This window comes from Cupriavidus sp. FW305-F7 (assembly GCF_058782875.1).
On sequence record NZ_JBYSYC010000026.1, the window covers coordinates 1 to 55,830 of the forward strand.

The following is a 55,830-nucleotide window of genomic DNA, read 5'->3' on the forward strand; positions in this document are numbered from 1 at the left end:
GCAGTAGATGTGGTGTCGTGCATGACCGTGATACCAATGCTGCGTTAAACATTCTCCGATGCGGACGTGCATCGCCAAGTGTGGGAATCCCCTGCCTTTAGGCAGGGGGAGGACGTCAAGTTCGCTCCTTGTAGTGGGGCTTGGTCATTGAGGCATGTTTCGTGAACAGCGTCGTGGATTGCGGACGCACGGGTACGGCATGAAGCAATACTTGCCTGCGGCTATGCGCGCGCAGCATCAAAATCCTCTGCTTCGATGGCCGGACGGCGCCCTGCCAGCCGGTCGGCCAGCAGGCCGGCGCTGCCCATCGCCAGCGTAAAACCGAGCGCGCCGTGGCCCAGGTTCAGCCATAGCCCGGACACCCGCGACGGGCCCACCAGCGGCAGGCCGTCCGGCGTGGCCGGGCGCAGCCCGGCCCACGGCTGCAGCTGCGCCAGCGGCAGCTCGGGCACGATGCCCTCGAACAGCGCGCGCGTCTGTGCCACCAGCGTGCCGACCCGCTCCGGGTCGATGCGGGTGCCGCCGCGCACCAGGTCGGCCATGCCCGCCACCCGCAGTGTATTGCCGATGCGCGCGTAGACGATCTTGTTGGCAAAGTCCGTCACGCTGATATGCGGCGCGCGCGCGCCGCTGGCCAGCGGCACCGTGATGCTGTAACCCTTGAGCGGCCACAGCATCGGCCGCACGCCCAGCGGGCGCAGCAGCGGCACGCTGCCGATGCCTCCGGCCACGATCACCACGTCGGCCGGCATCACGCCGCTGGCGGTCCGCACGCCGGTCACGCGCCCGCCCTGCTGCACCAGTTCTTGCACGACGGTGCCGAAGCGCATCGACACGCCGGCGTGCGCCCCGTCTTGCAGCAACCGTGCCAGCGACAGGCAGAAGCGGTGGCAGTCGCCCACCTCCTCGCTCGGCGTGTAGATGGCGCCGGCAATCTCGTTGCGGATGCCGGCCAGCGCGGGCTCCAGCGCCACGCAGGCATCGCGGTCCAGCGCCTGCTGCTCGCAACCCAGGCTGGCCTGGTATTCCAGCAACTGGCAGGCCGCGTCGAGCGCCGCTGCATCGCGGTGCACAACCAGTTTGCCGCGCCGCGCAAAATCGAAGCCGGCGCCCACATCATCATGCTGGTGCCGGGCCACGAAGGCCTGCATCAGGTCGCGTGAATAGAACCCCAGCCGCAGCAGCTTGCGCGTGGTGGCTTCACTGGTGGCGGCATTGCAGGCGCCCATGAAGGCTGCCAGCCAGCGCCACTGCGCCGGGTCGGCAGCAGGCCGGAAGCGCATCGGCGAATCGCGCCGCAGCAGCCAGCCCGGCACCTTGGCCATCACGCCCGGCCCGGCCAGCGGCGCCACATAGCTGTAGCTGAGCTGCCCGCCATTGGCAAAGCTGGTCTCCTCGGCCGGCCCGTCGTGGCGCTCCAGCACCGTCACCTGGTGGCCGTCCTCGGCCAGGCGCCATGCCGTCGTCATGCCGACCACGCCGGCGCCCACGATCACTACCTGCATTGCCATCCCTTGATTGCTTCGTCCTGATCCGGCAAAGCGTAGTGCAGGCGGCGCGGATTGCCCAATGCGAATACGTGCCAGAATATGTCATCAGGCTATGGATGCCTGCCCGCTTCCCGGATTGCCATGCGCTTGCGCCAGATCGAAGTCTTCCGCGCCGTGATGCTGACCGGCACCGTCAGCGAGGCCGCGCGCCTGCTGCATGTGTCCCAGCCGGTGGTCACGCGCGTGCTGCAGCATGCCGAGGCCTCGCTCGGCTTCCGCCTGTTCGAACGGGTGCGCGGCCGGCTGCAGGCCACGCCCGAGGCCAATGCGCTCTATGGCGATGTCGAAAGGCTATATGGCGAGATCGAGCGCGTGCGCCGGGTCTCGGAAAGCCTGCGTCACAAGGGCGCTGGGCGGCTGCGCGTGGCCGCCACCCCCAGCCTGGCCAACCCGCTGCTGGTGCCGGCAGTGCGGCGTTTCTGCGCGCGCCACCCGGACACGCAGGTGCAGGTGCTGACCCACCATACCGACGAGATCGTCGGGGCGCTGCTGGCCAACCAGATCGACCTGGGCTTTGCCTTTGCGCCGCCGGGCCACGAGGCCATCTCCTGCGAGCCGGTGGCCAGCGGCCGCATGCTGCTGGCGGTGCCGCGCGGCCAGCCGCTGCCTGCCGGCGGGCGCCGCCAGGTGGTGCCGATGCAGCGGCTGATGGAGCGCGCCTTCATCGGCTATGACGACAACAGCTCGCTCGGGCTGCTGGTGCGCCAGACCCTGGCCCGGCATGCGCTGGAGCCGCGCTCGACGCTGGAGGTGCAGACCTATTCGCTGGCGCTGGCCCTGGTCGATGCCGGACTGGGCGTGACCCTGCTGGACCAGTACACCGCGCTCAGCGCCAGCCCGGAGCGGGTCGCGCTGCATGACGTGGCGCCGGTGCTGCCGTTCGAGATCCAGATGCTGCGCGCCAGCCACCGCGCCGGCTCCAGCCTGGCCGACGACCTGCGCGCGCAGTTTGCGCTGGCCGCCGGGGAACTGGCCGCGACGCTGCCGCAGCGGCTGGAAGCGCCGGCCGCCAGCTTTGACGCGGTGCCTCGGAGCCGCGATCGAGGTCTGCCTGATGCCTGATTGACAGCCGCTCGCGCCGTGCACCATCATCAAGCCGCCTGCAGGCACAAGCTGCAGGCGCCAAACCGCCTATGTTCGTCCTGATCCTGATCGCCCTTGTCCTTGTCAGCGCCTTTTTCTCGGTCTCCGAGATCGCGCTGACGGCCGCCCGCCGCACCAAGCTGCAAGTCCTGTCGGAGCGCGGCGATGGCCGCGCCACGCGCGTGCTGCGGCTCAAGGAGGAGCCCGGGAATTTCTTCACGATCGTGCAGATCGGCGTCAACAGCGTGGCCATCCTGGCCGGTATCCTCGGCGAGAAGCATGTGTCGGACCTGCTGCTGGAAACGCTGTCGCCCTATATGCAGGTGGTCCACGCCCAGCGCACGGCCAATATCGGCTCGTTCCTGATCGTGACGCTGCTGTTTATCCAGTTTGCCGACCTGATCCCCAAGCGCATCGCCATGACCTTCCCCGAGCGGTGCGCGGTGGCGGTGATCGACCCGATGCTGACGCTGCTGCGCGTGCTCAAGCCGCTGGTGTGGATCTTCAACGCCGCCGCCGATGCCACGCTGCGGCTGCTGCGCCTGCCGACCAAGCCGGTCGACCAGATCACCACCGAGGACATCGCCGCGATGGTCGATGCCGGCGCCGAAGCCGGCGTGCTGCACAAGCATGAACTCCACCTGATCGAGAACGTGTTCGAGCTCGAGTTCAAGAGCATTACTGCGATCATGACGCCGCGCGACGACGTGGTCTACCTGAGTCTCGACGAACCCGCCGACAGCGTGCGCCGCAAGCTGGTCAGCCAGCCGCACGCGCAATACCCGGTGTGCGGGCACGACCTCGACGACGTGCAGGGCTATATCGATTCCAAGGACATCCTGCAGTTGCTGCTCGCCGATGAAAGCGCCGCTGCGATCGGCAATATCGGCCGCCACCACGACAAGAACGTGCTGGTGATCCCCGACACGCTGACCCTGTCCGAGGCGCTCACGCGCTTCCGCGAGATGCACCAGAACTTTGCCGTGGTGATGAACGAGTACGGGCTGGTGGTGGGCATAGTCACGCTGGACGATATCGTCGGCGCGCTGATGGGAGACATCCTGTATTCCAGCGAGGACGAGCAGATCGTGCGGCGCGATGACAGCTCCTGGCTGGTCGACGGCCTCACCCCGCTGGTGGACCTGAAGAAGGCGCTGGATCTCGACACCCTGCCCGGCGAGGACTATGTCGACACTGCGGCCGGGCTGGTGATCTACGCGCTCAAGCGCATCCCGAAGAAATCCGAGTCGATCACCGTAGCGGGCTATCGCTTCGAAGTGCTGGACATCGACCATCACAAGATCGATCAGCTGCTGGTGTCGCGCCTGCCGCAAGCGCCGGAGGCTGAAGCGCCAGCGCCGCTGGCTTAGGGGCGCCAGCCTGCCGGTAGCGCTCCAGCGTATCCGGCAGCCGGAACCACGCCACATAGCTGAACGCCACCACCACCGCTGCCGCAGCCACCACGCCCAGCCGCCATGGCGCCACCGATTCCCTCGGCGCCGGCACATGCAGCGTGCGGTAAGCCGTACCGAGCAGCGCGATCCATGCCAGCCCCAGCGCATAGCCTGCCGCGACATCCGACAGCCAGTGCATGCCCAGGTACAGCCGCGAGATCCCGATCGCCGCCACCGCCACCACGGTCAGCGCCAGCACCGGAATGCGCACGCGCCACGGCTGGCGCAGGCACATCAGGAACGCCAGGAAGCCATAGGTGACCATGCTGCTGGTGGCGTGGCCGCTGGGAAAGGAATACGATTCCAGGCCGCTGTAGATGCTGGCCGGGCGCACGCGCGCCATGCCCAGCTTGAGCGCCATCACGCAGGCGCGCGCACCCAGCAGCGCGGCGGCCCAGTATAGCGCCACGGTCCAGGCGCGCCGCCAGCACAGCCACGCGAACACCGCCACGCCCACCACCACGGAAATGCGCGCGCCGCCCAGTTCGGTCACGGCCACCATCGCGATATCGAGCCAGTCGGTGCGCAAGGCACGCAGCCAAGCAAACACGATCTGGTCGATGCGCACCACGCCCCCGCTTTCGGCGACCTCGCCGGCCAGCCAGAACAGGGCACTGCCGCAGGCCAGCAGCACGGCGCCGGCCAGCAGCACCAGCAGCAGCTCGGCCATGTCGCGCTCGAGCACGCGCAGCGTGAGCGTGCTCAGGCGGCGCGGCTGTGCGGCGACTCGCGCGGACAGTGCGCCGGCCCCCCACACGCGCCACCGGTCCAGCCAGCGCACCACCGGCCGCAACAGCGCGACCAGCAGCGGCACCAGGCTCAGCAGCAGCACCGTCACCAGCGTGAACAGCGCCAGCAGCCCCAGCGCCGTGCCCCGCGTGAGCCCGGCCTCGGCGAAGGCGCTCGCGCGTGCCGGCACGTCAATCACGGGACGCGCCCGCCGCGCCGACGATGCGGGCGATATTGGCGCGCGCCGGCGCCTCGCAGTCGGCAAAAGCTTCGGTCAGGAAAAGTTGCGGGCGCTGCGCCAGCTTGCCCAGGAACGCCGCGCGGCGGCGCATGAATTCCGTCTCCAGCGCCCCCCCCTGGAGACCGGTGCGCGCGGCCAGCAAGGCGCGGTTCTCGGCGAACACGTCCAGGCTATGGGCATCGAACCTTTCCGGCGTCGCGGCCAGCCTGAGCAGGTCGAGATCGAGCACAGTTTCGGCGCCGGCAATGCTCGGGCCATGGCCGCGCGTATCGAGCACGATCTGCGCGGCACGGTCCAGCACCGCGCGGTCTTCGCCGGGCGCCACCGTTTCGATCAGCGCCGCCGACGCCGCCTCGTTGTGCTCGCACCCCGCCACATAGATCGCGTCGTGGCACAGCACCGCCAGCGCCTGCGCGCGGTCCAGCGCAATGCCGCGCGCGTGAGCGGTCTCGAACATCTCCAGGATATGGCGGCGGTCGTGGTAGTGCCGGTAAGGCGTGTCGTGCAGCGCCAGCACATCGAGCACCGCCTGACGCGGCAGGAAGTCCAGGCAGGCCAGCGCCGCGGGCCAGGCGGGCGCAAAACGCGGCACCTCGCCGTGCGGCGTGGCCACCGGTTCGCTGAACACATCGGCGCGGCGCACCCACAGCAATGAGGGATCGCGCATCGCGCGATAGACCACCACCGGCGCGAGATCGGCCTCGAAGCGGCCGATGCCGACCGCCGTGTAGGCGCCGCCCTTGTAGTGCAGGTACGGCATGCCGGCGACCAGGTTGGGGTCGGCCGGCAGTTCGGCCGGATCGCCGTGGAAGACCGGTGCTGGGGGTTGGGTGGCGGGTGGCTGTGTCATGGTGCGGCATCCTGCGTTGCGGATCGCCATGATAGTGCACCCGGCAGCGCGTCCGGTACGCAGGCCAGTGCGGTGGCCCATGCCCGCCGCATGAAAAACCGGCCGCGGAAAAAACAAAACCGACGCGCACTTTCGTGGGCGTCGGCCTGAGTTTTACTACACTGTTTTTGCCTGTCCGGTGGTCGAGCCGGGCAGCTTCTTGTTTTGGCGGAGAGGGTGGGATTCGAACCCACGGTACCGTCGCCGGTACGCCTGATTTCGAGTCAGGTACATTCGACCACTCTGCCACCTCTCCGGTAACTTGTTGCCGTGTGGCGAAACCAAGATTATAGCCATGTCCAGCCAGCCGATGCAAGAGGCTGGCTGCGGATTTTTTCAGTTCGCTTTACAGCTCCGACTCCAGGCGGGTGATGCCGCCCATGTACGGCTGCAGCGCGGTCGGCACCGTGACCGAGCCGTCTGCGTTCTGATAGTTCTCAAGGATCGCCACCAGCGTGCGGCCCACGGCCAGGCCTGAGCCGTTGAGGGTGTGCACCAGCTCCGGCTTGCCCTGCCCCGTGCGCATGCGCGCCTGCATGCGGCGCGCCTGGAAGTCGCCCATGTTCGAGCACGAGCTGATCTCGCGGTAGGTGTTCTGCGCGGGGATCCACACCTCCAGGTCGTAGGTCTTGGTGCTGCCAAAGCCCATGTCGCCGGTGCACAGCACGATGGTGCGGAACGGCAGATCCAGCTTCTTCAGGATCGCCTCGGCGTGGCCGGTCAGTTGCTCCAGCGCATCGAACGACTGCCCGGCCGGCACCACCTGCACCAACTCGACCTTGTCGAACTGGTGCTGGCGGATCATGCCGCGCGTGTCCTTGCCGTACGAGCCGGCTTCCGAGCGGAAGCACGGCGTATGCGCGACAAAGCGCAGCGGCAGCTTCTCGCCCGCGACGATGGCATCGCGCACGATATTGGTCAGCGGCACCTCGGCGGTCGGGATCAGATAGAAGTTCTCGATGCGCTCGCCTTCCTCGCTGCCGACCTTGCGCGGCACCTTGAACAGGTCTTCCTCGAACTTGGGCAACTGGCCGGTGCCGCGCATCGAGGCGGCGTTGACCATGTACGGCACGTACATCTCGGTGTAGCCGTGTTCCTGCGTATGGGTGTCGAGCATCAGCTGCACCAGCGCGCGGTTCATGCGCGCCAGGCCGCCGCGCAGCATCGAGAAGCGCGAACCGGTGACCTTGACCGCGGTGTCGAAGTCCAGGCCCAGCTTCTCGCCCACGTCGACGTGGTCGCGCACGGCGAAATCGAACTGGCGCGGCTCGCCCACGCGGCGCACTTCGACGTTCTGGGTTTCGTCATTGCCCACCGGCACGCTTTCATGCGGCAGGTTGGGGATAGCCAGCATCAGTTCAGCCAGGTGCGCCTGGATCTCGTCCAGCCGCGCGGCCGAGGCCTTGAGCGTGTCGCCGATGCCGCCCACTTCTGCCATCACGGCCGAGGCGTCCTCGCCCTTGCCCTTGAGCATGCCGATCTGCTTGGACAGGCTGTTGCGGCGGGCCTGCAGTTCCTCGGTCTGGGTCTGCAGTTGCTTGCGTTCGGCCTCAAGTGCCTGGAACGCCGCAATGTCGAGTTGGTAGCCGCGCGTGGCAAGGCGTTGCGCCACGGCGTCGATGTCTTTGCGGAACAGCTGGATGTCGAGCATGTTGCTTTGGTGAAGTGCAGGGCCAGCGACATGCCGGCGGACCCGCCATTTTACTGCACCGGCCCAGTCCGGCGCGAACCGGGCGAGGCCAGGCCGCCGCCGTGTTGCCGGCTCACGCCACCGCTCACTCCCCGCCCTTGCCGCCGTCCTTTGACTTGGCCACGCGCTGCTCGCGATGCCAGGCGGCATCCAGCTCGCGCAGGTGGCGCAGCTTCTCGGCGATCTTGCCCTCCAGCCCGCGCGGCACCGGCTGGTACCAGCCCTGGGCCTTCAGGTCGTCCGGGAAGTAGTGCTCGCCGGCGGCGTAGGCCTCGGGCTCGTCGTGCGCGTAGCGGTAGGCGTGGCCGTGGCCAAGCTCCTTCATCAACTTGGTCGGCGCGTTGCGCAGGTGCACCGGCACCGCGCGCGACTTGTCCTTGCCGACGAAGGCTCGCGCCGCGTTGTAGGCGTTGTAGCCGGCGTTGGACTTGGGCGCCACGGCCAGGTAGATCAGGGCCTGGCCCAGCGCCAGTTCGCCCTCGGGCGAGCCCAGGCGCTCATAGGTCTCGGCCGCGTCCAGCGTGATGCGGGCGGCACGGGGATCGGCCAGGCCGATATCCTCCCACGCCATGCGTACGATGCGCCGCGCCAGGTAGCGCGGGTCGGCGCCGCCGTCGATCATGCGGCAGAACCAGTACAGCGCGGCGTCCGGGTCCGATCCGCGCACGGACTTGTGCAGCGCGCTGATCTGGTCGTAGAAGGCGTCGCCGCCCTTGTCGAAGCGGCGCAGGTTTTCCGACAGCGCGCTGCCAAGCAGCGCGGTATCGATCTGCGCGGCGCCGGCGGTGCGCGCGGCGCGCGCCACGATCTCGATATTGTTCAGCAGCTTGCGCCCGTCGCCATCGGCCGAGGCCACGATCAGCTGCAGCGCTTCGTCCTGCCAGCTCAGGTCGCCACCCTGTCCGCCGAGTTCTTCGCTGGCGCGCAGCGCCAGCTGCGTCAGCTCGGCATCGTCCAGGCTCTTGAGCACATAGACCGCCGCGCGCGACAGCAAGGCGCCGTTGACTTCGAACGAGGGATTCTCGGTGGTGGCGCCGATAAAGGTGAAGAGCCCGCTTTCCACATGCGGCAGGAAGGCATCCTGCTGGCTCTTGTTGAAGCGGTGGACTTCGTCGACGAACACCAGCGTGCGCCGCCCGTGCGCGCGGAACTGCTCGGCGCGCTCGACCGCCTCGCGGATGTCCTTGACGCCCGACAGCACCGCCGACAGCGCGATGAACTCGGCGTCGAAGGCGCTGGCCATCAGCCGCGCCAGCGTGGTCTTGCCCACGCCCGGCGGGCCCCACAGGATCATCGAATGCGGCTCGCCGGACTCGAACGCCACGCGCAGCGGCTTGCCCGCACCGAGCAGGTGCTGTTGCCCGATCACCTCGTCGATGGTGCGCGGGCGCAGGCGCTCGGCCAGCGGTTGCCGGGAACGGTCGGGAGTATCGGAAAACAGCGTGTCCGCCACGGTATTCAAGCCTTGTGAATGCAGAACGCCACAGTGTAGACCATCGGCGCCCTGCCCTTGCGTGGCAGGCTACGCGGCAAATGCCACCACGTCCTCGATCTCGACACGGATGCCGATACGCTCGCCCACGGCATGGTTGTGGTGGGACGGCACCAGCGCCAGCACGCGGCTGCCGCTGGCCAGGCGCAGCGTGTACAGGATCTCGGCGCCGCGGAAGGCCTTGTGGACCACTTCGGCGCGCATCGGGCTGGCGTCGTCGTGGATGATGTCGTCGGGGCGCACCAGCACGTCGACGGCGGCGCCCGCGGGCAGCGCCAGCGGCGCCGCGGGGCGCAGCAGGCCCAGTTCCAGTTCAATCTCCGCAGTCCCGCGCAGCCGCCCCGCCATCAGCACGCCCTGCCCGATAAAGCCCGCGACAAAGCGCGATGTCGGCCGGTGGTAGAGGTCGTGCGCGCTGCCCCACTGCTCGATCACCCCGTCGTGCATGACGCCGATCTCGTCGGCCATGGCAAAGGCCTCGTGCTGGTCGTGCGTGACCAGGATCGCGGTGGTGCCCTGCGCCTTCAGGATCGCGCGCACCTCCAGGCTCAGGCGTTCGCGCAGGTCGACGTCGAGGTTGGAGAACGGCTCGTCGAGCAGCAGCAGTTCCGGGCGCGGTGCCAGCGCGCGCGCCAGCGCCACGCGCTGCTGCTGGCCGCCGGACAGCTCATGCGGATACTTGCGGCCCGCACCGGCCAGCCCGACCAGCTGCAGCACCTCGTCCACGCGCGCCGCGCGCCCGGCGCGGCTGGCCCGCACCAGGCCGAAACCCACGTTGGCCGCCACGTCCAGGTGCGGGAACAGCGCATAGTCCTGGAACACCATGCCGATGCGGCGCTGCTCCGGCGCCAGCATCGCCCCGGAAGACGACACGACCTGCCCGTCCAGCACGATGCGGCCGTCCTGCAGCGGCTCGAAACCGGCGATGGCGCGCAGCACCGTGGTCTTGCCGCAGCCGCTGGGCCCCAGCAGGCAGGCGATATTGCCGCGCGCCACCGAGAACGACAGTCCCTTGACCACCGCATGGCGGCCGAAGGCGTGACGGATATGGTCCACCTCGATGACAGCGGCGCCGGCGCCAGTGACGTCAGCAACGCCTGCGCGGGTCGCTGGCCGGCTGCGGGCCTGGGCGCCGGGTAAGCGTGAATAGGAATCGGTTCGCATGTGCGCATTATAAAGACGCAGCCGGGGGCCGGGACCGACTTTCGGGGCGAAAGGGTGCCCCACATTGCTAGAATGCGGCAGCCCGCACGCTGCGCGCGGCACTTCCGCCCACTTTCCGACGCATGCTCCTGTCCAGCCGCCGCCGCTTCCATCCCCTTACCCTGGCCACCCTGGTGATGGCGCTGCTGATCGCCGTGCCGGTGCTGGTGATCGCCTCGGCCGTGCTGCTGCCCGCCGGCGACACCTGGCGCCACCTGATCGACACGGTGCTGGCGGAATACGTGCTCAATACCGTCTGGCTGCTGTGCGGCGTCGCCGTGGGGGTATTGCTACTGGGGGTGACCACCGCCTGGCTGGTATCGACCTACCGTTTCCCGGGGCACACCGTGATGGAATGGGCGCTGGTCTTGCCGATGGCGATGCCCGCCTACGTCATCGCCTATGCCTACACCGATGCGCTGCAGTTTGCCGGGCCGGTACAGGGCTGGCTGCGCGAGCTGACCGGCTGGAAGGCGCGCGAGTACTGGTTCCCCGATATCCGCTCGCTGGGCGGCGCCATCGCGCTGTTCTCGCTGGTGCTGTACCCCTACGTCTACCTGACCGCGCGCGCCGCCTTCCTGCAGCAGACCCAGAACACGCTGGAGGCCGCGCGCCTGCTCGGCCACGGCACCTGGAGCCGGCTCTGGCGCGTGGTGCTGCCGCTGGCGCGCCCCGGCATCGTTGCCGGCACCGCGCTGGCGATGATGGAAACGCTGGCCGACTTCGGCACCGTCGCCTACTTTGCCATCCCGACTTTCTCCACCGGCATCTTCCGCGCCTGGTTTTCGCTTGGCGACAAGAACGCCGCGGCGCAGCTCTCGGCATGCATGCTGCTGTTCGTCGCCGCGATCCTGCTGATGGAGCGCGCCAGCCGCGGCCGCGCGCAGGTCTACGGCAACCAGCGCCGCGCCGTGGCCTGGACGCTGGACGGCGGGCGCGGCTGGCTGGCGCTGGCCGTATGCATGGTGCCGGTGCTGCTGGGCTTCCTGATTCCCGCGCTGATGTTGTGCCGCATGGCCTTCTCCGACGGCGATGCGCAGTTCGGCCCGCGCTTTGTCGGGCTGGTGCGCAACAGCTTCCTGCTGGCCAGCGCCACCGCGCTGGCCGCGGTGGCGGTCGCGCTGGCGGTGGGCTACGCCGCGCGCGCGGTCAACGGCAAGCGCAGCTGGCTGATGCGCGGCCTGACGCGGCTGTGCGGCATGGGTTATGCGCTGCCGGGTTCGGTCATTGCTGTGGGCGTGCTGGTGCCGGTGGCGCGGCTCGACAACGCGCTGTCGGCCTGGCTGCAGCAGCAGTTCGGGCTCTCAGTGGGGCTGCTGCTGACCGGCGGCATCGCCGCGCTGGTCTATGCGTTGCTGGTGCGCTTCCTGGGCGTGGCGCTGCAAACCGTCAATGCCGGGCTGGGCAAGATCACGCCCAGCATGGACGCCGCCGCGCGCAGCCTGGGCCACGGCCCCGGCGCCACGCTGCGGCGCGTGCATTTCCCGATGCTGCGCGGCAGCCTGCTGACGGCGGCACTGATCGTCTTTGTCGACGTGATGAAGGAGCTGCCGGCCACCTTCGTGATGCGCCCGTTCAATTTCGACACGCTGGCCGTGCAGGCCTACAACCTCGCTGCCGACGAGCGCCTGGCCGAGGCCGCCACCGCCTCGCTGGTGATCGTGGCCGTGGGCCTGCTGCCGGTGATCGTGCTGTCGCGCACGATCCGGCGCGAAGCGCAGCACTGAACTTACGCCCCTTGCCGTTCCTGCGCTAAAGTCGCACCGCTGCGCGCCGATAGCCTTTTATGGCCCGGCGTTCGCCCGGGAGCGAACAGCGGCATGCCTGCCGCGCAAGAACCTATGCTGCGATATCACATCCTGCTGTTCAAGTTGAACCGGCTCAGCCGCAACAAGCTGAGCGGCGTGGAAGAAGTCTCGCTGGCCGGCCAGCTGGCGGAGATGGTCGATTCGGCCGACACGGCCGCGCGCGTCATCGCTGACCTGTTCGATCACGCCAACCCGCAGGTGCGCCGCATCGCGCTCAACGCGATCCGCCGCGCGCGGCAGTTCTCGTCGCCCGAGCTGCAGCCCGCGCTGGTGCGCCGCATGGCCGATGCCGAAGCGGTGCTGCGCCATGACGCCGTCTGGATCGTGCAGGAAACCCAGATGGATGGCGCCGAACTGCGCGCCGCGCTGCGCCGCCTTGCCGGCAAGGTGCAGCTGCCGTGGGATGCCGAGCGCGCCCGCGCCAATCCAGGCGACACCGCGCTGGCGGCGCAGGTGCGCGCACGCATGGCATTGGACAAGCTGCTGGAAAAGAGTGCGGCCGAACGCAACCAGGCACTGGCCGCGATGGCGCTGGGCGGGACCTCGGACCAGCCCTATGCCGAAGGCACGGTCGGCCACAAGGGCCTGCTGCACCGGGCACTGGTGCGGCGACAGGCGGGGCGGCGGCTCAACAGCAGCGTGAAGCTGACGTTCCGCAAGCTGGAGCCGACGCAGGTGACGGGGAACAAGCGGTTCCTGCTGTAGCAGGAACCGCCCTGCTGTAAAGGCCGTGGCGGCTTACTTGAAGCCGGCGCGGTCCACCAGCTTCTGTGCCTGCGGCTGGTACTTGCCCAGTTCGGCCACGTTGATGGTGTCGGACTTGAACGTGCCCAGCGCTTCCAGCGCCGGGTTGCTGACCTTCACGCCCTGCACCACCGGCCATTCGTTATTGCCGTCGGCAAAGTAGCGCTGGGCCTCGTCGCTGGCCAGGTACTCCAGGAACTTGACCGCCGCTTCCTTGTTGGGCGCATGCTTGAGCATGCCGCCGCCCGAGACATTCATGTGCACGCCCTGGCTCGACTGGTTCGGCCACAGCACGCCCAGCTTGTCGGCCACGGCCTTGTCTTCCGGCTTGGTCGACTTCAGCAGGCGCGCGATGTAGTAGGTGTTGGCAATGGCCACGTCGCATTCGCCGGCGGCAACCGCCTTGAGCTGGTCGGTGTCGCCGCCCTTGGGCACGCGCGCCAGGTTGGCGGCCACGCCGCGCGCCCATTGCTCGGTGCGTGCCTCGCCATCGTGGGCGATCAGGCTGGAAACCAGCGACAGGTTGTAGACATGGCCGCTGGAACGCGTGCAGACCTTGCCTTTCCACTTGGGATCGGCCAGGTCTTCATAGCTGGCGATATCGCCAGCCTTGACCGCGGTCTTGTTGTAGGCGATCACGCGGCCGCGCGCCGAGAAGCCGAACCATTCGCCATTGGCGTCCCGGTAGTTGGCCGGGATGCGCGATTCCAGCACCTTCGACTTTACCGGCGCAAACACGCCAGCCTGCTGGGCGCGCCACAGGCGGCCGATATCCACCGTGATGAACACGTCCGCCGGGCTGTTGGCGCCTTCATTGCGGATGCGCTCCAGCAGCGGGTCTTCCTGGCCTTCGATGCGGTTGATCTTGATGCCGGTCTGCTTGGTGAAGTTGGTGTACAGCGCTTCGTCCGTCTGGTAGTGCCGCGCGGTGTAGAGGTTGAGCACCTTTTCCTGCGCCGCCGCGGCGAGCGGCAGGGTCAGCAGGGCCAGCGCCGCAGCGCGCGGCAGCAAGGTTCGGATAGTGGTCTTCACGCGGATGGCTCCCCAGCATGGTTTGGGCAGCCGCCGGGCACCCCGGGGCCGCCCGGTTATTGGATTCCGGTCAGCGGGAAACAATATTGATTCTTGTTCAGACCGTCAAATTACAATTCCGTCATGTTGGCGGCAGTTGACAGATCAATGCCCGCAGGATGCGCGCCCGGCCTCAGCCGCGGCGCACCCAGACTACCTTGCCGGCCTTGACGCCCAGGGTGCGGCGCTGCGGGTTGTAGTCCATGGTGCCGGGGAACTGCTGGCCGTCGCGCTCGCCCAGGCGCCACGCGCAGCCCTGCAGCAGGCCGATGACCTCGGCCTCGGTCTTGCCGACCAGGGCATCGTCGGCCAGCTTGTCGGCGGCACAGCCCTCGGGCGTGCCACGCGCGCCTTGCGGGCCGGTCGGCGCGGGCGCCGGCGGCTGCGCCGCGCAGGCTGCCAGCAGGACCCCGCCCGCCGCCAGCGTGGCGGCCTGGCGCGTCCAGCAGAGGATAGTTCGCATCGCAATCATGTTGTTCTCCTGATGGGTATGGCGAGTATGAGGACGCTGGGACCCGCGGCATACCGCAGCGTTCAGCTTCCTTGCACACCGATATGAAACTTTTGCCGGATTGCCATGTATTGTGCACATTTTCCGTGTGGCCTCGGCTTGATCTGGATAAACCGGGCTATAACCCATGCGTGCTATCAGTGAGTAAGCGGGCCGGCAACATCCCGCCCCACTCCACCCACCGCGCATCCCCTTGCGCCTTCCCTGGGAGCAACGCATGACCGCAATGATGAAAGCCGCCGTTTTTGTCGAGCCTGGCCGGATCGAACTGGCAGACAAGCCCATCCCGGATATCGGCCCCAACGATGCCCTGGTGCGTATCACCACCACCACCATCTGCGGCACCGACGTGCACATCCTCAAGGGTGAGTACCCGGTGGCGAAGGGCCTGACCGTGGGCCATGAACCCGTCGGCATCATCGAAAAGCTCGGCAGCGCGGTTACGGGATACCGCGAAGGCCAGCGCGTGATCGCCGGCGCAATCTGCCCCAACTTCAACTCGTACGCGGCGCAGGACGGCGTGGCCTCGCAGGATGGCAGCTACCTGATGGCCAGCGGGCAGTGCGGCTGCCACGGCTACAAGGCGACCGCCGGCTGGCGCTTCGGCAACATGATCGACGGTACCCAGGCGGAATATGTGCTGGTGCCCGACGCCCAGGCCAACCTGGCGCCGATCCCCGATGGCCTCACCGACGAGCAGGTGCTGATGTGCCCCGACATCATGTCCACCGGCTTCAAGGGCGCGGAAAACGCCAATATCCGCATCGGCGACACCGTGGCCGTGTTCGCGCAGGGCCCGATCGGGCTATGCGCGACCGCCGGCGCGCGGCTATGCGGCGCCACCACCATCATCGCCATCGACGGCAACGACCACCGGCTGGAGATCGCGCGCAAGATGGGCGCGGACGTGGTCCTGAACTTCCGCAACTGCGACGTGGTGGACGAGGTCATGAAGCTGACCGGCGGGCGCGGCGTGGATGCCTCGATCGAGGCGCTGGGTACGCAGGCAACCTTCGAGCAGTCGCTGCGCGTGCTCAAGCCCGGCGGCACGCTGTCCAGCCTGGGGGTCTACTCAAGCGACCTGACCATTCCGCTGTCGGCCTTCGCCGCAGGGCTGGGCGACCACAAGATCAACACTGCGCTGTGCCCCGGCGGCAAGGAGCGCATGCGGCGGCTGATCAATGTGATCGAGTCGGGCCGCGTCGACCTGGGCGCGCTGGTGACGCACCAGTACAAGCTGGACGACATCGTCGCGGCCTACGACCTGTTCGCCAACCAGCGCGACGGCGTGCTGAAGATCGCCATCAAGCCGCACTGACGGCGGCGCCCCAGGTTCAGCCCTTGGCCCGGGCGGCCAGCGCCTGCATGGCGTCGGCCGGCAACGGGCCGTGGCAGGTGCGCTCGCCGCCGGACTCGCTGACCACCAGCCATACCTCGCCGGGCTTGTCCTTCGGGTGCAACAGCCAGGCCGGGCCGCGCGCGCTGCTGCTCGGCGGCAGGTCTTCCAGTACGCCGGTGCTGGCCGATTGCAGCATCACCGCGCAGTCGGTGGCAGGCACGCGCGTGGCCTTGAGGAAGGCCCCATTGCCCAGTACTTCGGGCAACGCCGAGTCCGATGCGCGCAGGAAGGAATCGACATCGAACTTGCTGGCGCCGCCGCCGCTGCTGGCGCATGCCGCCAACAGCAGCGCGCCGGCACTGGCCAGCAGCACGGCGCGCTGGCGGCGCCGGGAACGGATGGTGACTGCGGGACCTTCCTGCGGATCGTTCATGGCGGGCCTCACTGCTTCATCACATCGGCGCCCTTGGGCACCGTGAACCGGAATGCATCGGCCGCCAGCGGCGGGTTCTTCTGCATGCCCGTGAAGGTCAGCAGGGTGGTGTTGCCGAACGCGTCGCGCAGCTCCATGGCCTCAAGATTGCCGGCCTTGAAGCCGATGCCGATGCGCTCGAACTGCGTGTCCTTGGCCTTGGGCGTCAGCTCCAGCCACTCTACGCCATCGCGCGTCGCGCCGTTCTTGACCACGAAGTTCTTTTCCAGGTCATTGCTGCCGAACAGGATCGCCGCCGGGCTGGAGCCGAGCGCGCCGTCGAGCTTGCGCTCGGTGACCTGGTTCAAGTCCTTGTCGTAGATATACAGGGTCTGGCCGTCGGCCTGCAGCAGCTGGTCGTAAGGCTTGGTATAGCGCCAGGTGAACTTGCCCGGGCGCGAGAACACAAAGGTGCCGCTGGAGGTGCCGGTCACCTTGCCGTTGGCGCCCTGCCCCTTGACCTGGCGCTGCGTGAACTCGCCGCGCGCGCTCTTCACGCCGGTGACAAAACTCTGCAACTGGTCGGTGGCGGCGGCATGGGCCGGCGCCTGGAGGGCAAACATCGCCAGCGCGGCGCAAGCCGACACGAGGATGCGGTTTCGCATGGTTCGGGTCCTGGTAGTTGTAGGTGCGTTGCCTGCGCCGCGTCGGGCACGGGCAACCTGTCCTTTTAGAGCCGCCGGCGGCCCGGGGATTCCGCGCACCGCACGTCGGCGGGTAACCGGATATTACGAGGGCTGCGCGAGCGGCGCTCAGTCATCTTCGCGGGCAGCACCCGCGCCCTGCACCAGGATGTCGCGGTTGCCGTTGCCCGACATGGCCGAGACCATGCCGGCCTTTTCCATGTCTTCGAGCAGCCGCGCGGCACGGTTGTAGCCGATGCGCAGGTGGCGCTGCACCAGAGAGATCGACGCGCGCCGGTTCTTCAGCACCACCTCGACTGCCTGGTCGTACAGCGGATCGGCCTCGCCACCGCCACCGCCAATGCCGGCACCGCCGCCAAACCCGTCGCCGCCGCCGGCGTCCTCGGTCAGGCCGCCTTCGAGGATGCCCTCGATGTAGTTGGCTTCGCCGGATTCCTTGAGCTTTTCCACCACGCGGTGGACTTCCTCGTCCGACACAAAGGCGCCGTGCACGCGCACCGGCAAGCCGGTGCCCGGCGCCAGGTAGAGCATGTCGCCCATGCCCAGCAGGGCTTCGGCACCCTGCTGGTCGAGGATGGTGCGCGAGTCGATCTTGCTGCTGACCTGGAACGCGATCCGGGTCGGCACGTTGGCCTTGATCAGGCCGGTGATCACGTCCACCGACGGGCGCTGCGTGGCCAGCACCAGGTGCAGGCCGGCCGCGCGCGCCTTCTGCGCGATGCGGGCGATCAGCTCTTCCACCTTCTTGCCGACCACCATCATCAGGTCGGCCAGCTCGTCGATGACGATGACGATGGTGGGCAGCCGGTCCAGCGGCTCCGGGGCGTCCGGGGTCAGGCTGAACGGGTTGGGGATCTTCTCTTCGCGGGCCGCGGCCTCATCGATCTTCTTGTTGTAGCCGGCCAGGTTGCGCACGCCCAGCTTGCTCATCAGCTTGTAGCGGCGCTCCATCTCGCCGACGGCCCAGTTCAGGGCATTGCCGGCCTGGCGCATGTCGGTCACCACCGGGCACAGCAGGTGCGGGATGCCCTCGTAGACGCTCATTTCAAGCATCTTCGGGTCGATCAGGATCAGGCGTACGCTTTCCGCCTTGGCCTTGTACAGCAGCGACAGGATCATCGCGTTGATGCCGACCGACTTGCCCGAGCCGGTGGTGCCGGCCACCATGCAGTGCGGCATGCGGGCCAGGTCGGCCACCATCGGCTTGCCGGCGATGTCCTTGCCCAACGCCATGGTCAGGCTGGACGCGCTCTCGTTGTAGACCTGCGAACCAAGGATTTCCGACAGGCGCACGGTCTGGCGCTTCGGGTTGGGCAGCTCCAGCCCCATGTAGTTCTTGCCCGGGATGGTCTCGACCACGCGGATCGACACCAGCGACAGCGAGCGCGCCAGGTCGCGCGCCAGGTTCACCACCTGGCTGCCCTTGACGCCGGTGGCGGGCTCGATCTCATACCGTGTGATGACCGGGCCCGGGTAGGCCGCCACCACCTTGACCTCGACGCCGAAGTCCTTGAGCTTCTTCTCGATCAGGCGCGAGGTGAATTCCAGGGTCTCGGCGCTGACGGTTTCCTGGTGCGGCGGGATCGGGTCCAGCAGCGACAGCGGCGGCAGGTCAGAGTCCTGGATATCGGCGAACAGCGGCTGCTGCTTCTCGCGCTCGACGCGCTCATGCTTGGGCACCGCCTGCGGGCGCACGATCTGCACCGGCGCTGCTTCTTCGATGCGCACGCGTTGCACCTCGACGGTTTCCTTGCGCTCGGTCTTGGCGGCCTCGCCGATAATGCGGTCCTGCTTGCTCTCGCGGCGGGCCTTGAAGCCCAGGAACAGGGTCTCGACAAAGCCGCCGACGTGCTCGGCCACGGTCAGCCAGGAGAAATGGAAGAACAGTGACAGCCCGATCGCCAGCAGCAGCAACAGCAGCAGGGTCGCGCCGGTGAAGCCCAGCGCCACCTGCAGCCAGCCGCCCAGCAGATCGCCCAGCACCCCGCCCGGCGCGCGCGGCAGCGCGGCGCGCAGCGGGTACATGCGGATCGCCTCCAGGCCCATGCTGGAGAACAGGGTCAGCCCGAAGCCGATCCAGCTGACGGTCACGCCCTGGCGGTGCAGGCCGTGGTCCGCGCGCTCGGGCAGCTCGGCGGTCAGCGTGCGCCAGCCGCGCCAGCAGCGGCGCACCAGCAGCACCGCCAGCCAGTAGGCGGAAAAGCCGAAGATAAAGAACAGCACGTCGGCCACCCAGGCGCCGACGCGGCCGCCCAGGTTGTGGATATCGGCCACCTGGTTGGCATGCGACCAGCCGGGATCGGTCTTGCTGTAGCTGGCCAGCACGCACAGGAAGCCCAGCGTGACGGCCAGCAGCAGAAACCAGCGGACCTCGCCCAGCAGTTTGCCGATGCGGGATGGCAAGGCTGAGGGATCGGTGCGGGTGGTCGTGGTAGCTCGGGCCATGCCTGGTTAAGACTCGCGTGTAAGGTGATTCCGGATGCGTTTCGGGCCGATGCCGGCATCGGTCAGTGGTCACTCACCGGGTGGCTGACGGTCATCGTGGCGGCCATTTTAACGTGGCCCGAGACTATCGCACTCATTGGAATTTGCAACAGTGAGCAAATGCGGCTCCTCTTATAATGTCGCTTTCGAGCAATGCCGGTGGGCAGCATGCCGCACCGGCCACAGGAACGCATCATGGCAAAACACGCAAAAGTGCTGATTCTCGGTTCTGGTCCCGCCGGCTACACCGCCGCGGTCTACGCGGCCCGCGCTAACCTGGAGCCGGTGCTGATCACCGGCCTGGCACAGGGCGGCCAGCTGATGACCACCACGGACGTCGAGAACTGGCCGGGCGATGCCAAGGGCGTCCAGGGTCCTGAACTGATGCAACGCCTGCTGGCGCACGCCGAGGAATTCAAGACCGAAATCATCTTCGATCACATCCACACTGCCAAGCTGGTGGACGACAACGGCCAGCCGGCCCGCCCCTTCCGCCTGATCGGCGACGCCGGTGAATATACGTGCGATGCGCTGATCATCGCCACCGGCGCCTCGGCGCAGTACCTGGGCCTGCCGTCCGAAGAGTCCTTTATGGGCCGCGGCGTGTCGGCCTGCGCCACCTGCGACGGCTTCTTCTACAAGAACCAGGAAGTGGCCGTGGTCGGCGGCGGCAACACCGCCGTGGAAGAGGCGCTGTACCTGTCGCATATCGCCAGCAAGGTCACCGTGATCCACCGCCGCGACAGCTTCCGCGCCGAGCCGATCCTGGTCGACCGCCTGCTGCAGCGCGAAAAGGAAGGCCGCGTGGTGATCCGCTACGACAGCGTGCTGGACGAGGTGCTGGGCGATGAATCCGGCGTGACCGGCATCCGCGTCCGCGGCACCAAGACCGGCCAGGCCGAGGACCTGAAGCTGGCCGGCGTGTTCATCGCCATCGGCCACAAGCCCAACACCGACCTGTTCGAAGGCCAGCTGGCCATGGAAAACGGCTACCTGGTGACCAAATCGGGCCTGCAGGGCGACGCCACCGCCACCAGCGTGCCGGGCGTGTTTGCCGCCGGCGACGTGCAGGACCATGTCTACCGCCAGGCCATCACCAGCGCCGGCACGGGCTGCATGGCCGCGCTGGACGCCCAGCGCTTTGTCGAAGCCCTGAAGTAAGCACAGCTCCCTCCGCCGGCCGGGCCGTCACGGCCCGCCGGCGCGTCCCCTTTGGCACCTCGTGCCGCCCTCCTGCTGCCCCGCCAGTCGATATAATCGGCGCCGAGCCCCCGGAGATTCTCAATGACGCACGGCGCCCGCAAACCCGACCGACCGCCCCAACGATTCGGCCTGAACGACCTTGCCAGGCTGCGCGACACCCTCAAGGCCGATACCGAGCGCCGAGAAACCGAGCGCGTGGCCGCCGAGCAGGCCGCCCAGCGCGCCCGCGAGGAGGCCGACGTCTTCCGCACCAGCGTGGGCCAGGTCAGCCAGCTGCGCGACCGCAACCGCGCCCCCGTGCCCGCCAGCAAGCCCGCCCCGGTGCCGGTGCAGTCGCGCCGCAACGACGAAGCGGTGCTGGCGGCCTCGCTGTCCGATGATTTCGACGTGGAAAGCCTGCTGGAAACCGACGAGACCCTGTCGTTCCGTCGGCCCGGCATCGGCATGGACGTGATCCGCAAGCTGCGCCGCGGCGAATGGGTGCCGCAGGACAAGGTCGACCTGCACGGCCTGCGCAGCGACGAGGCGCGCGAGGCGCTGGCCGAGTTCCTGCGCCGCTCGGTGCGCAACGGCGTGCGCTGCGTGCGCGTGATCCACGGCAAGGGCCTGGGCTCGCCCGACAAGCAGCCGGTGCTCAAGGGCAAGGTGCGCAGCTGGCTGGTGCAGAAGGAAGAAGTGCTCGCCTTCGTGCAGGCGCGCGAGGCCGAAGGCGGCGCCGGCGCACTGATGGTGCTGCTGCGCCAGCCGCGCACCTGACGCCTCGCCGCGGATGCACGTTCCGCTTGACTTGCTGATGGGGCGGCTGCCCCTGATCCTCCACATCATGGAGGTGATCGGCGTGCTCGCCTTTGCGGTTTCGGGCGTGGTTGACGCGCGCAAGCAGCGCCTGGACGTGGTCGGCACCTTCGTGGTGGCGTTTGCCACCGCCTTTGGCGGCGGCACCGTGCGCGACGTGCTGCTGGACCGGCGCCCGTTCTACTGGGTCGACCACGAAGGCTACGTGCTGCTGATCTTCGTGATGTCGTTCGGCGCCTCGTTCGTGCTGCGCGTGGTCAGCCGCGTGGCCTCGGACCGGGCCATGATCGTGGCCGACGCGATCGGGCTGGGGCTGTTCTCGGTGACCGGCGCCTCGCTGGCGCTGGTGGCGCAGATGACGCCCACCGTGGCGGTGATGATGGGCATCATCTCGGCCGTGTTCGGCGGCGTGGTGCGCGACGTGCTGTGCAATGAGGTGCCGATGATCCTGCGCGACCGCTCGCCCTACGCCACCTGCTCCTTTATCGGCTGCTGGATCTATGTCGGCATGAGCTGGCTGGCGGTGCAGCAGGAAGCGGCGCTGCTGACCGGGGCAGTGGCGATCATCGCCATGCGGCTGGTGTCGGTGCGCTACGGGTGGAAGCTGCCCAGCTGAACGCCACCCCGCCAACAAAAACGCCGCCTCGCAAGGCGGCGTCTTTCTGTCCTGGCCCGTGGCTCAGACCGCGGCTTCGTCCTGCTCGCCGGTGCGGATGCGGATCACGCGCTCGATCTCGGTGACGAAGATCTTGCCGTCGCCGATCTTGCCGGTGTGGGCGGCCTTGACGATGGCGTCCAGCACGGTGTCCAGCTGGTTCTCGGCCACCACCACTTCGATCTTGATCTTGGGCAGGAAGTCGACCACATACTCGGCGCCACGGTAGAGCTCGGTATGCCCTTTCTGGCGGCCAAATCCCTTCACTTCGGTCACCGTCAGCCCGGTCACGCCGACGTCGGCCAGGGCTTCACGCACCTCGTCGAGCTTGAACGGTTTGATGATGGCGGTAATCTGCTTCATGACTGGCCCCTGTTTATCGTTTGTTCACGCGCCTGGCGGCGCATCGCCGCGGTCGCGGCGCTCTCCGGCTGGCATTTTACCAGTCATTGGCGCCACGTATTCCCCGCTATCCCTCGCCCGGCGCGGCCAGAACGTTCGCCAGTGCGCACCGCGTGGCGGCCCGCCGGCGCCCAAGGCTGTGGACAACCCTGTGGATACCAGACCGGAAAACCTGTGCAAAGCCTGTGCAAGCCCTGTGCACAGCACTTGCTCAGGCCTCGCCGCGAAAGCGGCGCCGGTAGTCCGACGGTGCCACCCCGACCCGGCGCAAAAAGGCGCGGCGCAGGTTGTTCGGATCGCTGAAGCCGGCCAGCGCCGCCACGCGCTTGAGCGGATGGCGCGAGCCCTCCAGCAGCCGACGCGCGGCATCGATGCGCGCGGCCTCGACAAAATCCGCCGGCGTCACCTGGCATTCCTGCTTGAAGATGCGGGCAAAGTTGCGCGCGCTCATGCCGGCATGCGCCGCCAGCGCCTCCACCGACAGGTTGCCCGCCAGGTTCTCGACCACCCAGCCCTGCACCTCACGGATCGCGTTGCGCTCGGCGGTCTGCGCCGCCAGGTGGGCACTGAACTGCGACTGCCCGCCCGGACGCTTGAGGAACATCACCAGCTCGCGCGCCACGCGCAGCGCCACGGCGCGGCCGAAATCCTCCTCGACCAGAGCCAGCGCCAGGTCCAGGCCCGCGGTCACGCCGGCCGAGGTGTACAGGTTGCCGTCCTTGACATAGATCCGGTCCGGTTCGACCTGGACGCCCGGAAACAAGCGCGCCAGGCGGTCGGTGGTGTTCCAGTGCGTGGTGACGCTGCGCCCGTCAAGCAGGCCCGCATGCGCCAGCACCATCGCGCCGGAGCAGACCGACCCCATCCGCCGCACGGTCCGGGCCTGCCGTGCCAGCCAGGCGCTGACGGTCTCGTCCTGCTGCTGCTGCCGCAACCCCGGGCCGCCTGCGACCAGCAGCGTGTCGATATCGTCACTGCAAGTATCGAGCGTCGCGTCCGGCTCGACGCGCATGCCGTTGGAGGCAGTCAGCAGACCCGGGACCGGCGCGATGATCTCGAACTGGTAGGCGTCAGGCTGCCCGGCCTGGCGGGCACCTTCGTGGAACACGTCAATGGGGCCGGCGAGGTCCAGCATCTGGAAGCCGGGGAAGGCAACGACGGCAATCTTCATGGCAGCAAGGCAGGGGACCGGGGCGGTGGCCGGCGGTTGGCTGGCGCGTGGCTGATATTGGCAGTCTAGGCAGATTCCGCCAGCGCGGAGGGTCAGCGGTAACGCACGATGGTGATCTCGACGATGCGCTGCGACTCCGCCAGCGCGGTGTGACTGCCGGCGCGCTGCAGCGCGACCACTCGGCTGCGCTGGTCGCCGAGCAGCGCAGCGTCGCCGCCCGCTTCGCGCACGCGGCTGGCCACCCGCTTCAGCAGGAAGCGTTCGCCGATCCAGCCTTCCGGCGTTTCCACGCTGGTGTAGGCCAGCACCTCGTAGGGCCGCGGCGGTTCGCCGCGCATCCAGATATCGACCCCGTCGACATGCTCGCGTGCACCGCCCTGCCCGTGCCGCAGCACGGGTTCGCCTTCGTGGCGCCGGATCGGCGCCTGGATGCAGGCCGCGAGGCCCAGGCAGCACGCCAGCAGCAATCCAGCCATGCTGGCTCTTTTCATGTTTCGTCTAGTCATTCCTGTCTTTCCTCTCACTACGGATCAGAACCGGGGCGCAGTCTAGGCAGGAATTCCGGCGCTGCGCGGGCGCTGGCAGACATCGCGATTGGTTTGGCTGGATTTGACGTGTCTAGCGCCTTTCGGCCAGCAAGAGCGGCAACCATAATTCCTTTCACCAGGCCCCGTCCGATCCAGGACGCGGCCCCGGCAACCCTCCCGCCAGGCACGCCAAGCCGGCGCCCCCACTGAAAAGCAGACCCACCCCTATGACTCTTGCAGCCTATCCCGCGGCCACCCTGCCGGCGCCGCGCAGCTCGGTGAAACACCTTCCGGTCAACCTGTTCGGCGCCGTCATGGGCCTGTCTGGCCTGTCCATGGCATGGCGCGGCGCCGGCTCCGCATTCGGCGTCAGCCCCGTCATTGGCAACGCGGTTGGCGTGGTCGCGGTGCTCGCCTTCCTGGCGCTGGCCGCCGGCTACCTGGCCAAGTGGCTGCGCTACCCGGACGCGGTCAGGGCCGAGTTCAGCCACCCCGTCGCCGGCAACTTCTTCGGCACCATCGCGATTGCGATCCTGCTGCTGTCGTCGGTGGTCGGCGCGCATCACGAGACTCTGGGCCAGACGATCTGGACGCTCGGCACCGTGATCACCGTGGGGCTGACTTTTGTCATCGCCGGGCGGCTGCTGCACGGCCGGACCGAGGCGGCGAACGTGGTGCCGGCGTGGCTGATCCCCGGCGTGGCCACACTGGACATCGCCGTGGCCGGCGGCACCATGCCGATGGCCTGGGCGCATGAAGTCAACCTGCTCGCCGTCGGCGTCGGCACCGTGATCGCGCTGGTGTTCTTCACCATGATCATCTCGCGCCTGATCCACCACGATCCGCTACCGGCCGGCATGGTGCCGTCGCTGATCATCCTGATCGCGCCGTTCGAGGTGGGCTTCCTGGCCTACGTCAATATGACCGGCAGCGTCGACATGTTCGCCGGCATGCTGTTCTACTTCGGCCTGTTCCTGTTCCTGCTGTTGTCGTGGCGCGTGTTCCGCCGCCCGGCGCCGTTCGCGCCGTCGTGGTGGGCCATCAGCTTCCCGATGGCGGCGCTATCGAACGCGGCGCTGAAGTACGCCGGGCACGAGCAGTCCGCCGTGCTGGCCTGGCTGGCGGGACTGATCCTGCTGGTGCTGACGACCGCGATCGTGGTGCTGTTCGTGCGCACGCTGCACAGCCTGTTCACGCATCGCCTGCTGGCCGCCTGAGAGATGTCCTGGACCCTGTTGGCCGTTGCCGGCCTGCTTGAAATCGCCTTCGCCTTCGGCATGAAATGGTCGGCCGGCTTCAGCCGGTTCTGGCCCAGCGTCTATACGGTCGCCACCGGGATGGCCAGCATCCTGCTTCTGACGCTGTCGCTGCGCGTGCTGCCGGTGGGCACGGCCTATGCGGTGTGGACCGGTATCGGCGCGGCGGGCACCGCGATGCTCGGGATGCTTTGGCTGGGCGAGCCCGCATCGCTGGCGCGCATGGGCTGCATCGCGCTGATCCTGGGTGGCGTGGTGGGGCTGAAACTGGTTTCCGGCCCGGCGCCATGACAATCACGCAGTCAGAAAAATGGCCCGCTCGATGCGGGCCATTTTTCTTATCGGCAAGAAACGGTCATCAATCCGGCACCTTCTCCAGGTCCGCCAGCCACACCACCGACTCTGAATCGCTCGGCGCACGCCAGTCACCGCGCGGCGACAGTGATCCGCCCGAGCCCACCTTGGGCGCGTTCGGGATGCACGAGCGCTTGAACTGGCTGGTGCGGAAGAAGCGGTCCAGGAAGATCGCCAGGTTGCGCTTGATCTCCGGCAGCCCGTACTGGTTGCGCACCACATGCGGGCCGTTGGGCCATACGCCGCGCTCGCGGTCGCCCCAGGCGTGCAGCGCCAGGAAGGCGATCTTGGACGGCGTGAAGCCGAAGCGCAGCGTGTAGTAGAGGTTGAAGTCCTGCAGCTCATACGGGCCGATGGTGCTCTCTGTCTTCTGCTCGGGGCCGTGGTTGCTGTCGCCCGGAACCAGCTCGGGGCTGATGTCGGTGTCGAGCACGGCCAGCAGCACGTCGGAACCGCCCTCGCCCACCTGCCCGGTCTCAGCCACCCAGCGCACCAGGTGCGAGATCAGCGTCTTGGGCACGCTGGCGTTGACGTTGTAGTGCGACATGTGGTCGCCCACGCCATAGGTGCACCAGCCCAGCGCCAGTTCACTCAGGTCGCCGGTGCCGATCACGATGGCATGGTGGAAGTTGGCCAGCCGGAACAGGTGGTTGGTGCGCTCGCCGGCCTGCACGTTCTCGAAGGTCACGTCATAGACCTTCTCGCCGGCGGCGTACGGGTGGCCCAGGTCCTTCAGCATGGCCAGGCACGACGGGCGGATATCGATCTCGGTCGCGGTGCAGCCCACCATCTGCATCAGCTGGCGCGCCTGCAGCAGCGTGCGGTCGCTGGTGGCAAAGCCCGGCATGGTGTAGGCCAGGATATTGGCGCGCGGCAGGCCCAGGCGGTCCATCGCCTTGGCGCAGACCAGCAACGCGTGAGTGGAATCCAGCCCGCCCGAGACGCCGATCACCACCTTGCTGATCTTGCTGGCCGACAGGCGCTGCACCAGCGCCTGCACCTGGATGTTGTAGACCTCCATGCAGCGTTCGTCGCGCTGGCGCGGATCGGCCGGCACGTACGGGAAGCGCGCCACGTTGCGCGCCAGCGGCAGCGATTTTTCCAGGGTCAGGTCGAGCGGGAAGCGCACCACACGGAACTTGTCCACTTCTGCCTTGTGCCGGCGCACCGAGTGGCCGAAGGTCACCTGGTGCATGCGCTCGCGCGACAGCCGCTCGACATCGATATCGGCGCAGAGCAGGTGCGAGGTATCGGCAAAGCGCTCGGATTCGGCCAGCAGCTCGCCGTTCTCGCAGATCAGCGCCTGGCCGTCCCAGGCCAGGTCGGTGGAGGACTCGCCCTTGCCGGCCGAGGTGTACAGGTAGGCCGCCAGGCATCGCGCCGACTGCTGCGAGACCAGCTGGTGCCGGTAGCCGGCCTTGCCGACCACGATATTCGAGGCCGACAGGTTGACCAGCACCGTGGCCCCGGCCAGCGCCGCGAACGACGACGGCGGGATCGGCACCCAGACGTCTTCGCAGATTTCCGCATGGAAGCGGAAGTCGGGGATGTCTTCGACATCGAACAGCAACCCGGCGCCGAACGGCACGTCCTGGCCCAGCAGCCGGATGGACTCGACCGCGGCGTTGTCGGCGGCGCTGAACTGGCGCGCCTCATAGAACTCCCAGTAGTTCGGCAAGTAGGACTTGGGCACCACGCCCTGGATACGCCCGCGCGCCACCACCACGGCGCAGTTGAACAACTGGTGCTCGACCCGTAGCGGCATGCCGACGATCAGCGCCGCCGGCAGCTTGCGCGAGGCCTCGACGATGGTGGCCAGCGCCGCCTCGCAGGCGTCCAGCAGCGCGCGCTGGTGGAACAGGTCGTCGCAGGTATAGGCGGAGATGCCCAGTTCCGGGAACGCCACCAGCACGGCGCCCTGCTGTGCCGCCTGCGCCGCCAGGGCAATGGTCTCGGCCGCGTTGAAGGCCGGGTCGGCCACCCGGCAGACGGGCACGCCCACCGCGACACGCGCAAAGCCGTGGGAATACAGGTTGAAAAACGGGTTCTTCATATCGGGCCTTGGTTATCGGACGGACCATGCCGCGCGCAGGCGGGCCGCCTGAAGCATCCCGGGATGCTTCGGCAGCACTGGTGACGAGGATGCTCCATTTTACGACGGCCGCCCCGCGCCTGCCGCGGGCACAGCAACGGCGCATCGTTTCCGGTAGACTCGCTCGATCCACAGACGGAAACTGGTGCAATGCAGTCTGAATCATGCGTGCCTGGCAAGGACCAGCGCCAGCCGGCACAGCACAAGCGCAAGGCGGCGGGCGACCCTGCGCAGGAATACCGTACCGAGATCATCTCCGACCTGGGCGAGATCGATGCCGCCGCCTGGGACGCCCTGGTGGCGCACCACGCGGATGCCACGCCGTTCCTGAAGCACGCCTTCCTGCATGCCCTGCACGCCAGCGGCAGCGCCTGCGCCGAAACCGGGTGGAACCCGCGCTACCTGACGTTATGGGCGCCGGGCAAGGACGGCCACCCGGAACGGCTGGCCGCGGCCATGCCGCTCTACGCCAAGGCGCATTCCTATGGCGAGTATGTCTTCGACTGGGCCTGGGCCGACGCCTATGCCCGCAACGGGCTCGAGTACTACCCCAAATGGCTGGCGGCAATTCCCTTCACGCCGGTGCGCGGCGCGCGGCTGCTGGCCGAAGACGCCCATGCGCGCCGCCTGCTGCTGCAGATGGCGCTGGCGCTGGCCGCCGAAAGCCAGATGTCGTCGCTGCACATCCTGTTCCCCGACGAGGCCGAGGCCGCCCTGATGCAGCAGGCCGGCATGCTGATGCGGCACGGCGTGCAGTTCCACTGGACCAACGACGGCTACGGCAGCTTCGACGACTTCCTCGCCACGCTGTCGCAGAAAAAGCGCAAGAACATCCGCGCCGAGCGCCGCCAGGTGGCGCAGGCCGGCATCACTTTCCGGCGCCTGCGTGGCGCGCAGATCGACAACGATGCGTGGAAGTTCTTCAACCGGTGCTATCGCCAGACCTACCGCGAGCACCATTCCACGCCCTACCTGAACCTGGATTTCTTCCGGCGCATCGGCGCCGCCATGCCGCAGCACCTGCTGCTGGTGATCGCCGAGCGCGAGGGCCAGCCCATCGCCAGCTCGCTGCTGGTCTATGACGATACGCCCGAAGTCAGCACGCTCTACGGGCGCTACTGGGGCGCGCTGGAGTACCACGCCTGCCTGCACTTCGAAACCGCGTACTACCAGCCGCTGGAATTCTGCATCGAGCAAGGCATACGCACCTTCGAAGGCGGCGCCCAGGGCGAGCACAAGATGGCGCGCGGCTTCCTGCCGGTGGCCACGCGCTCGGCCCACTGGCTGGCGCATCCCGCTTTTGCCGATGCCGTCGAGCGCTTCCTGGAACGCGAGCGCCAGGGCATCGACGCCTACCTGGACGAGCTGGGCGAGCGCAACCCGTTCGCCCGCGCCTGAATACGCGAGCCGGCGCTCAGCGCCACATCCGCCGCAGCGTATTGTCGCCCAGCATGTAGTGGTGGAACAGCGACGCCATCGCATGCAGCCCGATCACCAGGTAGAAGGCGGTGCCCAGGGTCTCGTGGATTGCCTTGACGGTGTCCTTCAGCGCCGGGTCGGCTGCCACCAGCGCTGGCACTTCTATCCCCAGCGAAGGCAGCACCAGCAGGTGGCCGCCAGCGTTCATCGCCAGCAGCCCCAGCAGCGGCTGGGCCAGGATATACAGGTAAAACACCCAGTGCATGGCCTCGCCGACCAACTGCATCCAGCGCGCGCCCGGCTCCAGCGCAGGCGCGCCGCGCACCAGGCGCCACAGCAGGCGCGGCACCGCCAGCACCAGCACCAGAGCGCCCGCCCATTCATGGACCGTCATCGCCAGCGCGCGCGGCGGCGTGCCCTTGGCAAAACTGCCCTTCAGCTCGATCGCGGCATAGGCCAGCGCCACCAGCAGGAATACCGCCCAGTGGAAGCACACCGCCAGCCGGTCATAGCGGCGCGACGGCGACAAGGCCTGCGGCGATGCCTGGATTTCGGTGATGGAATGCATGGGGACTCCTCTTGTCAGCACCCGCACAGCGTAGCGCAAGGCACTTGCCCAGGTACTGCGGTGCGTCAAGCGCGCGGCAACAAAAAACCCCGCCGGAGCGGGGCTTCTTCAGCGGAGGTTCAGCTTACTTCTTGTAGTTGGCCACGCCGTCGGTGATTTCCTTGTGGGCTTCCTCGATGCCGGCCCAGCCTTCGACCTTGACCCACTTGCCGGCTTCCAGTGCCTTGTAGTGCTCAAAGAAGTGCTTGATCTGGTCCAGCTGATTCTGCGGCACGTCCGACAGGCCCTTCATGTAGGCGGTGGCCGGCGACAGCTTATCCAGGGGTACGGCCACCAGCTTGGCGTCCACGCCCGACTCGTCGGTCATCTTCAGCATCCCGAGTGCACGGCAGCGCACCACGGCGCCGGCCAGGATCGGGAACGGCGACAGCACCAGCACATCCACCGGGTCGCCATCGCCCGACAGCGTCTGCGGGATGTAGCCATAGTTGGCCGGATAGCGCATGCCGGTGCCGATAAAGCGGTCGACGAACAGCAGGCCGGTTTCCTTGTCTGCCTCGTACTTCACCGGATCGCTCTGGGCCGAGATCTCGATGATGACGTTGAAATCGTTGGGGATGTCCTTGCCCGGGGACACGAGATTGAAGCTCATGCGATTCTCCAGATGCCTGCGGTGTGTTGTTGGATGGCGGGCATTATAGCGGCTCGTGCCTGACCGCAGGCTGACAACTGGGCCAGGCACGGCGCATTGCACGCTGGCCGGTGTCGGCGATAATGGCGCATTCTTCAGCCGTCACTGAATAGTGCAGCCGCCGTGCTGCCCCCCCCTGTTGCACCTGCTGCCCCGGAGCCACCCATGCACGCCCAGCACTTCGTCGCCAACCGCCTGATCGCGCCCGACAACGGCCTGCGCATCAAGGTCTTCGATCCGTCCAACGGCGAGCCGTTCGCCGAGATCGCACGCGGCAACGCCACCGATATCAACGTCGCCGTCCATGCGGCCCGCCAGGCCGCCGAAGGCGCCTGGGGCCAGATGGCGCCAGCCGAGCGGGTGCGCCTGCTCAACCGCGTCGCCGTGGCGCTGATCGCCCACGAGGACGAGCTGGCCGCGCTCGAGGCCCGCGACACCGGCAAGCCGCTGCGCCAGGCGCGCGCCGATGCCCGCGCCGTGGCCCGCTATTTCGAGTTCTACGCCGGCGCGGTCGACAAGCTGCACGGCCAGACCATCCCCTACAACCCCGGCTACACCGTGCTGACCGTGCGCGAGCCGCACGGCGTAACCGGCCACATCATCCCTTGGAACTACCCGCTGCAGATCTTCGGGCGCAGCGTGGGCGCGGCGCTGGCCACCGGCAACGCCTGCGTGGTCAAGCCGGCCGAGGACGCCTGCCTGTCGCTGCTGCGCGTGGCCGAGATCGCCGCCGAGGCCGGTCTGCCCGAAGGTGCGCTCAATATCATCACCGGCTACGGCCATGAAGCCGGCGCCGCGCTGGCGCGCCACCCGGGCATCAACCATATCTCGTTCACCGGCTCGCCCCAGACCGGCAAGCAGGTGGCCCAGCTGGCCGCCGAGAACCACGTGCCGGTCACGCTGGAGCTGGGCGGCAAGTCGCCGCAGATCGTCTTTGCCGATGCCGACCTGGATACGCTGGTGCCGGTGGTAGTCAACGGCATCGTGCAGAATGCCGGCCAGACCTGCTCGGCCGGCAGCCGCCTGCTGGTGGAGCGGCCAGTCTATGACGCGCTGCTCGACCGACTGGCGTCGGTGTTCGAGTCGCTGCGCGTGGGCCCGTCAGAGCTGGACCTGGAATGCGGCCCGCTGATCAGCCGCAAGCAGCAGCAGCGCGTGTGGGATTTCGTTTCCGATGCGCAGCACGCCGGCGTGTCGGTGATGGCTCAGGGCCAGATCGTGGCCGAGGCGCCGGAGGCCGGCTACTACCAGGTGCCGATGCTGTTCCGCGACGTGCCGCCGGCGCACCGGCTGGCGCAGGAAGAAGTGTTCGGCCCGCTGCTGGCCGCCATGCCGTTCGACACCGAGGCCGAAGCCATCGCACTGGCCAACGGCACGCCCTACGGGCTCGTGGCCGGGGTCTGGGCGCGCGACGGCGGGCGCCAGCTGCGCCTGGCGCACAAGCTGCGCGCGGGCCAGGTCTTTATCAACAACTACGGTGCCGGCGGCGGCGTGGAGCTGCCCTTCGGCGGCACCGGCCAGTCCGGCTACGGCCGCGAGAAGGGCTTCGAGGCCCTGTACGGATTCACCACCCTGAAAACCATCGCCATCCAACATGGGTAACATCAATTTCCTGTCCGTCGCCTTTGCCATCTTCTTCTTCTGGATGGCGTGGCATGTGCGGAACAAGCGCGCCACCAATCCTTCCGGCATGCCGCGGCTGCAGGTCTTCAAGCGCAAGTGGGGCGACGTCGTCGGCGACCGCGTGCACTGGTGCCTGTATGTGGCACTGCCCTTCCTGCTGGCACTGATGATGGTTGCCAATGCACTGCGCGGCCAGGGGCCGTTCTCGCATTAGGCATTGAGACCCCTCGCAGCACTGATCACCAGAACATAACCACAACACCAGGAGACAAGCCATGAGACTGGCCAACAAGGTAGCGATCGTCACCGGCGGCGGTTCCGGGTTCGGCGAAGGCATTGCCCACACCTTCGCGCGCGAAGGCGCCAACGTGGTGGTCGCCGACCTGCGCGAGGAAGCCGCCGAACGCGTCGCCGCCGCGATCCGCGACGCCGGCGGCCGGGCCCGCGCGGTGCGCGCCGACGTCTCGCGCGAAGCCGACACCGAAGCCATGCGCGAAGCCGCGCTGGCCACCTTCGGCGACGTGCATATCGTGGTCAACAACGCCGGCACGACCCATCGCAACAAGCCCATCCTCGAAGTCACCGAGGAGGAGTTCGACCGCGTCTACGCCGTCAACCTCAAGAGCATCTACTGGTCGGCGCGCGCCTTTATCCCGCACTTCCGCCAGCGCGGCGGCGGCGTGTTCGTCAATATCGCCTCCACCGCCGGCATCCGGCCGCGCCCGGGCCTGGTCTGGTACAACGGCAGCAAGGGCGCGGTGATCACCGCCAGCAAGGCCATGGCCGCGGAACTCGGCAAGGACAATATCCGCGTCAACTGCGTCAACCCGGTGATCGGCGCCACCGCACTGCTCGAAGAATTCATGGGCATGCCCGATACGCCCGAGAACCGCGCCAGGTTCCTTGCCACCATCCCGATGGGCCGCATGTCGACCCCGCAGGACGTGGCCAACGCCTGCCTGTACCTGGCCTCGGACGAAGCGGCCTTTATCACCGGCACCTGCATCGAAGTGGACGGCGGCCGCTGCGTCTGAGCCGGTCGTACCGTAGCTGTAAAACGCGTCACACAGAAGCGCCATATCCTCAGGAGACAGCATGACAACGACCGCAGTGAGCCCCGGCGTCAGCGACGCCGCCTTTGAAGACGCCACCTACCGCAAGGTCAGCTGGCGCCTGGTGCCCTTCCTCTTGATGTGCTACGTGGTGGCCTACCTGGACCGCGTCAACGTGGGCTTTGCCAAGCTGCAGATGCTCAACGACCTGCAGTTCAGCGAGACCATCTATGGCTTGGGCGCCGGCATCTTCTTTATCGGCTACTTCCTGTTCGAAGTGCCCAGCAACGTGATCCTGCACAAGGTGGGCGCGCGCATCTGGATCGCGCGCATCATGATCACCTGGGGCGCGATCTCGGCGGCGATGATGTTCGTCACCACGCCGACCATGTTCTACGTGCTGCGCTTCCTGCTGGGCATTGCCGAGGCAGGCTTCTTCCCCGGCATCATCCTGTACCTGACCTACTGGTACCCGGCCAACCGGCGCGGGCGCACCACCACCTACTTCATGACCGCGGTCGCGCTGGCAGGCGTAATCGGCGGGCCGCTGTCAGGCTGGATCATGCAGTCCTTCCACGGCCACAACGGCTGGTCCGGCTGGCAATGGATGTTCCTGCTCGAGGGCATTCCGTCGATCCTGGTGGGCCTGTGGGTGCTGGCCTACCTGGACGACCGCATCGCCCACGCCAAGTGGCTGTCGCCGGAAGAGAAGGCGCTGCTGGAGCGCAATATCGCTAGCGAGGATGCGCACAAGGAAGACCCGCCGATCCGCACCGTGATGTCCAGCCCGCGCGTCTGGCTGATGAGCGCGATCTACTTCTGCTTCGTGATGGGCCTGTACGGCGTCAGCTTCTGGCTGCCGACCATCATCAAGCAGACCGGCGTCAAGGGCGCGCTCGATATCGGCCTGCTGACCGCCATCCCCTATGGCTGCGCGGTGGTCGGCATGGTGCTGGTGGCCTACAGCGCAGACCGCAGCGGCGAGCGCCGCTGGCATATCGCGCTGCCCGCGCTGGCCGGTTCGCTGGGCCTGCTGCTGTCGGTGCAATGGCATAGCGACACCACGCTGGCAATGGTGGCGCTGACGCTGGCCACCATCGGCATCCTGACCACGCTGCCGCTGTTCTGGAGCCTGCCGACTTCCTTTCTGGCCGGCACTGGCGCGGCCGCGGGCATCGCGCTGATCAACTCGCTGGGCAACCTTGCTGGTTTCCTCAGCCCCTATGCGGTGGGCTGGCTCAAGGACCTGACCCACAGCACCGATTCGGGCATGTACCTGCTGGCCGCGTGCCTGGTGGTGGGCGCGGCGCTGACGCTGTCGGTGCCCAAGCGGCTGGTGAGCCAGAAATAACCCGCCCGCCAGGATCACGCGCCGTCAACGGCCCGTCCCCTGCGGGAAGGGCCGTTTTTCTTCCGGTACCTGCGAAGTCGCTCGCACGCCGCCTGCGGGCCACAATGCGCCGTCGGCTGACGCGGATGTAGGACCAACCCCGGCACTGTTGCCCACCCTTGAGCCCTAGGATGGAAAAGAGAGACCCGAAGTGATCCCACGGGGTCCTCCGGGGCATCTGATTCCGAAGCTCGCCCAAGGAGGCCACGATGCCGCAACTGCTCCCGTTTGCCCCTACCCGTTCGCTGGAAATTGTCGAAGCGCGCTTGGCACGCCGCTCGCGCGTCAAGCGCCTGGTGATCGCGCTCAGCGCCGGCGTGGTCGCGCTGCTGGCCCTGGTGCCGGCTGCCAGCCATGCGCAGGCGCCGGTGGTAGACACCAACCCTGCACCTGCCGCCCCGGCGCCAGTTGCCCCGGGCAGCACCATGGCCCCGACCCCGGGTGCCACGATGCCGGCCGCGCCGCCGGCCGACACCATGCCCCCTGCCACACAGCCCGCACCGGGCATAGCGGCGCCTGCCACGGCAGCACCGCCGCCGATGGCATCCCCGGCACCCGCGCCCACCGGCACGCCACCAGCTGCGCCGGCGCCACCGCCGATGGCAGCGCCCGCGCAGCCACGCCCGCCGCTGACCACGCCGCCCCCGCCGCCGCCGCGTGATGCCATGGTCCAGCGTACGGCCGGCTCGGTCGCCTATATCTGCGGCGGTGTCGCCGAAGACGAGCAGGTCGCGCTGCAATCGCAGGCGCGCAAGTACAACATGAGCCTGCTGTTCACGCAGGGCGCGCGCGGCGAGTACCTGTCCGACGTGGACGTCAAGCTGATGCGCGGCGGCAAGGAGGTCGCCAGCTTTATCGCCGACGGTCCGCGCTGCTTGCTGAAGGCGCCGTCGGGCACGTACAACGTGCGGGCGACTTACCAGGGCCGGACCAAGACCGCGACGGTCACCACCGGCGGCAAGAACGCGCAGATGCGCTGGTAATCAGCCGGGACGGCGCGCCGGTGGAGGGAAAAAAGGCTCGGCATCTTGCGATGTCGAGCCTTTTGCATGGCAGACCCTTGAGCGCGCCGCTGCCCTTTGCATGCCAACTGCATGCTCCCTCTCCCGCAAGCGGGAAAGGGGAGCAAACCGTCAGCCCGCCTGGCCGTCCCCCAGCATCTGCGCCACCGACCCTGCCGTACCGGCCGCCCGCTCACCCAGCAACCGATGCAGCGTGCCCAGCAGTTCATCCTCGTTGTAAGGCTTGCCCAGGTACACGTTGACGCCGATCTCCTCGGCATAGCGGCGGTGCTTGTCGGCCGTGCGCGAGGTGATCATCACCAGCGGCATATGCGCGGTGCGCGCGTCGGAGCGCACGTTTCGCGTCAGGTCGAAGCCGTCCATGTGCGGCATCTCGATGTCGACCAGCATGGCGTCCGGCATGACATCCTGCAGTTGCTTGAGCGCATCCACACCGTCGCGCGCCAGCACCACCTGGTAGCCGGCGCGGCCCAGCAGGCGCTGGGTGGCCTTGCGCACGGTCAGCGAGTCATCCACCACCATCACGGTCGGCTGCACGGCCAGGCCACGCACCGGCTCGGTGGTGCCGTCGCTCGCCAGTTCCGCGACCGCGCCCATCTGCGCCTGCACGGCAGGTAGCGCCGGCGTCTGCGGCAAGGCCTGCGGCACCAACTGGCCGCGTTCGCGCACCAAGCGCTGCGCCAGCACCACCGGGTTGTAGATCAGCACGATCTCGCCATCGCCCAGCGTGGTCGCGCCGGCAATGCCTTCCAGCCGCGCCAGGTGCGGGCCGATGTGCTTGACCACCACTTCGCGGTTGCCGACCACATCGTCCACATGCACCGCCACGCGCTCGGCGCCGCTGCGCACCAACACCACCGGCGAATACTTGCGCCCGGCCGCGACCGCGTTGCCTTCCTCCAGCAGCGCGCCGAAGTAGAAGAACGGCACCTCGGCGCCAGCCACAGTGAGGCGGCCCTGGTTGTAGGCATCCAGCAGCGCCGGGGCGCGCAGCTGCTGGACCTGGTCGATCATGCCACTGGGCACGGCATAGCGCCGTGCGCCCAGCGAGATCACCAGCACCTGCGTGATTGCCGTGGTCAGCGGCAGGTGTACGGTGAAGGTGGTGCCCTGCCCCGGCTTCGACTCCAGCGTGATGCGTCCGCCCAGCGCCACGGTCTCGGCGCGCACCACGTCCATGCCCACGCCGCGGCCGGCCAGCTCCGACACCGCGTCGGCAGTGGAGAAGCCCGGCGCAAAGATCAGCTCGGTCAGGCGCGCTTCGCTGGCGTCGTCGTCCGGCGCCAGCAGGCAGCGCTCGACCGCGCGCGCGCGGATGCGCGCCAGGTCCAGCCCGCCGCCGTCATCGACGAAATGCAGCACCACCTCGTTGCCTTCCTGCTGCACCTCCAGCGTCAGCGCGCCGGTGGCGGCCTTGCCCGCGGCGCGGCGCGGCGCGGCGGCTTCGATGCCGTGCACCACCGCATTGCGGATCAGGTGCTCGATCGGGCCGGCCATGCGGTCCAGCACCGAGCGGTCGATTTCCACGGTGCCGCCCTTGATCAACAGGCGCACTTCCTTGCCGGTCTCGGCCGCGGCCTGGCGTGCCACGCGATAGAGGCGCTCGGCCAGCGCGTCGAACTGCACCATGCGCGCCTGCATCAGCCCGCGCTGCATGCCGCGCGTCAGGCGCGCCTGCGCGGCCAGGTCGCCGGCGGCGCGGTCAAAGCCGCGCTGCAGGTTCTGCTCGACGGTGGCCACGTCGTTGACCGACTCGGCCATCATCCGCGTCAGCTCCTGGAAGCGCGTGAAGCGGTCGAACTCGAGCGGATCGAATTCCTGCTTGTGCTGCGCGTCGGCAATGCGCGACGCCATCTGCGATTCAGCCTGGATCTCGATTTCGCGCAACTGCCCGCGCAAGCGCGCGACGTTGTCGTTCAGTTCGCCCAGGTAGGCGCGCATCGCCTCCAGTTCGCTGTCCAGGCGTGCGCGCGTGGCGCCGACCTCGCCGGCTTCATTGATCAGCGTGTCGAGCGCGCGCGCCTGCACACGCACCAGCGCGCGTTGCGGCTCGGCGGGCACGGCCGGCGGCATCGCCACCATCACGTCTGCCGGCCCCGGCATGGCGGGCAGGCTGGCGGCGGGCACCGCCTCGACCACGGCATCTGCCTGCGGCAGCGGCGCATCGGCCTGCGCGTCCTCCGGCACCTCGGCCAGGCCGTTGACCACGTCCGGGTCGTCCGCGGGCAGCAGGCGGCCGGACGGCAGCGCCTCGACATGCGCCAGGATGCGGTCGTACCAGGCATAGAGCCGCTCGAACAGCTTCGGCCCGACGGCCTGCTGTCCCTGCCCGCGCAGGCTGGCGTCGAGCAGCGTCTCCATTTCATGCGCGGCCTGGCCCAGTGCCATGGCACCTGCCATGCGCGCACTGCCCTTGAGCGTATGCAGCGCGCGCAGCACCAGGCCGCCGTGGCGCGAGTCTTCCGGCGCGGCTTCCCAGCCGCGCAGCAGCTTGCCCAGCTCGGGCAGCGTGCCTTGTGCCTCTTCCAGGAAGATCTGGACCAGCGCCGGATCCGGGGCGCCGCCCTCGTCCGATACCGGCGCAAGGGGCGCCCGGTGCGGGGTCGGCAGCGCGATAACGACCGCGTCATGCGGCGTGGCCAGTGGCTGTGCGGCCTCCGGCCCGGGCGATGCCGCCGGCTCCGGCTGGTCTTCCTGCGCCGGCGGCAACTGGCCCAGCAGCTGCGCGACCGAGCCATCCGGCTCGGCGGGCACCGCCACGCGCGGACGCAGCAGCGCGCGCTCGCCAAACTCAACCAGGCTGCGGCGCAGGCCGGCATCGGCATCCGGCCAGACGCCCGCGGCAAACTGGTGGAGCATGCCACGCAGGCGCTCGACCGCCTGCTCCAGCAGGCGGAAATCGCCCGGGTGCATCGCCACCGGGTGCGAGCCCAGCTGCAGCAGCAGGGCCTCCAGCGCCTCGGCGATCTCACGCACGGGTTCCAGTCCGACGGTGGACGCACTGCCCTGCAGCGTGTGGGCGACGCGCAGCCCCAGTTCGCTCGGGCACGGATGGCCTTCATGCCGCCATTCGGAGATATCGGTGGCGAACTGGCGCAGCAGGTCGTCGGCCTCCTGCAGGTAGACGTTGTAGAGCGCCAGGCCGATGCGCACCGGTCCGATGACCTTGTAGTGGTCGTCCTCGTCCGACAGGCCGCCGGACAGGCGGAACGGGATCACATTGTCTTCGCCGTGCCCGACGGCATCGGCGCCGGTGTGATCGGCAGTCTCGGCGGCCGGCTCGGGCGGCGCTTCAGCAGCCGCTCCGGGCAACACTGGCAGTTCGTCCGCGGCCTGCGCGGCGGCCGGGTCGCGCACCGCCTCGGCGGCTGCCACCAGCGGCGCGATGTCGTGCCAGGTCGCCGCATCGCGATGCAGCTGTGCGACCCACGCCGACAGCTCGGCATGCGCGCGGCGCAGCAGCGACAGCAGCGCCGGCACCGGCTCGCGCGCCTCGGCAATCCATAGGTTCATGACCTGCTCGACCGCCCAGGCCGCTTCGCCATAGCGATGCAGGCCGACCATGCGGCTGGAGCCCTTGAGCGTATGGAAGGCGCGCCGCACGCGGCTGAGCGTATCGGCATCGTGCAGCGCCTCAACGCCCGAGCCGAGGTCGCCGGCGATGCCACTCAGCACCTCGTCGGCTTCGTTCAGGAAGATGTCGAGCAGTTCGGCGTCCAGCGCCGCCTTGTCACCGGCAGCCGGCAGGCCTTGCGCCGCGGCCGGCGCGGCCGCGGGTGCCGCAGCCCCCGCCGGCTCGGCCAGTGCCAGTGCCAGCCTGCCTGCGGCATCATCGCTGCCGGCCAGCCAGGCATTGCATTGCATGGTGGCTTCGGCGGCCTGGCGGCGCAGCGCGGCATCGTCGTCGATGGTGGCCTGGTCGGCCAGCGCCTGCAGCGCGGCACGCAGGCGCTGCACGGGCGGCGCATCGGGCACGGGGCCGGCCTGGATCGCCTCGGCCGCGGCGGCGCGCGCGGCGGCCAGCGGATGCTGCGCGGCGCGCGGCGCATCGGGCTCGCCGGCGTCGGCAAGCGTATCGGCCCGCCGCACGCGGCCGAATTCCAGCGCATCGGCAAAGGCATGGACCGCGCCCAGCTCTGCCGCGACTTCGCCCAGCAGCGCGGCGCGCGCACTGGCATCGGCGAGTTCGCCCGGATCGGCCAGCCGCGCATTGACGGAATGCACCGCGGCGGCGGCCTGCGCGGCATCGTCCACCAGCGCTGCAGGCAGCGCGGCGGACGACTGCAAGTGCGCCAGCGTGGCGCCAAGCGCGGCAAAGGCCTGGCACGCATCGCGCAGGTGGCCGGCGCCTTCGGCGCGGGCCGCGTTGCGGTCGAAGCTGTCCAGCCACGATTCGCCGCTGTCCAGTTGCGCCCGCAGCTGCGTCACGGCCTCGCTGCGCAGCGCCTGGGCGCGCGCCTCGTCGACCATGCCCGCAAGCCACGCGGGCGCGCTCGCGGCGGGATCGGCCAGGCATGTCGCCAGCGCCTCGCACTGCGCGGCAAAACGCGCCGCCGCCGGATGGGCGGATTGCCCGTGCACGCGCCACGGCAACGCCAGCGCGCGCGCCAGAAACAACGCGATGCCGGAGGCGCCGAGTGCCTCGCCACGGTGATGCTGCCCGCCGTGCATGGCCGCCTGCGCCAGGCAGCGCTGCAGCGCCGGCTGCCCAAGCGGCTGCGCGGCTTCGGCCAGCGCGGCCAGCGCGGTTTCCCAGCCGGTCGGTTCGCCGGCGGCGGCGTGCTCCAGCCCGGCGGCGGCCTGCTGCAGGTTGCGCGTGTCGATCGGGTCGAGCCAGCCGTAATAGCGCTGGCGGAAGTCCGCATTGGCAAGCGCGTGTGCGGGGTCGAGGCGGAACGCCGCGAGCGTGCGCGCAATATCGGCACGCGGCGCAGCCAGGCCATCGCCGTCACCGGCCCCGTCGCGGGCCAGGCCGGTGCAGACCAGCAGGAACACCGCGTCGTTGAGCAGCGCCTGCGGCACGCGCACATGGCCCTGCAGGTACTGGCGCAGCAGCAGGTTGGCGCGGCCGGCAAAGCGCTTGGCCAGCAGGTCGGAAGGCAACAGGCCAAGGCCCAGCGCGCGGAACACCAGCCCCAGCACATGCCAGACCCCGCGATCCGGATGATCCGCCGCGCGGCGCGCCTCCTGCTCATTGGCGCGCACCTCGTCCAGCGCCGCGCACAGCGGCAGCCAGGCTTCGCGCAGCAGCGCCGCGTCGGGGCACGGCGCAGGCAGGCGCAATGCCTTGAGCAAGGCTGACTCAAACTGCTGGCGCGCACGCATGACCGCCGCCGGACCTCTCGCCGGCAGCAGCATGCCGGGCAGCATCTGCAGCTCATCGAGCCACAGGTCGGCCGGATGCACGCGCTCTTCGCCCAGGTGCGCCAGCACGCCCGCATAGGGCTGGAACAGGCGCAACGGCGCTTCATCGTCGCCGGCCATCAGGTCGTCGACATACTCGGCCAGCGCCTGCACGCCGGCGCGGAATACCGCCAGCGCCTCGGGGCCGGCGGCAACGGTGCCGGCGTCGATGGCTTCGAGCAGGCGGCGCAGGGCCTGGCAATACGGATCGGTGCCGCGCAGCCCGACGATATGCACGGCGCCGGCGGCCTGGTGCAGGTGCTGGCCGGCCAGCCGCAGTGAGGTGGTATCGCGCGCGCCCAGCGCTTCGGGCGCCTGGCGGACCTCGTCGACATAGTGGCCAAGCTCGGCGGCGGCGTCTTCCAGCGCGCTGCGCAGGCTCGGCGCAAGCCACGCCAGGCCAGACAGGTCGCGCGCGGGGGCGCCCGGATCGGAAACAGCTGGCGCGCTCGCGGACGGCGGCGCGGGAGCCGGCTCAGGCACGGCGCCGGCGTCAGCCGGTGCGCCGGCTGCGGCGCCATCGCGCGGGACAGGGAAATTCAGGGACATGACGGCTTCCAGTGCGGCGCCCGGAAGGCGGCCGCGGGCGACCTGCCGCAACAGGCGGCAGGCGCGGAGTTGGCATGGAGCGCGTGGCCGCTAAGCCCGGTAAGGCCGCGGTGCGCGGAAGCGGTCGCAGGCGTCATCCGGCCACTCAGGCGATCTTGAATCGCGACACGGAGTTACGCAGCTCTTCGGTCAGCAGCGTCAGCTGGCGCACCGACTGCGCGGTCTGGCGCGTGCCGGTGGTGGTCTGCTCGGTAACCTGCAGGATGCGCTCGATATGGCGGGCCACGGTGGTGGCCAGGTCAGCCTCGTGTGAGGTGGACTGCGAGATCTGCTCGATCAGCTCGGCCAGCTGGCGCGACACGCGCCCGATCTCGACCAGTGCGGCACCGGCGTTGTCCGACAGCCGCGCCCCCTCCACCACGCCCTGCGTGCTGCGCTCCATGGCGTGCACCGCGTCCTGGGTATCGGTCTGGATGGTGCGGATCAGCGCGCCGATCTGCTTGGTGGCCTCGCCGGAGCGTTCGGCCAGCCGCTGCACTTCTTCGGCCACCACCGAGAAGCCGCGCCCGGCTTCGCCCGCGGACGCGGCCTGGATGGCGGCGTTCAGTGCCAGCACGTTGGTCTGCTCGGTAATGTCCGAGATCAGCTCGACGATTTCACCGATCTCCTGCGACGACTCGCCCAGGCGCTTGATGCGCTTGGAGGTTTCCTGGATCTGCTCGCGGATATCGTTCATGCCGGCGATGGCGTTTTGCACCGCCTGCTGGCCCTGCTCCGCGGCAGACAGCGAGGCGCGCGCCACGTTGGCGGACTCGGCCGCGCCGCGCGACACCTGCGTGATGCGGTCGGCCATGTCCACCACCGATTCGCCGGTCTGCCGGATCTGGCGCGACTGCTCTTCGGTGGTTGACACCAGCTGGGTCGAGGTGGACTGCACCTGCCCCGACGCCTGCGTCACCTCGCCGGCGGTCTGCTGCACCCGGCCGACCAGCTCGCGCAGTTCTTCCACGGTGTAGTTGACCGAATCGGCAATGGCGCCGGTGATGTCCTCGGTCACCGTGGCCTGGCGCGTCAGGTCGCCGTCGGCGATGTCCTGCAGCTCGTTCATCAGCTGCAGAATCGCCTTCTGGGTGTTGTCGTTGTTGCGCTTTTCGTCCAGGCGGCGGGACTCGGCCTCGCGCTCGCGCGCCTCGGCTTCCAGCGCGCGCATGCGTGAATCGCGCAGGTACAGGGCCGCCAGGCCCACCAGGCACAGCAGCGTCATGGCCGCCGACACCACGGTCGCGCCCAGCGTCACCGGGCGGACGCGCGCCGACTGCGCGTAGGCACGCTGCAGCGCCGAGAGCTCGCCGCGCAGCGCCTCGTTGTCGTTGAAGATCTGCTGTTGCGCGCGCTTGGCGGCAATCAGGCCCGGCAGATTCTGCAGGATGGTCTGCGTGGTCTTCTGCACCGCTTCAAAGCGCTGCGACAGCTGCTTCAGGTAGCCACGCGTTTCTTCGTCGGCGGCCGCCGACAGGCGCAGCGCCTCGCTGCCGTTGAGCAGGCCGTCCAGCGTTTCGCGGAAGGTGTTGGTGTCCTTGCCCAGCAGGAACGCGGTTTCCGGGTTGACGCCTTCGCCGGCCAGGAACTCGTTCAGGTTCTTGCCCAGGCGCTGCGTCAGCATCACCAGCTGCGCCGAGGCCGCCACCTCGCGCGCGTTGGCGCTGGACTGCAGCTTAATTGCCGCGACCTGTTCGGCGGACTCCAGCAGCTCAGGGTTGGAGGCGTTGAAGATCTGCAGCGTCTGGCCAATGGTGTTCAGCACCGGCTGCTGCGCCAGCACGTCGGCGGCGCTTTTCTCGGAGCGCTTCCACGATTGCATCGCGGTCTCGAGCAGCGGTTCGGCCGCGCCGCTGGTGGCGCGCACGCGCTTCTCGTCGCTGCCTTCCTGCAGCGCCTTCAGGTCGCCTGCCAGCGCGTCTTTCGACTGGCGCAGCTGCGTGAAGGCCTGCGCATTGCCTAGCAGCGCCACCGGCACCGCCTTGCCCAGGCGCTGCGAGTGCATCAGCATGTCGCCGGCGATCTCGATCTGCGCGGCGGCGTTGTTGGCGATGCGGTTGTCCAGGTACACCGAGCCAAGCAGTGCCACCAGCGACACCACCACGCCCACCGTTAGCAGCCGCTGCTGCGACGAGAACGGCATGCGCCCAAGCCAGCGCGTGACATGCTCCATTGGCGTGGCGCCCAGGCCGTCGGCGGATGGGGGTGCCGGTGCGGGTTCCGGGCCGCCCGCATAGGCCATGCCGGGCCCGCCCGCCAGGCCGCTGGCTGCTTCGGCTGCCGGCGTGCGCCGGCCCAGGCTGAATTTCTTGAAACCCATGGCACCCTCTTCCGTTTTTTTCGTTGTCATGCCCGGCGGCTCGTGCCGGGTGCCGCAGGCCGTGGCCTGCGCGTCATTCTTGTATCTTGTAATTGGCGGCGGGCCTCAGGCCGCAACCCGTCCCACCTGCAGAAAGGCCGGCGCGTCCAGCAGCGCGCGCACGTCCAGCACCTGCCAGTCACGCCCGTCGCGGTCGGCAAAGCGTTGCCCTTCCCATGCCGGCGTGCCGGCCGGTGGTGGCGCATCGCCGTGCGGCAGGCTCAGGTCGGCGGCATGGCGCAAACCCGCCACGCGCGTGGCCAGGATCGCGCAGGCGCGCTCCACCTGGCGCGACAGCACCACGATCTTGCTGCCGGGCTGCAGCGGCGTTGGCGCGCCGCCGCAGAACAGGCTGAAATCGATCACGCCCAGCAGGCTGCCGCGCGCATTGACCAGGCCGCTGTACCACGGCTGCGTCAGCGGCACCGGGCTGGGCGGGCGCATGTCGAGCACCTCACCGGTATCGGCCAGCGGCAGCAGCCAGTTGCGCGCGCCCACCTGCAGCGCCAGGTAGCTGTCGGGCGCGGGCAGGCTGCGCGCCTCGCGCAGGCGCCGGGCCAGCATGGCCTGGTAGTCCTGCAGACGGGTCTGGCGGGCGCGGAGGTCTTGGCGTGGCGCATTCATCTGGCGGTCCCCGGAACAGGTGGCAGTGGCTTCCCGTACGGCCTGCGCTGGCAGCTCAGTGCGCCAGCGCGGCGATCTTGCCCAGCAGCTCTTCGCCGTCGACGGGCTTGACGATGTAGTCAGACGCGCCCTGGCGCATGCCCCAGATGCGGTCGGTGTCCAGGCCCTTGCTGGTGCACATGATCACGGGGATGTCCTTGAAGCGGTCGTCGCGCTTGATCGCGCGGGTGGCCTGGTAGCCGTTCTGGCCGGGCATCACCACGTCCATCAGGATCAGGTCGAAGCTCTCGGCCTGCAGGCGCGCGAAGGCCTGGTCGCTGTTGCTGGCAACCGAGACCTTGAAGCCGCGCTTGCCGAGCAGGTCGGACATGAACAGGGCTTCGGTGGGGGAGTCGTCGACGATCAGGATCTTGTTGATGGCAGTCATGAGGTTTTCCTTCGATTCGTACATGGCGTCGCGTGCATGCGCTTCAGGCAGGCAGCACGTGGCCCGCGGCCTGGCATGGCAGACAGGCCTGCACGGCGTGCAGCAGCGCTTCGCGGGTAAAAGGCTTGGCTAGATGGTCGTGCGCGCCGACCAGGCGGCCGCGCGAGCGGTCGAACACGCCGTCGCGCGAGGACAGCATGATCACGGGGATGGCGTGAAAGCGCGGACTCTTCTTGATCAGGGAGCAGGTCTGGTACCCGTCCAGGCGGGGCATCAGGATGTCGCAGAAGACCAGGTCCGGGTGCAGCTCGCCCACCTTGGCCAGCGCCTCGAAGCCGTCTTCGGCCAGCACCACCTGGTATCCCGCCTGCGACAGGAAGATCTCCGCGGTGCGGCGGATGGTGCTGGAATCATCAATGACCAGCACCTTGCGGCGCGGCGGCGCCGTGGTGTCCGGAATGGAAACGCCAGGCGCCACACCCTGGGCGCCGGCGGTATTGACCCGCTGGTTTTCTTCTGTTTGAGCGACCCGCATTGTTGTTCCCGCGACCAGCTGCCCCTTGCGGAGCGCCGGCAAGCACTAGAGAACACCCGTGCGGAGCAGCGCGACCCCATGCGCGCCCCGACGGACCCCCGACAATTTTTGTTTCCCTTCCAAGGCCGGGCTGTGCCCGGCAGCGGCGGTGCGTGGAACCCGCACCTGCCTACCGTCCTCCCAGCCAGAGGCAGAGGGACGGGCAGTCATTTTGCAACAGAGTGTGACAAGACGCCGGGGGGCCGTCAATCCGGTCCGGCCGCGGCCGGCCGGCGTTCTGTCGCATCGGCGCGACGCGCGCCCGGTAATTGTTCTTCTGGGGGACGCCGCCTCAGATGGCGACCATCTCGAAATCTTCCTTGCGCGCACCGCATTCCGGGCAGGTCCAGTTGATGGGCACGTCTTCCCACCGGGTTCCGGGGGCGATGCCGTCTTCCGGCGCGCCTGCGGCTTCATCGTAGATCCAGCCGCAGATCAGGCACATCCAAGTCTTGTATTCCATAACAGGCTCTGGCCACTCTCCATTAAAATCCAGCGCAGATGGTACCGAAACCGTGCCGCCGGCGCCAGCCGGCGGCCGCCAGAATCGTGCCAGATCCGCCGTGTTCGCGCATGTTAGCGCCCTGTTAGCGCCTGATTGGCCGGCAATTGCAGCGAATTTCCGCTGTTTTTGCTGCATGTCAACGATAAGGCCCGGGCCCGCCGCACACGATCCCTGCAGTCCTTGTCCTCACCTCAACGCCATGTCCCGTAATCAGCAGCTCTTCGACCGCGCCCAGCAGACCATTCCCGGGGGCGTCAACTCGCCCGTGCGCGCCTTCCGCTCGGTGGGCGGCACGCCGCGCTTCATCACGCGTGCCGAAGGCGCCTATATGTGGGACGCCGACGGGCAGCGCTATATCGACTACATCGGCTCCTGGGGCCCGATGATCGTGGGCCACGCCCACCCGGAAGTGGTGCGTGCGGTACAGGAAACCGCCGCGCACAGCTTCTCGTTCGGTGCCCCGACCGAGGCCGAGATCACCATGGCCGAGGAAATCTGCAAGCTGGTGCCGTCGATCGAGCAGGTGCGGCTGGTCTCCTCCGGCACCGAAGCCACCATGAGCGCACTGCGGCTGGCGCGCGGCTTCACCGGCCGCGACCTGATCATCAAGTTCGAAGGCTGCTACCACGGCCACGCCGACAGCCTGCTGGTCAAGGCCGGCTCCGGCCTGCTGACCTTTGCCGACACCACCCAGAACGCGCCGTCGTCAGCCGGCGTGCCGGCCGACGTGACGCGCCACACCATGGTGCTGGAGTACAACAACGTCGAGCAGCTGGAACAGGCCTTCGCCAGGCATGCCGGCGAGATCGCCGCGGTGATCGTCGAGCCGGTGGCCGGCAACATGAACCTGGTGCGCGCCACCGATGCCTTCCTGAAGGCCATGCGCGACCTGTGCACCCGCGACGGCGCGGTGCTGATCCTGGACGAGGTCATGACCGGCTTCCGCGTGGCGCTGGGCGGCGCGCAGGCGCACTACGGCATCCGGCCCGACCTGACCTGCCTGGGCAAGGTGATCGGCGGCGGCATGCCGGCGGCGGCCTTTGGCGGGCGCCGCGACATCATGGCCAAGCTGGCGCCGCTGGGCGGCGTCTACCAGGCCGGCACGCTCTCGGGCAACCCGCTGGCGGTGGCCGCGGGCCTGGCCACGCTCAAGCTGATCCAGGCACCCGGCTTCTATGAGCGCCTGGCCACCCAGACCCGCAAGCTGGCCGACGGCCTGGCCGAGGCCGCCAAGGCCGCGGGCGTGCCGTTCGCGGCGGATGCCATCGGCGGCATGTTCGGGATCTACTTCCGCGACGGCGTGCCGTGCAGCTTCGCCGAGGTAACCAGGAGCGACACCGCGCGCTTCAACCGCTTCTTCCACGCCATGCTGGATCACGGCGTCTACCTGGCGCCGTCGGCCTTCGAGGCCGGCTTTGTCTCCGCGCAGCACGACGACGCCATCCTGGCGGCCACGCTCGACGCCGCGCGCAAGGCGTTCGCGGCGGGCTGAGGCCATGCCAGGCAGGCGGCGCCCCGGTGCGCCGCCTGCCCCTCTGGCGACAGGGGCGGTGCGCTACACTTGGGTTTTCGTCCAACCCGCGGAGTCTCTGATGCGCGCCTCTTCGTCCCCCTCCTTGTCCAGCAGCTCGCCGATGCCTGTCTTGCGCTGGCTGCTGCTGGCGGTTATGGCCAGCCTGCTGTCCGCATGCGGCTACAACGACTTCCAGACCAAGGACGAGGCGGTCAAGGCAGCCTGGAGCGAAGTCATCAACCAGTACCAGCGCCGCGCCGACCTGATCCCCAACCTGGTCAACACGGTCAAGGGCTACGCCACGCACGAGCGTGAGACGCTTGAGGCCGTGACCAAGGCGCGCGCCGCCGCCACCAGCATCCAGGTCTCGCCCGAAACCCTGAACGACCCCGAAGCCTTCAAGCGCTTCCAGCAGGCCCAGGGCGAGCTGTCCGGCGCGCTGTCGCGCCTGCTGGCGGTGTCCGAGAACTACCCGCAACTGAAGGCCGACGCCTCGTTCCGCGACCTGCAGTCGCAGCTTGAGGGCACCGAGAACCGCATCACCGTGGCCCGCCAGCGCTATATCGCCGCCGTGCAGCAGTACAACGTGCTGGCGCGCAGCTTCCCGACCAACCTGACGGCGATGGTCTTCAAGTACCCGGTCAAGCCGTCGTTCACGGTGGACAACGAGAAAGCCATCTCCACGCCGCCCGCAGTCAAGTTCTGAGACGGACCACACCATGGGCCACACCCTGCGCTCGCCCTGGCGGCACGCCTGGCTGGCGGCCGCCCTGCTATGGCTGGCGGCGTTGCTGGCCGGCCCGGCGCTGGCGGCAGACGGCTTTGTCGCGGTGCCGCCGCTGACCCAGCGCGTCACCGACCTGACCGGCACGCTGACGCCGCAGCAGCGCGGCGCGCTCGAGAACGTGCTGGCGGAATACGAGCAGCAGCGCGGCAGCCAGATCTTCGTGCTGATGGTGCCCACCACCGATCCCGAGCCGATCGATGCCTACAGCATCCGCGTGGCCGACGCCTGGCGCGCCGGGCGCAAGGGCATCGACGACGGCGTGATCGTGCTGATCGCCAAGGACAACCCGCCCGGGCTGCGCAAGATGCGGCTGGAGGTCGGGCGCGGCGTGCAGGGGTCGCTGACCGATGCCATGTCCAAGCGCATCCTGCAGGACGTGATGGCCCCCCACTTCCGCCAGAACGACTTCTACGGCGGGCTGGCGGCGGGAATCTCGGCCATCCAGGCCACCATCGACAAGGAAGGCCTGGCGGCACCGCAGCGCAAGGCGCAGCAATCGTCCGGGCTGGCCGAGTGGCTGCCGGCACTGCTGCCGCTGGCGATCATCGTGTTCTTCTTCCTGAGTGCCATCCTGCGCCGACGCGGCCCGCAGATCGTCACCACCCGGCGCGGTCGCGACGTGATCGCCGGTGGGCTGGGCGGCCTGGGCGGCTACACCATGGGGCAGGACTGGGGCCGGCGCAGCGGCGGCTGGGGTGGTGGCGGCTTTGGCGGAGGCGGCGGTGACAGCGGCGGCGGCTTTGGTGGCGGGGGCGGCGGCGGCTTCGACGGCGGCGGCGCCTCGGGCAACTGGTGACAGCAAGGAACGACGACAATGCCGAATCTCCGACGTGCCCTGCACCATATCGCCACCACAGCCGGCGCAGCCCGCAAGCACTTTCCGGCCGAAGCCCAGCAACAGCTGCATGAAGCCGTGCACGCCGGCGAAGCCAGCCACCGCGGCGAGATCCGCGTGGTGATCGAAGCCAGCCTGCCGGTGGGCCATGCTTGGGCCGGCGTCACGCCGCGCGAGCGCGCCCGCTTCCTGTTTGGCGCGCTCGAGGTCTGGAACACCGCGGACCATACCGGCGTGCTGCTCTATATCAACCTGGCCGACCATGCGGTCGAGCTGCTGGCCGACCGCGGCATCGACGCCTGCGTGGGGCCCGCCACCTGGCGCGAGCTGTGCGACGAACTGGCGCGGGGACTCAGGCAGGACCTGTCGGTACGGCCGGTGCTGGCCACGGTGGCGCGCATCCATGCACTGTTGGCCACGCACTTCCCGTCTGGCGGCGGGCCCAACCCGAACGAGCTGGACGACCGTCCGGTCATGCTCTAAGGTCTGTTCACATCGCCAGGTCTGGCTCCATCGCAATGGCCAACGACGTAACGGCCAGATAGCGATGCGCAAGCTCGTTGCCGGTTTCCTTCTGGCCTTCCCCTTGGCCTGCGCCATCGACCAGGCAATGCGCGGCTTTCATCGGCGAAACATCCTTTTTCCCGATATGACGTCTGGCGTTCACGGGCTACGCTTGGTCAACAACTGCACGACAGCCAGTGAGGCGGAGCGCCAAGACTCCGCCAGGACAAGGGGAAGCCATGCCAGAATGCCCAACGGACGAGGATCGAGGGGGCCCTGCGCCCAGAACAGACCTTCGGGAATTCCTTTTGGAGGCAAGTCTCAGAAGTGCCAGCGCCATCATGTTTGCTGCGTTCGCTTACGCGGCAATCCGGCACTGGCTCGCGGACCCGACGCGAATCACCTTGCTGCTGCTCGTGCTGGCAAACTGCCTGACCCTTGGCCTGTCCCTGTTTGTCCGGGTTCCGAAGCGACGAGACTGGAATCCGGTCACAGTCATCTGCTCGTTGGGCGCCTCATACTATTTCGTGGCAATTCAGCTGGCGCCAGGGGAGCACCTGGTACCGGAAATACTTGGCGCTGGCCTCCAGGTCATAGGAATCACCTGGCAGATCTACGCAAAGATCTCGCTCCGGTTCTCGTTCGGAATACTGCCTGCCAATCGCGGAATCGTGTCGAGCGGGGCTTACCGGTTCGTGCGGCATCCGATCTACCTTGGCTACCTCATCACCGACGTCGGCTTCCTGCTCACAAATTTCGGGCCGCAGAACTTGCTGGTCTATGCCGGGCTGTACGCGCTGCAGGCTGTGCGGATAAATCGCGAAGAAAGGCTGCTCTCCGACGACCCCGAATACTGTCGGTATCGCGAAAAAGTGCGATTCCGCGCGTTGCCAGGTGTTTACTGAGCGTGCCGAACCCGTCATTGGGATTGGGATAGCCCGCCAACCGGGGGCGACGACGCGAAGGAAATTCAGGTCGGGCCAGTCATCGTCAGCGCGGGCGGCGCGCACCCATCAGGTACCACACGGCCGCGAATATTTGCAGCGCCACCAGTCCGCCCCACGCCGTCAGGTGTGCAGCCTTGGGATAGTGTCCGGCCGTGGCAGGCCACAGATCCAGCACCAGTCCCACACCCACCTGACAGGCAAAGGTGGACAGGAACACCGTCAGCGTCAGCGCCGTGGTAGCCCTTCCGATCAGCGCATCAGGGAAGCTGCGCGCCAGCACCGCATAGGTCAGGATGCCGCTGGAGCCGAACACGCCATAAGCCACCCACAGCAGCACCGGCGGCAGCGGGACCTGCGCCATCAGCAGCAGCTGGACCACGATAAAGGCGGTCATGCCAGTGCCGGCAAAGGCATACAGGCTCACGCCGATACGCTCCAGGTGGCGCGCGGCCCAGCCCGCGCCGACGCAGCCGGCCATCATGGCAAAGCCGATCACCGAGACCAGTTGTGCGCTGCTGGCCGGATCGAAGCCGGCCACGTCGCGCAGGAAAGCACCCACCCATAGCGTCTGCACCGCCATGAACACGCCCTGATTGAGCAGTGTCAGCGGTACCACGCGCCAGAAACGTTCGCTGGCCAGGATCTGGCGCGTGCCGCGCAGTTGTTCGCGCAGGCTTTCCTTGCCGGCGCGTGGCTTGTCGGGCACGCCGAACCACAGCAGCACCGCCATCGCCAGCGATATGCAGGTCAGCCCCATGCTGACCGTGCGCCAGTCAGTCAATGACAGCAGCCACGACAGCGGCGCGCCGACCAGCACCGCGCCCAGGCCGCCAATGGCCATCACCACGCCGTTGAGCAATGGCATGCGCGACAGCGGGAACCACATCGACAGCGCCTGGATGGTGGCGCCCAGGCACACCGACACGCCCACCCCGATCAGCAGCCGGCCGGCGGCCAGCCCGGCCATGCCGGGCGCCAGCGCGAACACCATCGAACCGGCCACGGCCACCAGCAGCATCACCGCCTCGGTGCGGCGCGGGCCGTAGCGGTCCAGCAGGATTCCCGCCGGCAGCTGGGCGCAGGCAAAGCCAAGGAAGTAGAAGCTGGTGAGCAGGCCCAGGTCGCCGGCATTGAGCCCGAGTTCGCGCGTCAGGTGCGGCGCAAAGCCCAGGTTGACGCCGCGGAACAGATAGGACACCAGGAAGCCCAGCGAGAATACCGCCAGCACGCGCCAGCGGGCGCCGGCAGCAGCACCAGTGGCGAGTCGCGCTTGCGAGGGCGCAGAAGACAAGTTTGAAGTCGTAGTCGTCATGATGGCCCGAATTGTCGTTCCTCTGGCAATTCAAGGCCAACGAAAGATACCCGCCGCAATTGTGAGTAGAATTTGACGGCCATGGCCAAATCCCCCGCCAAACCCGCCCAACGCCCGGTCCACCTGCCGCCGCTGCAAGCGCTGCGTGCGCTCGAGGCCGCCACGCGCCACCGTAGCTTCTCGCGCGCGGCCGAGGAACTGGCCCTGACGCACAGCGCCATCAGCCACCATATCCGCGCGCTGGAGACCAGCCTGGGCACCAAGCTGTTCCAGCGCAGCGGCAGCCAGATGATCCCCACCAGCGTGGGCGCGCGGCTGGCCGAACAGGTGCGCGGCGCGCTCGACAGCATCGAAAGCGCGCTGCGTGAGGCCGGCAACAGCGCCGGGCCGCCGGTCGTCCGGCTGCAGGTCAGCGTGATGGCCGACCTGGCCAATGCCTGGCTGATCCGGCGCCTGCCCAGCCTGCACGCCCAGGTGCCGTCGCTGGACCTGCACCTGCGGCTGCATGCGGAAATCACGCCGCCCGACCCGTACAGCGTCGATGTCGGCATCTGGCACCAGCGCATCGACCTGCCCGGCTTTGAATGCCACAACCTGATCGAGGACCATGTGATCGCGGTGGCCAGCCCGGCGCTGCTGGCGCGCTACCCCGGCTTCACGCTGGCCGACGTGCCGCGCATGCCGATGCTGCGCTTTGCGCTGCGCCCCTGGCGCGACTGGCTCGAAGCCGCCGGCCTGCCCGGCGACGAGCCCGAACGCGGCCCGATCTTCCAGGATGCCGGCCTGATGCTGCAGTCCGCCGTCGCTGGGCTGGGCGTAGCCACTGCGCGCGCCCAGCTGGCGCACGACTACCTGGCCAGCGGCGAACTGGTGCAGATCGGGCCCGCCCGCATCCCGTCCAGCCTCCACTACTGGGTCACCTGGCGCGAAGGCAATCCGCGCGAGAAGGCCATCCAGCAGTTCCATGCATGGCTGCAGGAGCAGGTCCGGCAGGAAGCCGGCCACGTCCACCCTGCCGCCGACGGCGGCACGCCCGCCGAGCGGTTTCATGCATGAAATCGTTTGAAGCGTGGATGTTGGCAATACGAATCATTTTCGTCTAGGCCAGTGAAATCAAGGGCTTGGCGAATGGCGCAAGCCGTCCGATGACCCGCCATACGTGTGCGCCGCGGCCTTGCCGGAACTGCCCGAGTTTCACCAATGCAACCAATCGGCGCACGGTGCCAGCAACCGTGAAAAATCTACCCGGCCCATCCAAAGAGATGAGAAACGGCCGGGCCGGCCTTGGCCGGCATCGGGCAAACGCTTGTCAACGCGTCGATTCCCTCCACCCAAGCGCGCCCGCACGGCGCGCGCGGCGCCAAAAGGCTGAGGCCAGCCACGGCGCGCCGGGGTGGCTACCGATGTACAGAGTTCAAATCGTTGTAACGGAAATGAAACTACCTGGCAGCTTCACTCGCGTGCTGCATCCGAGCCCTGACGCCTGTCCATTTGAAATTTCGCTCTCCCTCCTTCGGATGGGAATTGCCGCCAAAAAGTAGGTCTTTCGCCACCCTTCTGCCGCGCGGCGTGATGCCTGTGTCTCATTACGAGCTCACCAAATATTGCATCGCAGCATAAAAATCCGGCCGCATGTATCAGACGCGGAACATTATTGATCGCCAATAACGGGCAAATGCCAGCCGAAAATTCCTCTTTCCTTTTGTTATCAAAGAGTTAGCCATATCTGGCACGTTCGTCGCACATATGTCCGCGCGAACAGAAGCCCGGAACAGGGGGACGTCTGAAACCGAAGCGGCAACACACTGGCACGCGTTCGCCGAAGATCAGTTTCAGGACGACCCCGCATCCCAGGGCGGGATTCGGACTGGCGCTGTAAGCGTGGGCCACGCGGCAGGAACTGGCCCGCATCGGCAGGCCAGGTTGCAGGGGTCGTCGACAAGATTAGCGGAGGTCGTTCAGGAACACGGGCCGCAAGCGGACGAAACGCGGCCCGTGGTACCTGGACTATGCGGGCACGCCACGGCCAAACGGGGCGGCACGCAGACAACAAGCGGACGCATCGGCCAGGCCGGCGCATCCGGACAAGAAACGGGGTGAAGCAACAGTCTGCGATGCAGGCGAAGCGAAGCGGCAGCCGCCGTGACCGATACCAGGGAGGTAAGGTCGCGGCGGCGGCGAAAACGGGCCCACCGGCCCGCGCAGCGCAGCGCCGCGGGCAGCAATTTAGGGAGAGCGCCAGGCCGCGGCATGGTCATGATGCGGCAAGGCGCTGGCCTTAGAGCGAACGAAACCAGTGACCCGCGACAGCAGGCCGCCGGCTTTGTAAAAACAAAAGATCCGGGGAAATTTTATGAGCGCGTACACCAACCGCCCGCTGCTGTACCTGTCGCAGCACCACGACGCCATGCTCTGCAGGATGCTCGCGCAGCGTGGCTGGAAGATCAGCTTCGCCTCCAACCTGCAAGACCTCCACGCGCTGCCCCCGGGCAACCAGCCGCTTGCGGCGATGCTCGACCTGCAAGGCGGCTTCAGCGACGCCGACCTGGAATCGTTCGAGTCCTGGCTCTCGCTGCCGCATATCGGCTGGATCGGCGTCATCGCCGGCCAGGAGTCCCTGACCGAATCCGCGCGCCGGCTGCTGGGCCTGTACTTCGTCGACTATTACACCGCACCGATCCAGCACTCTCGCCTGGCGGAATCGCTCGGCCACGCGCTCGGCATGGCGCAACTGCGCCCGGGCGCGCAGCATGCCCGCCCCGGCACCGCACGCCCGGACGGCATGATCGGCAGCTGCCCGGCCATGCAATCGCTCTTCCGCGGTATCGAGAAGGTGTCGCGGTGGGACACGCCCGTGCTGATCTCCGGCGAGTCCGGCACCGGCAAGGAACTGGCCGCTCATGCCATCCACCGTTCCTCGGAGCGGGCCTCGCGCCCCTTCGTTGCGGTCAACTGCGCGGCGATCCCGCCCACGCTGCTGATGTCCGAGCTGTTCGGCTATGAGCGCGGCGCCTTCACCGGCGCGACCAAGCGCAAGCCTGGCCGCATCGAGATGGCACAGGGCGGTACCCTGTTCCTCGATGAAATCGGCGACATGCCGATCGAAAGCCAGACCAGCCTGCTGCGCTTCCTGGAAACCGGCCGCATCGAGCGGCTGGGCGGCACCGAATCGGTGGAGGTGGATGTGCGCATCATCTCCGCCACCCACGTCGACCTGGAAGCCGCGATCGCCGCCGAACGCTTCCGCGGCGACCTCTACCACCGGCTGTGCGTGCTGCGCGTGCGCCAGCCACCGCTGCGCGAACGCGGCAGCGACATCCTGCTGATCGCCGAACACGTGCTGGACAACGTGCGCAAGCAGTCGCCGGCACGCATCCGCGGCTTCTCGCCGATGGCGCTGCGCGCGATCCAGCAGCACAACTGGCCCGGCAACGTGCGCGAACTGATCAACCGCATCCGCCACGCCGCCGCCATGTGCGAAGACGGCGTGATCCAGCCCGACGACCTGGAGCTGGCCACCCCCGCCGACGACCGCCCGCTCACGCTCGCGGCCATCCGCGAAGCGGCCGAGCAGACCGCGATCGTCGAGGCGCTGCAGCGGCATCATGAACGGCTGATTGACGTGGCCGCAGAGCTGGGGATTTCGCGGGTGACGTTGTTCAGGTTGATGCGGGATTACAAGCTGCAGGTGAAGAAGGGGGATCTGGGGTTGATCTGCGTGCAGGGCTAGCCGATCCATCGCGGAGGAACCGACCGATGTCACCTGATGCCTACCTTGAAATGGCCGAAACGGAAGCCTGCCACTGGTGGTTCCGGGGGCGGCGCGAA

At 68.2% G+C, this 55,830-nt stretch carries 49 protein-coding genes and 1 tRNA gene (1 of these 50 only partly in view); 24 read left to right on the plus strand and 26 right to left on the minus strand.

Annotation, left to right across the window (positions count from 1 at the left end):
- Positions 1-221: 221 nt before the first annotated feature.
- Positions 222-1,505 (minus strand): D-amino acid dehydrogenase, encoded by a 1,284-nt coding sequence (locus tag AC3WL8_RS22910; protein WP_492378904.1) that lies wholly within the window; start codon positions 1,503-1,505, stop codon positions 222-224.
- Positions 1,506-1,631: 126 nt separating this feature from the next.
- Between AC3WL8_RS22910 and AC3WL8_RS22915 the strand changes: the two genes are divergently transcribed.
- Together AC3WL8_RS22915 and paeA are read left to right on the plus strand one after the other, a co-directional pair.
- Positions 1,632-2,612 (plus strand): LysR family transcriptional regulator, encoded by a 981-nt coding sequence (locus tag AC3WL8_RS22915; RefSeq protein WP_153954844.1) that lies wholly within the window; start codon positions 1,632-1,634, stop codon positions 2,610-2,612.
- A 71-nt stretch (positions 2,613-2,683) separates the two neighbouring features.
- Entirely contained in the window at positions 2,684-4,003 is a 1,320-nt protein-coding gene (gene paeA, locus AC3WL8_RS22920) for a polyamine export protein PaeA (RefSeq protein ID WP_492378887.1), read from the plus strand.
- Here the strand turns inward: paeA and AC3WL8_RS22925 are convergent.
- The 6 genes from AC3WL8_RS22925 to AC3WL8_RS22950 all read right to left on the minus strand — a co-directional run bounded on the left by AC3WL8_RS22925 (position 3,885) and on the right by AC3WL8_RS22950 (position 10,292).
- Entirely contained in the window at positions 3,885-5,015 is a 1,131-nt protein-coding gene (locus tag AC3WL8_RS22925; protein ID WP_492378888.1) for a phosphatase PAP2 family protein, read from the minus strand. The genes paeA and AC3WL8_RS22925 overlap by 119 nt on opposite strands.
- Entirely contained in the window at positions 5,008-5,937 is a 930-nt protein-coding gene (locus AC3WL8_RS22930) for a DUF1653 domain-containing protein (RefSeq protein WP_492378889.1), read from the minus strand. Before AC3WL8_RS22930 ends, AC3WL8_RS22925 begins: the two co-directional genes overlap by 8 nt.
- A 175-nt stretch (positions 5,938-6,112) precedes the next feature.
- Positions 6,113-6,202, minus strand: a tRNA-Ser gene (locus tag AC3WL8_RS22935).
- A gap of 90 nt (positions 6,203-6,292) precedes the next feature.
- Positions 6,293-7,597, minus strand: a complete 1,305-nt coding sequence (gene serS / locus AC3WL8_RS22940) for a serine--tRNA ligase (protein WP_013955819.1) — start codon at positions 7,595-7,597, stop codon at positions 6,293-6,295.
- Between the two features lie 124 nt (positions 7,598-7,721).
- Positions 7,722-9,089, minus strand: coding sequence for a replication-associated recombination protein A (locus tag AC3WL8_RS22945; RefSeq protein WP_049800597.1), 1,368 nt, complete (start codon positions 9,087-9,089; stop codon positions 7,722-7,724).
- A 69-nt stretch (positions 9,090-9,158) separates the two neighbouring features.
- Positions 9,159-10,292, minus strand: a complete 1,134-nt coding sequence (locus AC3WL8_RS22950) for an ABC transporter ATP-binding protein (protein WP_013955817.1) — start codon at positions 10,290-10,292, stop codon at positions 9,159-9,161.
- A gap of 122 nt (positions 10,293-10,414) precedes the next feature.
- Here AC3WL8_RS22950 and AC3WL8_RS22955 point away from each other — a divergent pair, with 122 nt between their 5' ends.
- Positions 10,415-12,058, plus strand: a complete 1,644-nt coding sequence (locus AC3WL8_RS22955) for an ABC transporter permease (RefSeq protein WP_153954849.1) — start codon at positions 10,415-10,417, stop codon at positions 12,056-12,058.
- 114 nt (positions 12,059-12,172) lie between these two features.
- The gene (locus AC3WL8_RS22960; protein ID WP_492378890.1) at positions 12,173-12,844 is read left to right on the plus strand and encodes a hypothetical protein; all 672 of its coding nucleotides are present in this window, start codon (positions 12,173-12,175) and stop codon (positions 12,842-12,844) included.
- A gap of 33 nt (positions 12,845-12,877) precedes the next feature.
- Here AC3WL8_RS22960 and AC3WL8_RS22965 read toward each other — a convergent pair whose 3' ends face one another.
- A complete protein-coding gene (locus AC3WL8_RS22965; protein WP_211980812.1) occupies positions 12,878-13,915 on the minus strand; it encodes a Fe(3+) ABC transporter substrate-binding protein in 1,038 nt (345 codons plus the stop codon).
- A 172-nt stretch (positions 13,916-14,087) separates the two neighbouring features.
- Complete coding sequence (locus AC3WL8_RS22970) at positions 14,088-14,426, minus strand: hypothetical protein (protein WP_013955813.1); 339 nt, start codon at positions 14,424-14,426, stop codon at positions 14,088-14,090.
- Positions 14,427-14,682: 256 nt separating this feature from the next.
- Here AC3WL8_RS22970 and AC3WL8_RS22975 point away from each other — a divergent pair, with 256 nt between their 5' ends.
- A complete protein-coding gene (locus AC3WL8_RS22975; RefSeq protein ID WP_211980811.1) occupies positions 14,683-15,783 on the plus strand; it encodes an NAD(P)-dependent alcohol dehydrogenase in 1,101 nt (366 codons plus the stop codon).
- Between the two features lie 16 nt (positions 15,784-15,799).
- Here AC3WL8_RS22975 and AC3WL8_RS22980 read toward each other — a convergent pair whose 3' ends face one another.
- The 3 genes from AC3WL8_RS22980 to AC3WL8_RS22990 all read right to left on the minus strand — a co-directional run bounded on the left by AC3WL8_RS22980 (position 15,800) and on the right by AC3WL8_RS22990 (position 19,365).
- On the minus strand, positions 15,800-16,237 hold the full coding sequence (locus AC3WL8_RS22980) for a hypothetical protein (RefSeq protein ID WP_013955811.1): 438 nt from the start codon (positions 16,235-16,237) through the stop codon (positions 15,800-15,802).
- A gap of 8 nt (positions 16,238-16,245) precedes the next feature.
- Positions 16,246-16,881, minus strand: coding sequence for an outer membrane lipoprotein chaperone LolA (gene lolA / locus AC3WL8_RS22985; protein WP_153954852.1), 636 nt, complete (start codon positions 16,879-16,881; stop codon positions 16,246-16,248).
- Between the two features lie 147 nt (positions 16,882-17,028).
- Positions 17,029-19,365 carry a DNA translocase FtsK gene (locus AC3WL8_RS22990; protein WP_153954853.1) on the minus strand — a complete coding sequence of 779 codons (2,337 nt, stop codon included), beginning with the start codon at positions 19,363-19,365 and terminating at the stop codon, positions 17,029-17,031.
- Between the two features lie 234 nt (positions 19,366-19,599).
- On the opposite strand from AC3WL8_RS22990, the gene trxB reads away from it, so the two are divergent.
- From trxB to AC3WL8_RS23005, 3 genes are all read left to right on the plus strand, one after another.
- A complete protein-coding gene (trxB, locus tag AC3WL8_RS22995; RefSeq protein ID WP_010813000.1) occupies positions 19,600-20,565 on the plus strand; it encodes a thioredoxin-disulfide reductase in 966 nt (321 codons plus the stop codon).
- Between the two features lie 123 nt (positions 20,566-20,688).
- Positions 20,689-21,363: a Smr/MutS family protein gene (locus AC3WL8_RS23000; protein ID WP_013955808.1), complete on the plus strand. Its 675-nt coding sequence runs from the start codon at positions 20,689-20,691 to the stop codon at positions 21,361-21,363.
- Positions 21,364-21,376: 13 nt separating this feature from the next.
- Positions 21,377-22,018, plus strand: coding sequence for a trimeric intracellular cation channel family protein (locus AC3WL8_RS23005; protein WP_013955807.1), 642 nt, complete (start codon positions 21,377-21,379; stop codon positions 22,016-22,018).
- A 63-nt stretch (positions 22,019-22,081) separates the two neighbouring features.
- Here the strand turns inward: AC3WL8_RS23005 and glnK are convergent, their stop codons facing one another.
- The 3 genes from glnK to AC3WL8_RS23020 form a co-directional block, all read right to left on the minus strand.
- Positions 22,082-22,420 carry a P-II family nitrogen regulator gene (gene glnK / locus AC3WL8_RS23010; protein ID WP_006162803.1) on the minus strand — a complete coding sequence of 113 codons (339 nt, stop codon included), beginning with the start codon at positions 22,418-22,420 and terminating at the stop codon, positions 22,082-22,084.
- A 250-nt stretch (positions 22,421-22,670) separates the two neighbouring features.
- Positions 22,671-23,630, minus strand: coding sequence for a GlxA family transcriptional regulator (locus AC3WL8_RS23015; protein ID WP_153954854.1), 960 nt, complete (start codon positions 23,628-23,630; stop codon positions 22,671-22,673).
- A gap of 92 nt (positions 23,631-23,722) precedes the next feature.
- On the minus strand, positions 23,723-24,136 hold the full coding sequence (locus tag AC3WL8_RS23020) for a hypothetical protein (RefSeq protein ID WP_013955805.1): 414 nt from the start codon (positions 24,134-24,136) through the stop codon (positions 23,723-23,725).
- 248 nt (positions 24,137-24,384) lie between these two features.
- Between AC3WL8_RS23020 and AC3WL8_RS23025 the strand changes: the two genes are divergently transcribed.
- Positions 24,385-25,374 carry an SLAC1 anion channel family protein gene (locus AC3WL8_RS23025; protein WP_492378891.1) on the plus strand — a complete coding sequence of 330 codons (990 nt, stop codon included), beginning with the start codon at positions 24,385-24,387 and terminating at the stop codon, positions 25,372-25,374.
- 3 nt (positions 25,375-25,377) lie between these two features.
- Positions 25,378-25,704: a DMT family transporter gene (locus tag AC3WL8_RS23030; protein ID WP_153954857.1), complete on the plus strand. Its 327-nt coding sequence runs from the start codon at positions 25,378-25,380 to the stop codon at positions 25,702-25,704.
- A 67-nt stretch (positions 25,705-25,771) separates the two neighbouring features.
- On the opposite strand, the gene AC3WL8_RS23035 is transcribed toward AC3WL8_RS23030, so the two are convergent.
- Positions 25,772-27,820, minus strand: a complete 2,049-nt coding sequence (locus AC3WL8_RS23035) for an NAD(+) synthase (RefSeq protein ID WP_013955802.1) — start codon at positions 27,818-27,820, stop codon at positions 25,772-25,774.
- Positions 27,821-28,009: 189 nt separating this feature from the next.
- Here AC3WL8_RS23035 and AC3WL8_RS23040 point away from each other — a divergent pair, with 189 nt between their 5' ends.
- Positions 28,010-29,257, plus strand: coding sequence for a GNAT family N-acetyltransferase (locus AC3WL8_RS23040; RefSeq protein WP_153954858.1), 1,248 nt, complete (start codon positions 28,010-28,012; stop codon positions 29,255-29,257).
- A 16-nt stretch (positions 29,258-29,273) separates the two neighbouring features.
- On the opposite strand, the gene AC3WL8_RS23045 is transcribed toward AC3WL8_RS23040, so the two are convergent.
- Together AC3WL8_RS23045 and ppa are read right to left on the minus strand one after the other, a co-directional pair.
- Positions 29,274-29,846: a cytochrome b gene (locus AC3WL8_RS23045; RefSeq protein WP_153954859.1), complete on the minus strand. Its 573-nt coding sequence runs from the start codon at positions 29,844-29,846 to the stop codon at positions 29,274-29,276.
- A gap of 124 nt (positions 29,847-29,970) precedes the next feature.
- On the minus strand, positions 29,971-30,498 hold the full coding sequence (ppa, locus tag AC3WL8_RS23050) for an inorganic diphosphatase (protein WP_013955799.1): 528 nt from the start codon (positions 30,496-30,498) through the stop codon (positions 29,971-29,973).
- A 204-nt stretch (positions 30,499-30,702) separates the two neighbouring features.
- Between ppa and AC3WL8_RS23055 the strand changes: the two genes are divergently transcribed.
- The 5 genes from AC3WL8_RS23055 (at position 30,703) to AC3WL8_RS23075 (ending at position 35,585) form a co-directional block, all read left to right on the plus strand.
- A complete protein-coding gene (locus AC3WL8_RS23055) occupies positions 30,703-32,139 on the plus strand; it encodes an aldehyde dehydrogenase family protein (protein WP_492378892.1) in 1,437 nt (478 codons plus the stop codon).
- On the plus strand, positions 32,132-32,374 hold the full coding sequence (locus AC3WL8_RS23060) for a hypothetical protein (RefSeq protein ID WP_013955797.1): 243 nt from the start codon (positions 32,132-32,134) through the stop codon (positions 32,372-32,374). Before AC3WL8_RS23055 ends, AC3WL8_RS23060 begins: the two co-directional genes overlap by 8 nt.
- Positions 32,375-32,435: 61 nt before the next feature.
- On the plus strand, positions 32,436-33,194 hold the full coding sequence (locus tag AC3WL8_RS23065) for an SDR family oxidoreductase (protein ID WP_153954861.1): 759 nt from the start codon (positions 32,436-32,438) through the stop codon (positions 33,192-33,194).
- Positions 33,195-33,255: 61 nt separating this feature from the next.
- Positions 33,256-34,563: an MFS transporter gene (locus AC3WL8_RS23070; RefSeq protein WP_013955795.1), complete on the plus strand. Its 1,308-nt coding sequence runs from the start codon at positions 33,256-33,258 to the stop codon at positions 34,561-34,563.
- A gap of 248 nt (positions 34,564-34,811) precedes the next feature.
- Entirely contained in the window at positions 34,812-35,585 is a 774-nt protein-coding gene (locus tag AC3WL8_RS23075; protein WP_153954862.1) for a hypothetical protein, read from the plus strand.
- 150 nt (positions 35,586-35,735) lie between these two features.
- Here AC3WL8_RS23075 and AC3WL8_RS23080 read toward each other — a convergent pair whose 3' ends face one another.
- The 6 genes from AC3WL8_RS23080 to AC3WL8_RS23105 all read right to left on the minus strand — a co-directional run bounded on the left by AC3WL8_RS23080 (position 35,736) and on the right by AC3WL8_RS23105 (position 46,062).
- On the minus strand, positions 35,736-41,576 hold the full coding sequence (locus tag AC3WL8_RS23080) for a hybrid sensor histidine kinase/response regulator (RefSeq protein ID WP_492378893.1): 5,841 nt from the start codon (positions 41,574-41,576) through the stop codon (positions 35,736-35,738).
- A gap of 145 nt (positions 41,577-41,721) precedes the next feature.
- A complete protein-coding gene (locus AC3WL8_RS23085) occupies positions 41,722-43,935 on the minus strand; it encodes a methyl-accepting chemotaxis protein (protein ID WP_153954890.1) in 2,214 nt (737 codons plus the stop codon).
- A gap of 105 nt (positions 43,936-44,040) precedes the next feature.
- Positions 44,041-44,598, minus strand: coding sequence for a chemotaxis protein CheW (locus tag AC3WL8_RS23090; RefSeq protein WP_211980808.1), 558 nt, complete (start codon positions 44,596-44,598; stop codon positions 44,041-44,043).
- A gap of 55 nt (positions 44,599-44,653) precedes the next feature.
- A complete protein-coding gene (locus tag AC3WL8_RS23095; protein ID WP_010813015.1) occupies positions 44,654-45,025 on the minus strand; it encodes a response regulator in 372 nt (123 codons plus the stop codon).
- Positions 45,026-45,068: 43 nt separating this feature from the next.
- Entirely contained in the window at positions 45,069-45,560 is a 492-nt protein-coding gene (locus AC3WL8_RS23100; RefSeq protein ID WP_249221249.1) for a response regulator, read from the minus strand.
- A gap of 331 nt (positions 45,561-45,891) precedes the next feature.
- A complete protein-coding gene (locus AC3WL8_RS23105) occupies positions 45,892-46,062 on the minus strand; it encodes a rubredoxin (RefSeq protein WP_010813017.1) in 171 nt (56 codons plus the stop codon).
- A gap of 241 nt (positions 46,063-46,303) precedes the next feature.
- Here AC3WL8_RS23105 and hemL point away from each other — a divergent pair, with 241 nt between their 5' ends.
- The 4 genes from hemL (at position 46,304) to AC3WL8_RS23125 (ending at position 49,722) form a co-directional block, all read left to right on the plus strand.
- On the plus strand, positions 46,304-47,596 hold the full coding sequence (hemL, locus tag AC3WL8_RS23110) for a glutamate-1-semialdehyde 2,1-aminomutase (protein ID WP_013955789.1): 1,293 nt from the start codon (positions 46,304-46,306) through the stop codon (positions 47,594-47,596).
- Positions 47,597-47,696: 100 nt separating this feature from the next.
- Positions 47,697-48,323: a LemA family protein gene (locus AC3WL8_RS23115; RefSeq protein WP_013955788.1), complete on the plus strand. Its 627-nt coding sequence runs from the start codon at positions 47,697-47,699 to the stop codon at positions 48,321-48,323.
- Between the two features lie 13 nt (positions 48,324-48,336).
- Positions 48,337-49,200 (plus strand): TPM domain-containing protein, encoded by an 864-nt coding sequence (locus tag AC3WL8_RS23120; protein ID WP_013955787.1) that lies wholly within the window; start codon positions 48,337-48,339, stop codon positions 49,198-49,200.
- Positions 49,201-49,218: 18 nt separating this feature from the next.
- Positions 49,219-49,722 (plus strand): TPM domain-containing protein, encoded by a 504-nt coding sequence (locus AC3WL8_RS23125; protein ID WP_211980807.1) that lies wholly within the window; start codon positions 49,219-49,221, stop codon positions 49,720-49,722.
- Positions 49,723-49,729: 7 nt separating this feature from the next.
- On the opposite strand, the gene AC3WL8_RS23130 is transcribed toward AC3WL8_RS23125, so the two are convergent.
- Positions 49,730-49,906: a hypothetical protein gene (locus AC3WL8_RS23130; protein ID WP_211980806.1), complete on the minus strand. Its 177-nt coding sequence runs from the start codon at positions 49,904-49,906 to the stop codon at positions 49,730-49,732.
- A gap of 178 nt (positions 49,907-50,084) precedes the next feature.
- Here AC3WL8_RS23130 and AC3WL8_RS23135 point away from each other — a divergent pair, with 178 nt between their 5' ends.
- Positions 50,085-50,648, plus strand: coding sequence for a methyltransferase family protein (locus AC3WL8_RS23135; protein ID WP_371827389.1), 564 nt, complete (start codon positions 50,085-50,087; stop codon positions 50,646-50,648).
- Positions 50,649-50,733: 85 nt separating this feature from the next.
- Here the strand turns inward: AC3WL8_RS23135 and AC3WL8_RS23140 are convergent, their stop codons facing one another.
- On the minus strand, positions 50,734-52,002 hold the full coding sequence (locus AC3WL8_RS23140; protein ID WP_013955783.1) for an MFS transporter: 1,269 nt from the start codon (positions 52,000-52,002) through the stop codon (positions 50,734-50,736).
- Between the two features lie 81 nt (positions 52,003-52,083).
- On the opposite strand from AC3WL8_RS23140, the gene AC3WL8_RS23145 reads away from it, so the two are divergent.
- From AC3WL8_RS23145 to AC3WL8_RS23155, 3 genes are all read left to right on the plus strand, one after another.
- Positions 52,084-53,058 carry a LysR substrate-binding domain-containing protein gene (locus AC3WL8_RS23145; protein WP_211980804.1) on the plus strand — a complete coding sequence of 325 codons (975 nt, stop codon included), beginning with the start codon at positions 52,084-52,086 and terminating at the stop codon, positions 53,056-53,058.
- Positions 53,059-54,355: 1,297 nt separating this feature from the next.
- Entirely contained in the window at positions 54,356-55,732 is a 1,377-nt protein-coding gene (locus tag AC3WL8_RS23150) for a sigma-54 dependent transcriptional regulator (RefSeq protein ID WP_211980803.1), read from the plus strand.
- A gap of 26 nt (positions 55,733-55,758) precedes the next feature.
- Positions 55,759-55,830 carry the beginning of a class I SAM-dependent methyltransferase gene (locus tag AC3WL8_RS23155; RefSeq protein WP_211980802.1) on the plus strand. The gene runs 663 nt beyond the window's last position, so only the first 72 of its 735 coding nucleotides appear in the window; its start codon is at positions 55,759-55,761; the stop codon falls past the right edge of the window.

Excerpts from the sequence above, each read along its gene's own strand:
- AC3WL8_RS22910 (WP_492378904.1), bottom strand. The coding sequence starts at position 1,505 with ATGCAGGTAGTGATCGTGGGCGCCGGCGTGGTCGGCATGACGACGGCA.
- AC3WL8_RS22915 (WP_153954844.1), top strand. The coding sequence starts at position 1,632 with ATGCGCTTGCGCCAGATCGAAGTCTTCCGCGCCGTGATGCTGACCGGC.
- paeA (WP_492378887.1), top strand. The coding sequence starts at position 2,684 with ATGTTCGTCCTGATCCTGATCGCCCTTGTCCTTGTCAGCGCCTTTTTC.
- AC3WL8_RS22930 (WP_492378889.1), bottom strand. The coding sequence starts at position 5,937 with ATGGCGATCCGCAACGCAGGATGCCGCACCATGACACAGCCACCCGCC.
- serS (WP_013955819.1), bottom strand. The coding sequence starts at position 7,597 with ATGCTCGACATCCAGCTGTTCCGCAAAGACATCGACGCCGTGGCGCAA.
- AC3WL8_RS22950 (WP_013955817.1), bottom strand. The coding sequence starts at position 10,292 with ATGCGAACCGATTCCTATTCACGCTTACCCGGCGCCCAGGCCCGCAGC.
- AC3WL8_RS22955 (WP_153954849.1), top strand. The coding sequence starts at position 10,415 with ATGCTCCTGTCCAGCCGCCGCCGCTTCCATCCCCTTACCCTGGCCACC.
- AC3WL8_RS22960 (WP_492378890.1), top strand. The coding sequence starts at position 12,173 with ATGCTGCGATATCACATCCTGCTGTTCAAGTTGAACCGGCTCAGCCGC.
- AC3WL8_RS22970 (WP_013955813.1), bottom strand. The coding sequence starts at position 14,426 with ATGATTGCGATGCGAACTATCCTCTGCTGGACGCGCCAGGCCGCCACG.
- AC3WL8_RS22975 (WP_211980811.1), top strand. The coding sequence starts at position 14,683 with ATGACCGCAATGATGAAAGCCGCCGTTTTTGTCGAGCCTGGCCGGATC.
- AC3WL8_RS22980 (WP_013955811.1), bottom strand. The coding sequence starts at position 16,237 with ATGAACGATCCGCAGGAAGGTCCCGCAGTCACCATCCGTTCCCGGCGC.
- lolA (WP_153954852.1), bottom strand. The coding sequence starts at position 16,881 with ATGCGAAACCGCATCCTCGTGTCGGCTTGCGCCGCGCTGGCGATGTTT.
- AC3WL8_RS22990 (WP_153954853.1), bottom strand. The coding sequence starts at position 19,365 with ATGGCCCGAGCTACCACGACCACCCGCACCGATCCCTCAGCCTTGCCA.
- trxB (WP_010813000.1), top strand. The coding sequence starts at position 19,600 with ATGGCAAAACACGCAAAAGTGCTGATTCTCGGTTCTGGTCCCGCCGGC.
- AC3WL8_RS23000 (WP_013955808.1), top strand. The coding sequence starts at position 20,689 with ATGACGCACGGCGCCCGCAAACCCGACCGACCGCCCCAACGATTCGGC.
- AC3WL8_RS23005 (WP_013955807.1), top strand. The coding sequence starts at position 21,377 with ATGCACGTTCCGCTTGACTTGCTGATGGGGCGGCTGCCCCTGATCCTC.
- glnK (WP_006162803.1), bottom strand. The coding sequence starts at position 22,420 with ATGAAGCAGATTACCGCCATCATCAAACCGTTCAAGCTCGACGAGGTG.
- AC3WL8_RS23015 (WP_153954854.1), bottom strand. The coding sequence starts at position 23,630 with ATGAAGATTGCCGTCGTTGCCTTCCCCGGCTTCCAGATGCTGGACCTC.
- AC3WL8_RS23020 (WP_013955805.1), bottom strand. The coding sequence starts at position 24,136 with ATGACTAGACGAAACATGAAAAGAGCCAGCATGGCTGGATTGCTGCTG.
- AC3WL8_RS23025 (WP_492378891.1), top strand. The coding sequence starts at position 24,385 with ATGACTCTTGCAGCCTATCCCGCGGCCACCCTGCCGGCGCCGCGCAGC.
- AC3WL8_RS23030 (WP_153954857.1), top strand. The coding sequence starts at position 25,378 with ATGTCCTGGACCCTGTTGGCCGTTGCCGGCCTGCTTGAAATCGCCTTC.
- AC3WL8_RS23035 (WP_013955802.1), bottom strand. The coding sequence starts at position 27,820 with ATGAAGAACCCGTTTTTCAACCTGTATTCCCACGGCTTTGCGCGTGTC.
- AC3WL8_RS23040 (WP_153954858.1), top strand. The coding sequence starts at position 28,010 with ATGCAGTCTGAATCATGCGTGCCTGGCAAGGACCAGCGCCAGCCGGCA.
- AC3WL8_RS23045 (WP_153954859.1), bottom strand. The coding sequence starts at position 29,846 with ATGCATTCCATCACCGAAATCCAGGCATCGCCGCAGGCCTTGTCGCCG.
- ppa (WP_013955799.1), bottom strand. The coding sequence starts at position 30,498 with ATGAGCTTCAATCTCGTGTCCCCGGGCAAGGACATCCCCAACGATTTC.
- AC3WL8_RS23055 (WP_492378892.1), top strand. The coding sequence starts at position 30,703 with ATGCACGCCCAGCACTTCGTCGCCAACCGCCTGATCGCGCCCGACAAC.
- AC3WL8_RS23060 (WP_013955797.1), top strand. The coding sequence starts at position 32,132 with ATGGGTAACATCAATTTCCTGTCCGTCGCCTTTGCCATCTTCTTCTTC.
- AC3WL8_RS23065 (WP_153954861.1), top strand. The coding sequence starts at position 32,436 with ATGAGACTGGCCAACAAGGTAGCGATCGTCACCGGCGGCGGTTCCGGG.
- AC3WL8_RS23070 (WP_013955795.1), top strand. The coding sequence starts at position 33,256 with ATGACAACGACCGCAGTGAGCCCCGGCGTCAGCGACGCCGCCTTTGAA.
- AC3WL8_RS23075 (WP_153954862.1), top strand. The coding sequence starts at position 34,812 with ATGCCGCAACTGCTCCCGTTTGCCCCTACCCGTTCGCTGGAAATTGTC.
- AC3WL8_RS23080 (WP_492378893.1), bottom strand. The coding sequence starts at position 41,576 with ATGTCCCTGAATTTCCCTGTCCCGCGCGATGGCGCCGCAGCCGGCGCA.
- AC3WL8_RS23085 (WP_153954890.1), bottom strand. The coding sequence starts at position 43,935 with ATGGGTTTCAAGAAATTCAGCCTGGGCCGGCGCACGCCGGCAGCCGAA.
- AC3WL8_RS23090 (WP_211980808.1), bottom strand. The coding sequence starts at position 44,598 with ATGAATGCGCCACGCCAAGACCTCCGCGCCCGCCAGACCCGTCTGCAG.
- AC3WL8_RS23095 (WP_010813015.1), bottom strand. The coding sequence starts at position 45,025 with ATGACTGCCATCAACAAGATCCTGATCGTCGACGACTCCCCCACCGAA.
- AC3WL8_RS23100 (WP_249221249.1), bottom strand. The coding sequence starts at position 45,560 with ATGCGGGTCGCTCAAACAGAAGAAAACCAGCGGGTCAATACCGCCGGC.
- AC3WL8_RS23105 (WP_010813017.1), bottom strand. The coding sequence starts at position 46,062 with ATGGAATACAAGACTTGGATGTGCCTGATCTGCGGCTGGATCTACGAT.
- hemL (WP_013955789.1), top strand. The coding sequence starts at position 46,304 with ATGTCCCGTAATCAGCAGCTCTTCGACCGCGCCCAGCAGACCATTCCC.
- AC3WL8_RS23115 (WP_013955788.1), top strand. The coding sequence starts at position 47,697 with ATGCGCGCCTCTTCGTCCCCCTCCTTGTCCAGCAGCTCGCCGATGCCT.
- AC3WL8_RS23120 (WP_013955787.1), top strand. The coding sequence starts at position 48,337 with ATGGGCCACACCCTGCGCTCGCCCTGGCGGCACGCCTGGCTGGCGGCC.
- AC3WL8_RS23125 (WP_211980807.1), top strand. The coding sequence starts at position 49,219 with ATGCCGAATCTCCGACGTGCCCTGCACCATATCGCCACCACAGCCGGC.
- AC3WL8_RS23135 (WP_371827389.1), top strand. The coding sequence starts at position 50,085 with ATGTTTGCTGCGTTCGCTTACGCGGCAATCCGGCACTGGCTCGCGGAC.
- AC3WL8_RS23140 (WP_013955783.1), bottom strand. The coding sequence starts at position 52,002 with ATGACGACTACGACTTCAAACTTGTCTTCTGCGCCCTCGCAAGCGCGA.
- AC3WL8_RS23145 (WP_211980804.1), top strand. The coding sequence starts at position 52,084 with ATGGCCAAATCCCCCGCCAAACCCGCCCAACGCCCGGTCCACCTGCCG.
- AC3WL8_RS23150 (WP_211980803.1), top strand. The coding sequence starts at position 54,356 with ATGAGCGCGTACACCAACCGCCCGCTGCTGTACCTGTCGCAGCACCAC.